We start from the raw sequence: 57535 nt of genomic DNA, 5'->3' as shown, positions 1-57535 counted from the left end.
TCCCCGCCTCTTCCAGACGCTGAATCAGGCGCGCGCGGGTGCGCTGCGAGGTCATGCCGATCCCTTGGTGGATAGACCCGGTGCTCAAGGGCTCGCATCCAACCATTGACGAACGGACTCCAGCGCACTGTGTCGGGTCAGGTCCACCTGCAACGGGGTGATCGAGACGAAACCGCTGCGCACGGCGAAGAAATCCGTACCGGGGCCGGCGTCCTGCTCCGGTCCGGCCGGCCCCACCCAATAGATCCGACGCCCGCGCGGATCCAATGCCGGGACGACGGCCTCCGCCTTGTGCCGATGCCCCAAACGGGTCGCGACGAAGCCCTTGATCTGGTCATACGGAACGTCAGGTACGTTGACGTTCAGAATGATGGTGGACTCGAGCGGTGCCGCGCGCAAACGGGTGACCAGCTCCACCGCAACGGCCGCGCCGGTGTCCAGATGCTGCGGCTCATGCGCGTGCATGGACACGGCGATCGCGGGCAGGCCGAGAAACCGCCCCTCGGTGGCCGCCGCAACCGTCCCGGAATACAGCACGTCGTCGCCGAGATTCGGACCGTGATTGATCCCGGCCACGACGATATCGGGATCGACGTCCGCGAGACCGGTCAAAGCGAGGTGGACACAATCGGTCGGGGTTCCGTCAACGCGGATGTAGCCGTTCGCCATCCGGGTCGCCCGCAGGGGCACATCGAGTGTCAAGGAATTGCTCGCCCCGCTGCGATCGCGCTCGGGCGCCACGACCAGGACCTCGCCCAGCGCGGAAAGGGCGTCGGCAAGCCTGATCAGGCCGGGCGACTGATAACCGTCGTCGTTGCTCACGAGAATCTTCATGTCGTCCTAAACCGCGCCCGGCGCGGTATGCGATGTTTTTGGATGGGATCGGCCCCGGAAGAATTGACGACCGATGGAGTTTGCGCGGTTTAAACCGCATCCGAAGAAAACCGATACTCGATCAGGGTCCACCGCGCCGCGGACGCCCGGATCATACTCAAAAGCATCCTGACGGGCATCCCGAGCGCTTTGGCCCGCCGCGGTCGGGCAGCGCTGCTATACTGCGGCGCCGAGCGACGCGTCGACGCCGGACGACGAGACCGATGGATCGCAACCGGAGGATGCCGGCGTGATCATACCTGCGGACGTTCGCCGCCACGGACTGTCTTGGGGACTGTCCTAAGCCGGACCAGCAGGCGACACCTTTCGTCGAGGCGCAACAATACCCTGTCCAGACATGAAGAAACAAATCCAAGAATCTGATTTGGCATTGTTTCGCGAGCATGTCCAGGACGCAGAACCGGTTCGCCACGACCAAGTCGAGCACGAACGCCGCAGACCGCCACCCGTCCCGCGCCCGCGTCCTGTGCAGTTGCCCGAAGAACAGGGCGGCACGCTGCTGTCCGAGTCGGAGGTGGAGACGCATGAGTTTCTCCTCTTCGCTCGCCCCGGAGTACAGCGGCGCCTGATGGCCGAGCTGCAGCGCGGCGGCATCGAGGTCGGACTCGAACTCGACCTGCACGGACTCCATGCCGAGCAGGCGCGCGGACTCCTCGCCGAGTTCCTTGCCGAATGCGGGCGTCGTCATGTCCGCTGCGCACTCATCGTCCACGGCAAGGGCTATCGCTCCGCCGGCCGGCAGCCGGTCCTCAAACAGAAGGTCAATTATTGGCTGCGTCTCTACGACAATGTACTGGCCTTCTGCTCCGCCACCCGGAAAGACGGCGGAACAGGCGCCGTCTACATCCTGCTGCGCAACCCGAGCAAGTCGAGCCGGACACCCTGAGCCCTTGCCGCCCCTCGCCGTGAATTCTGATCGCGCCGGACGGAATCCGAACCCTCCGACGGGCACGCCCGGCCGTCGGACATGGCGCGAAACCACGGTCGGCGTCCTACGGATCATCGCGCCCATGATCGTTGTTCCCGCGGCGGCCGGGGAACCGATCATGGGACTCGCCTATCAGCCCTATGTCGGTCAATGGAGCGCCACCGCAGATAACCCATTTGCACCCGGCCGGCTCTACACACCCACGTTCAACAGCTATCGCGGGGCCATCTCCGCGACGGAGCAGCACGCCGGTCTCTGGGCAGCCCGTCGGCAGGTGGCGCTGCATTTCGATCGCGAAGGCCGGGTGAGCAGGATCGAGGCGCAGGGGGTCTTGACCCTGGATCTTTCCGCGCTCCGGGACGCGAGCGCAAGCGCTTGGAGCCGGACCTATTTCAAGCACTTCGAGGGTCCGACTCCGCAGACCGCGGTCTCGCTCGACCATCGGGGCTCGGTCTATCGCCAGCTCGCCTTTCTGGTGCAGGAGGCCGACGGGGCCCCGCTGACCCTCTCCACCTACGGCACCGGTTTCGACCTCGGCTATTGGCGCCGACTCGGCGAGGAGGACTTCGTGGCCCTCCCGGTCTGGGCCGAGAACCGGGTCGACTTTTTCGCCGCCGATGCGGCAACACCGACCACCCAAACCGCGATCGACGAGCTCGATGTCTACTTCCCACCCGAGGCGACCTTTGTCGTACCCGCCCCGGACCGGGTCATCCTGGAAACGACCGGGACCGCCGGGCATGACCTCGCACTCGCGGCCGTCCATCTGCGTCTCTTCGAGCCGGCGCATCGAGACGCGCACGGGGCCGTCCTGAACCCAGGCTTCTTCCTCGGCGACGCCAACGCACAGGTCGCGCTCGCCGCGGCCGAGATCAACGCAAGCGCCGGCGCGACACGGCTGACCATCAAGCAAGGTGTGCCGAACATCGTCCTGGACGGCACCTTGAACAACGCGCGCATGCGCTTCGCCATCCGCTCGGCCCTCGCACAGGCACAGACCGCCAATAGCCGCCATCCGGGCACCGTCACCCATCTGATCATCTCCAATGAATATGCCGAGAGCATCCCGCAGGTCGGCGACACGCCGGGGCCGACCCGACAGGTGACGGAGATGGTGCGCTTTGCCCGTGCGCAGATGGCGCCCGGCGGCGACTTCGCGGGACTCGGACTCGCCATCGGTGTCCGGAGCCACGCCTTCCGGGGCGCGGATGCCGACTCGACGGACCCTGCGATTCGACGGTTCACGCAGGATGTGCGCGAGCTGATCCAGGTCGCGGACGTCCTCATGGAGAACATCTACCCAAGCCCGGAGGCGGTGGAGCAGGCGCGAGCGACCGGGCATTGGGACGCCTTCTTCGACCGTGAAGACGGCGAGCTGTCTATCCAGTGGCGCCGGTTGGAGACGTCGATCGAGGGCCTCGCCGACGGCAAGAGGATCGCACTCATGATCGGGGAGATCGGTCATCCCACCAACGGTATCGCCTTCAATCTCCCCGGCTATGTCGTGGGCGCCCGGTCCGTCGCAACCGGTTCGGCATTCGCCCGTGTCCGCAAGCATCTCGCCGACGGAGACACCCGCATCGAGCAGCCGGGCATCGATGCCTTCCATGCCTATTTCAACACCGCGACGAGCGCCGCCTTCTTGACCGAGGCATTCCGCTGGTCGCGCGACAACAAGGTTCAAATCCACGCCTTCGAGGCCTTCGACGAGCCGCACAAATCAGCCCAGAACATCCCGCTCGCCGGCCTCGGTCTCGCGGAATCGACCTTGAATCACGGCGGGAGCTATGGGGCGGAGGGCTTCTACGGGATCTTCCGGTACACGGGCGTCGCCGGCTTCTCGGCAACATCCCTGCGCCCGATCAGGCCCGGGGCCAAGCTCGTCGACCCGCTCCGCTTGGATCCCGAGGGGAGCGATCCGCAGTGGGCATCTCAATTCACCGGGCAGTTCCAGTCCAAACTTCCGGCCTTCGACTTCCGAGGCACGGCGCATGCGTTCGTCCGGGGCACTCCGACCCCGGAGCTCGGGCACGGGGATTGATCGGGCCGACGACAGGCTGTCGGCAATCCACGCGATTGCCCGACACAGGGTTGCCCGACAGATGCCGCCCGCGACATGCGAGGCCATGCGTCTCGAAACTTAAATCTTCCAACCCGAAACCGCCCTGTATACTAGCGCCGCCATGTTGACCTACCCCGATATCGATCCCGTCGCACTCGGCCTTGGACCCCTGCGGATCCATTGGTACGGGCTCATGTACCTCGTCGGATTCGCCGCGGCCTGGATGCTCGGGCGCTGGCGGGCAGGCCGGCCCCAGTCGGGCTGGACTACGGAGATGGTGGATGACCTCATCTTCTACGGCGTCATCGGCACCATCGTCGGAGGTCGGCTCGGCTACATGCTCTTCTACGGGTTCGACCAACTGGCCGCGAACCCGCTGAACATCCTCAAGGTCTGGGAAGGCGGAATGGCCTTCCACGGCGGACTGATCGGCGTGCTGATCGCGATCTATTTGTTCGCGCGCCGCCATCGCATGCGGTTCTTTCAGGTCGGCGATTTCCTCGCTCCGCTCGTTCCTCTGGGGCTCTTCGCCGGGCGGATCGGCAACTTCATCAACGGCGAGCTCTGGGGCCATCGGACCGATCTCCCCTGGGGGATGCGCCTGCCCTGCCTGGAATTCCCGGCGCAATGCGCGGATCTGCCCCAAGGGACGGTCTGGAGCATCCCGGTGCATGCCTCTCAGCTCTATCAGGCCGCGCTCGAGGGTCTTGCCCTCTTCATTGTCCTCTGGATTTTTTCCAGCAAACCGCGTCCCATGATGGCCGTCTCGGGGGTCTTCCTGCTCGGCTACGGCCTCTCGAGGTTTGCCGTCGAATTCGTGCGCGTGCCCGACGCCCATATCGGCTATCTCGCCTTCGACTGGCTGACCATGGGTCAACTGCTGTCGATGCCCATGATCCTGTTCGGCGCACTGCTGCTCGCGCTCGCCTACAGGCGTCGTCCGCAGTCGTCGTAGGCCGAGACCGTCGGAGTGCAGGCCACCGGCCGTCGCCGTAAGCTTTTTGGGTTGCTTGGTGTCGGCGGCTGACAGCTGGAGGCTGGAGGCTGGAGGCTGACAGCTCTCTCGCCCCCTATGCAGGCATAAAAAAACCGACCCTAAAGGCCGGTTTTATCGTGTGCCGGAGATCGGTGCCGAACAGCGACTAGCTCATCTCCTTGATGTGGGCATTCATCCGGCTCTTGTGACGAGCGGCCTTATTGGCATGGATGAGTCCCTTACGCGCAGCCCGGTCGATACGCGGAACCGCGTCCTTGAAGGCTTGGACGGCAGCTTCTTTGTCGCCGGCCTGGATGGCTTTGATGACCTTCTTCATGAAGGTACGCAGGGTACTGCGCTGCGAGGCGTTTTGCTGACGACGGTCTTCCGACTGGCGGGCGCGCTTGCGGGCTTGTGCTGAGTTGGCCAAAGGGGTCTCCTGAAAATCCGGCGCTCTAGTGCTGCAATCCGAGTAAAGACCGCGTAGTATCCATGTGCCTTCGGGTGCTGTCAATGCGTGCGTGGCGCTGCGCGCGGGCCGAGTCGCCTGCCTGATCCGTCAGAGCCGCGTTGCGCCATGCCGCAGAGCCGGCTAATCTGACCCTGCACACCGGACTTCAACATCCGAACGCCGCGCTTGTCGCCTCCATCAACCCGCCGCCGTTCAGCTCATGTCAACACGCGATACGGATCGGCGCGGCACGGATGACCCGCTGGTCTCCCGACTGGAAGCCGCACTCGCCCACGAGCCCGGCCATGGGTCCGGCGCAATTGCCTGTGCCTGGCTCTTCGGGAGCCGCGCGCGCGGCACAGGACGACCGACCAGTGACCTGGATCTCGCCGTCTTGTTCAGCGAGGATCCGCCGCGGACCTTGGAAGGACTGCATCTCGATCTGGCGGACCGGCTGACCGGCGAGGTCGGTCGGCCGGTGGATCTCGTCGTGATGAACCGGGCACCCGTCGATCTGGTCCACCGTGTCTTGCGCGACGGCATCCTGCTCCTCGAGCGAGATCGATCGGCGCGTATCCGCTTCGAGGTCCGTGCCCGCAACGAATACTTTGACCTGCTGCCGCACCTGTTGCGTTATCGGCGCGTCGGACATCGGGCCGCCGAACCGGTTGACGAGGAGAAGCGCTGATGACGGATCAAGAGTTGGTGGAGAAAAAGCTTGCCTTTATCGAATCCTGCATCGCCGATCTGCGGCACTTGGCCCGACCCGAGCTGATCGAGGCTGACCTGCGCGAGCAGCGTTTCGTGGCGTATACGCTTCAGATCGCCATACAAGCGGCCCTGGATGCCGCATCGCACATCGTCGCCGACGAGCGCCTGGGCGAGCCGACCAACAACCGCGCGCTCTTCGAGGCACTCCTGCGCGACGGATGGCTACCGCCGCACCTGGCTCCGAGCCTTGCTGGGATGGTCGGGTTTCGCAACATCCTGGTCCACGGGTATCAGGCGGTCGATCCGGCGGTGGTCCGAGACGTAGTTCAGCGGCATCTGGACGATCTGCTGCAATTCGTGGCTGCGATTCGCGCCAAACTGTCGAGCCTAAACACCTCCGACACGACGAGCCCATGATCCCTTGAATTCCTCGTTTTCTATCCCAGATCTCGACGTTCAAGACCTTATACCGCGTGCTCCCGGAACGAGCCGCATCTATCCTCAAAGAGCACGTACGACCAGTGATTCGGAGATCGGAAGCATGAAGAAAATACCTCTGTTTTTCAGCATTATTTTTTCCGCCGCCCTCGTCGGCTGCGGCACCACCACGGCATCCCGGACCACGACCGGAGCGGCCGCCGGTGCCGCTACGGGTGCGGCCATCGGCTCACTCAGCGCCAATGCCGGCCGCGGTGCTCTCATCGGCGCCGGCGTCGGGGCACTCGGCTCCTTCGCGTACGATCAGCATGAGAAGGAGCTTCAACAACAGCGGGACCGCGAGGCCTGGCAGGCACAGCGCAACCAGCAGCTGTACCGGTAACCATCCACGAACGACTGACAACCCGTAAGCCGAAACGTCCGTCACCCGGGCGATCGGCTTACGCGGCAACACCGATGGAAACGACACGCCTCCGCCGTTGCGGACACGACGCCGCGGCGCTTCGTACCGAAGGCGCCACCCTCCGGACACCGATGTCACCTCGCTGCATCGCACACATCCGAGACCTTGAAGAACCGCATCCGACCGGCGCGCTTGCGCGAATCCAATCGATCGATCGCCGCAGCACCTCTACACCCCTATAATCCGCGCTTTTTGCGGAGTCTCATCAGCCGTGGCCTCTCTCGCCGCATCGATCGCCAAGGTCGGTAGCAACACCTTTATCTCGCGGGTCCTCGGCTTCGTACGCGACCTCGTGGTCGCTCGGATCTTCGGCGCCGACGCCGGAACGGATGCCTTCTTCGTCGCCTTCAAGATCCCGAATTTCATGCGCCGGCTCTTCGCCGAAGGCGCCTTTTCGATGGCCTTCGTGCCGGTACTGAACGAGTACAAGGAGAAGCGCGGCTTCGAGGCGCTCAAGGCCTATGTCGATGCGGTCGCCGGCACGCTCGGGGCCGTTCTGCTGCTGGTCACGGTGCTCGGCGTCCTGGGTGCGCCCCTGCTGATCCTGGTCTTCGCCCCGGGCTTCGTGAACGAGCCCGAGCAGTTGGCCCTGGCCACCGAGATGCTGCGGCTCACCTTCCCGTATCTGTTGTTCATCTCGCTGACCGCCTTCGCGGGCGGCATCCTCAACACCTACGAGCGCTTCGGCATCCCGGCCTTCACGCCGGTCCTGCTCAACATTTCTTTGATCCTCTGCGCGGTCTATCTCGCGCCGCTGATGGATCGACCGATCGTCGCGCTGGCCTGGGGTGTCTTCATCGCCGGCATCGCGCAACTGCTCTTTCAGATCCCCTTCCTGCTTCAACTCAAGCTGCTCCCCCGTCCACGCCTGGCAACGACGGATCCCGGTGTGCGCAAGACGGTCAAGCTGATGGTGCCGGCCCTCTTCGGGGTCTCGGTCGGCCAGATCAGTTTGCTGCTCGATACCCTGCTCGCCTCCTTTCTGGTCACCGGGAGCATCTCCTGGCTCTATTATTCCGACCGCTTGATGGAGTTCCCGTTGGGGATCCTCGCCGTGGCGCTGGCGACGGTGATCCTGCCGCGCTTGTCGCAACGTCATGCCGCAGACGATCCGGTCGCCTTCTCCTACACGATGGACTGGGCGCTGCGTTGGGTTCTGTTGCTGGGCGTTCCCTGCGCCGTCGGCCTCCTCCTCCTGGCCGGCCCCATGATCGCCACGCTCTTCTATTCCGGCGAGTTCGGCGCGAACGATGTCGAGAACGCCAGACTGAGCCTGATGGCCTACTCGCTCGGGCTGGTCGCCTTCATGGGGATCAAGGTGTTGGCGCCCGGCTACTATGCCCGTCAGGACATGAAGACCCCGGTGCGGATCGCGGTGATCGCGCTGGTGACCAATATGGTCTTCAACCTGATCCTGATGTTCCCGTTCGGCCATGCCGGACTGGCGGCAGCCACGACGATCGCGGCCATCACCAACGCCGGTTTGCTGCTGCGCGGGCTGCTCAAGGAACGCATCTTTCGCCCCAAGCGCTCCTGGATCGCGCTCATGATCAAGGCACCGATCGCCAACCTCCTGATGGGGGCGGTCATCTATTGGGGTGTGGGCACAACCGCGGATTGGATCGCCATGGGTCTCGGCGAGCGGATCTGGCGCCTGCTGATGTGGATCCTGGTCGGCGGGGCCGTCTATGCGGGAGCACTCCTCGCAATGGGCATTCGTCCGCGGCACTTCATGGGGCGGGATTAAGCCGCGGTCGCCGGCCGACGGCGGCCGCTGGCGATCGGCAGTCGGCTCGACCGGACAATGCCTGCTTGACGGTTCGGGGCTTCGCGGTGCTCGCGTATACTGACGTTCCGGTTTCCCGAGGCAGATGGCAATGCGGCTGATCCGAGGCTTACACAACCTGCGCCCGACCGACCGAGGTTGCGTTGCGACCATCGGCAACTTCGACGGTGTTCATCTAGGACATCGGACCGTCTTCCAGCGGCTGTTGGCGCGCGGACGCGAGCTCGGTCTGCCGGCGACCGTCATCACCTTCGAGCCGCAGCCGATGGAGTTCTTTGCGCCCGATTCGGCGCCTGCCCGTCTCACGCGGCTGCGTGAAAAGCTGGCGGCGATCCAGGACTGCGGCATCGAGCAGGTGATGCTCCTCGAGTTCAACCCGAAGCTTGCCGGGATGGGGGCACGCGACTTCGTGCAACGGCTCCTGCTCGACGGGCTCGGCGTGCGTTATCTCCTGGTCGGCGACGACTTCCGCTTCGGTCGCGGACGCGAGGGGGACTATGCCCTGCTGCACGCGATGGGACAGGCCGGCCGGAACGACGACAGCGGTTTCGAGGTCGAGGATCTGCATACCATTACGCACGGCACCGAGCGGATCAGCAGCACCCGGGTGCGCGAGGCGCTCGGTCGCGGGGACCTCGAGCAGGCCCGTCACCTGCTCGGGCGCCCCTACCGGATGCAGGGCCGCGTCTCCCACGGCGCCAAACGCGGTCGCAGCATCGGCTTCCCGACCGCAAATATCGACCTACACCGCCGGTTCAGCCCGGTGCGCGGGGTTTACGCCGTGATGGTGTCCGGACTCGGCCCGACTCCGCTCCCGGGTGTGGCCAATGTCGGCACGCGCCCAACGGTCAACGGCAAAGACTATCGCCTCGAGGTCCATCTTTTCGACTTCGATCGGGAGATCTACGGACGCCACCTCGAGGTCGAGTTTCAACTGAAGCTGCGCGACGAGAAGCGGTTCGAGTCCTTCGATGCGCTCAAGGAGCAGATCCAGGTCGATGCGCGGGTGGCGCGCGAGTATCTCCGATCGACCGGGCCGAATGACTTCGACAGCCCCCAGCCCCCAACCGCCAGCCTCCAGCCCTGAGTCGGTTCGAGGTTCGGACCGGGACGCGATCGCCTTTGCCTCGCGCGGCCGAGCAAGCCACAATCGTACCCTGTTCGCCCCGGAGCCCGTTCGAGGATCCTACGCGACCCCTTCCGACGCACCGAGAGCAAGCCACGTGACCGACTATAAAGACACCTTGAATCTCCCGAACACGGGCTTCCCGATGAAGGCAAACCTCGCCCAGCGCGAGCCCGCGATGCTCGAGCGCTGGGAGTCCATGGCGCTCTATGCCCTGATCCGCCAAGCCCGCGCGGGCGCTCCGACCTTCATCCTCCACGACGGCCCGCCCTACGCGAACGGCGAGATCCACATCGGCCACGCGGTCAACAAGGTCCTCAAGGACATCATCGTCAAGGCGCGCACACTCGACGGCTTCGACGCGCCTTATGTGCCGGGTTGGGACTGTCACGGCCTGCCGATCGAGCTGCAGGTCGAGAAAAAAAAGGGCAAACCGGGGCATAAGATCAGCGCGGCCGAGTTTCGCGTCGCCTGCCGCGACTATGCCGCCAAGCAGGTCGACGGCCAGCGTGCGGATTTTAAGCGTCTCGGTGTCCTCGGCGACTGGGAGAATCCTTATCTCACGATGGACTTCGCCTTCGAGGCCGAGATCATCCGCTCGCTCGGGCGCATCATCGCCAACGGTCATGTGCAGAAAGGCTTCAAGCCGGTGCACTGGTGCATCGACTGCGGATCGGCCCTGGCCGAGGCCGAGGTCGAGTATGCCGACAAGCAATCGATCGCGATCGACGTGCGCTTCCCGGTCGTCGAGCCCGAGTCGCTCGAAGCCCGTTGTCACGGCTCACCGAACGGCTGCGGCGAAGGTCCGGCCTCGATCGTGATCTGGACCACCACACCCTGGACCCTTCCGGCCAACCAGGCGGTCGCGCTCAACGCCGAGCTCGAATACGTGGTCGTCGCGGTCGAGTCCGCGCAGGGCCACGAGCGCCTGATCGTCGCCGAGGGTCTGCTCAAGGACACCATGGCCCGCTGGGGCATCGAGCAGTATCGGGTGATGGGCTACGGTCGCGGCATCGACTTCGAGGGTCTCAAGCTTAAGCACCCCTTCTACGACCGCGAGGTGCCCGTCATCGTCGGCGAGCATGTGACGCTCGACGCCGGCACCGGCGCCGTCCACACCGCGCCGGGCCATGGTCTGGAGGACTACATCGTCGGTCAGCGCTATCACCTGCCGGTCCACAACCCGGTCGGCGGCGACGGGCGTTTTCTGCCCGACACGCCGCTCTTCGCGGGCGAGAACGTCTTCAAGGCCAACGAGCAGGTCGTCGAGACCTTGAAGGCCAAAGGCGCGCTGCTGCTGGCGACCCGCTTCACCCACAGCTATCCGCATTGCTGGCGGCACAAGACGCCGATCATCTTCCGCGCCACGCCTCAATGGTTCATCGGCATGGAGAAGCAGGGCCTGCGCAAGGCCGCCCTGCGCGAGATCGGCCATGTCAGCTGGATGCCCGATTGGGGTCAGAGCCGGATCGAAGGGATGGTCCAAGGCCGGCCCGACTGGTGCATCTCGCGCCAGCGCACTTGGGGCGTGCCCATCACGCTCTTGGTCCACCAGGTCACGGGCGAGCTGCATCCGCGCACCGCCGAGCTGATCGAGGAGGTCGCCGGCCGGGTCGAGCAGCAGGGCATCGAGGCATGGTTCGCGCTCGAGCCGGCCGACCTGCTCGGCGAGACCGAAGGTGCGGAGTACGAGAAGGTCCACGACACCCTGGATGTCTGGTTCGACTCGGGCGTCACGCATGCGTGCGTGCTCGAGCATCGCGACGGGCTGCGCGCGCCCGCCGATCTGTATCTGGAAGGGTCGGACCAACACCGCGGCTGGTTCCAAAGCTCGCTCATGACCTCGGTGGCCATGCACGACCGTGCGCCCTACCGTCAGGTGCTCACCCACGGATTCACCGTTGATGCCAAGGGCGAGAAGATGTCCAAGTCCAAGGGCAACGTGGTCAAGCCGCAGGATGTCATGAAGACCCTGGGGGCGGACATCATCCGCCTCTGGGTCGCGGCCACCGACTACCGCGCCGAGATGGGCGTCAGCGACGAAATCCTCAAACGCACCGCGGATGCCTATCGACGTATCCGCAACACCGCGCGTTTCTTGCTCGCCAACCTCAACGGCTTTGATCCGGCGACCGATCGGGTCGCACCCGAGGCGATGCTCGAACTCGACCGCTGGGCCGTGGATCGCGCCTTCCGGCTTCAGGACGAGGTCATCGAGGCCTATCGCGACTACCAATTCCATCTGATCTACCAGAAGGTCCAGCAGTTCTGCGTCGTCGACATGGGCGCCTTCTATCTCGACGTCATCAAAGACCGTCAGTACACCACGCAGGCGGACAGCCTGCCGCGACGCTCCTGCCAGACCGCGATGTACCATATCGCGGAGGCGATGAGTCGCTGGCTCGCGCCCATCCTCAGCTTCACCGCCGAGGAGATCTGGCAAAACCTGCCGGGCGAGCGCGCCGAGACCGTCTTCGTCGAGACCTGGTACGCGGGGCTCTTCCCGCTCGCCGACGGCGACCCGATGGACCGCGCCTTCTGGGATCAGGTAATCGCGACGCGACTGGCCGTCGGACCGGCGTTGGAGACGGCGCGCAAGGCGGGACTGATCGGCTCGTCGCTGGATGCCGAGCTGGATCTCTATTGTGCCGAGCCCCTCGGTGCCCTTCTGGCTCGCCTCGGGGAGGAGCTGCGCTTCGCACTCATCACCTCCGAGGTCCGTCTGCACCCGTCGAGCGAGCAGCCGACGGATGCGCTCGGGACCGAGCTTACGGGACTCGCCGTGCGGGTCAGACCTTCCAAGCACACGAAATGCGTACGCTGCTGGCATCATCGGCCCGACGTCGGCACACACAACGAGCACCCGGAGCTCTGTGGGCGCTGCGTGGAGAATGTCGCAGGCAACGGCGAGGTCCGCCGCTATGCCTAAGGCTCGGGCGTCGGCGACGAACGCCTCCGTGGGTAACTCGGCAACGGGCTCAGGGAGCGGCTCGACGACTGGCTCGACGACTGGCCCGAGCATCGGAGGCGCCGTCATGAAACGCTGGCTCTGGCTCTCGCTCGCTGTATTGGTTTTGGACCAGGCGACCAAGTGGTTGGTGCTGGGGCTGCTCGAGCCGTTCGAGGTCATCGAGCTGTTCCCGAATCTCAACCTGACCCTGATGTTCAACACCGGCGCGGCCTTCAGCTTTCTGGCCGACGCCGGAGGCTGGCAGCGCTGGCTGTTCGCGCTCGTCGCTGTGGGCATCACCGGCGTCCTCACGGTCTGGCTGCTGCGCCTGAAGTCGGGCGAGGGCTGGCTGGCGCTCGGCCTGGCGCTTCTGATCGGCGGCGCCGTCGGCAACCTCATCGACCGGGTACTGCTCGGTCACGTCGTCGACTTCATTCAGGTGTATCTTCCCGTGATCCCGCTTGCCGTCTTTAATCCCTGGCCCTCGTTCAACATCGCGGACAGCGCCATCAGCATCGGCGTCGTGATCATGCTGATCACCACCCTGGCAACGCCCGAGACACCATGAAAATCGCCATCCTGTCGCGCAATCCGACCCTCTACTCGACCCGCCGCATCGTGGAAGCCGCGCGCGCCCGGGGACACGAGACCAAGGTCGTCGACGTCCTGCGCTGCTACATGAACATCACCTCGCACGCACCCTCGATTCACTATCGCGGCGATGAGCTGACCGATTTCGATGCGGTCATTCCGCGCATCGGCGCATCCGTGACCTTCTACGGCACCGCGGTGCTGCGTCAGTTCGAGATGCTCGGGGTTTATCCGCTGAACGAATCGGTCGCCATCACCCGCGCGCGCGACAAACTGCGCTCCCTACAGCTGCTCTCGCGTAAAGGGATCGGCCTGCCGATTACCGGATTCGCACACGCACCGGATGACGTCGAGGATCTGATCAAGATGGTCGGCGGCGCCCCGCTGGTCATCAAGCTCCTGGAGGGTACGCAAGGCATCGGCGTGGTGCTGGCCGAGACCCAGCAGGCCGCCGAAAGCGTGGTCGAAGCCTTCATGGGCCTGAAGGTCAACATCCTGGTCCAGGAATACATCAAAGAGGCGAACGGGGCCGACATCCGCTGCTTCGTGATCGGCGACAAGGTGGTCGCGAGCATGAAACGCCAAGCCAAGCCCGGCGAATTCCGCTCCAACCTGCATCGCGGCGGAAGCGCCTCGCTGATCCGCATCACGCCCGAGGAGCGCTCGACCGCCACGCGAGCCGCGAAGATCATGGGCCTGAACGTCGCCGGCGTGGACATCCTGCGCTCCAACCACGGCCCGGTGGTGATGGAGGTCAACTCATCCCCCGGGCTTGAGGGGATCGAGCGCGCCACGGGCAAGGACATCGCCACGCAAATGATCGAGCTCATCGAGAAGAACGCGGTCCTCGGCAAGACGCGTACGCGGGGGCAGGGGTAGGAGTGAGGAGTGAGGAGTGAGGAAGTGTTGTCGGTCACTCTAATTTCACGCGAATTCCTCAGAGTAATCCGCGCTGACCCTACCGGATTCGTCCACCGCTCTTGCGGCTGCCTGCGGTCCAGCCGGTCTTGGATCGGTTCAGCCGGCTCTATTGGCGGCATCCGGCCACAAGCCGTTGCACGTCAACTCAAGCCGAGTGACTCTTCCACGCGCGTCGAGGACGCTGGCGATCACGCTCCGGATCGGCCGTTTGCGTCCCATTCCGGTCAGTCGCTCTATTTGCGCGAGCGATCCGGAAGGCATCCAAAGCGGACACTCTCTCCGGCGATCATTGAGAGGACGGAGGGTTTTTCAGGCGACCTGGTCGAGAAACAGTTCGCGAAGAACCTCCGGGCGTTCCTGTGCCACACGAATGAGCGATCGCGCCGCACCGCTCGGCTCGCGTCGACCCTGCTCCCATTCCTGCAGCGTCCTGACCGACACGCCTAGGAGCCTCGCGAACTCGCTTTGGGACATCTTGACGCGATAGCGTGCGAGCGCCACCGGGCCGTGGATTGCGCCCACCTTCTCGGAGTTCATCTCGCGGATGGACTCGAGCAATTCAGCGCCGATATCACGATCGGCGTCTCTTGCGAGCAGCTCTTGTTCAGTCTTTGGCATGATCCAGCATCTCCCGTGCAGCATTGAGCACATGCGCCGGCAGGTTCTCTCGCGCGCTCTTGGCGTAAATCAAGAGGAGCCAGATGCGCCCGTCTGCCAGCCGGTTGTAATAAATGACCCGAACGCCGCCTTGTTTTCCGCCACCGGACCGGGACCAACGGACCTTACGCACACCGCCAGTGCTCGGAACGACATCACCGGCAAGCGGGTTGCCCGCAATCCAGGCACAGAATTCTCCACGCTCGTCCTCCGTCCAGTAGTCGGGCCAAAGGCGCGTAAAGGAGGGCGTTTCCACAACGGTCAGCATGGCGTGATTATACGTCAATGCCGCATAAGGCGCTTGGGTGCCTGCTCTGCGTCGCTGGGCAGGCAGTCATCGAGACCGCGGCTGTTACCGTTATTGTCCGTCCAGAGTTGCTCACAGGGTTAACCGCGACCGACCGCAACGCGTCCAGAACGGGCACTCGGGACCAGGCAACGAGCGGCGGGTCCGGGTCGAGAACGGCCCCTTCCGCCGCCTCTCGGCCGGTGCCGCAGTGCAGAAGGATCGGCGGAAGTCAGGTGAGCGAATCCTAGAAATCTGCGACGAGATCATGTTGGAAACCACAGAGGAGAGAGGGATGAGGGGTGAGTCGCCTCGCTGAGAGCTGAGAGCTGAGAGCTGAGAGCTGAGAGCTGAGAGCTGAGAGCTGAGAGCTGAGAGCTGAGAGCTGAGAGCTGAGAGCTGAGAGCTGGAGGCAGGAGGCAGGAGGCTGAAGGCAGGAGGCTGAAGGCAGGAGGCTGAAGGCAGGAACCCGAAAGCCAAACCCCACAAGATGGCCATTTCATGACAAGATCGCGGCGTCTGTCTCCAAGGACGCCAGCCGATGACCGCAGATTCAGTCACCATCGCCGATCGCGAGATCCAACCCGGGGAGCGCGCCCGGGTCGACATCCCGCTGCCGAATCTCTACACCACCACACCGGTCTTCATGCCGGTACATGTGGTTCGAGGTCGCAAGCCCGGCCCCCGTCTCTTCGTCACGGCGTCCATCCATGGCGACGAGATCAACGGGGTCGAGATTATTCGGCGGTTGCTCATGCACAAGTCATTGAGCCGCCTTCGCGGTACGCTGCTCGCCGTGCCTGTCGTCAACGTCTACGGCTATGTGCGCCAATCGCGCTATCTGCCGGACCGACGCGACCTCAACCGCAGCTTTCCCGGATCCGAAAAGGGCTCGCTCGCGGCACGCCTCGCCGCAACCCTCATCAGCGAGGTGGTCGAGGGCTCCACCCACGGGATCGATCTCCATACCGGGGCAATCCACCGCGAGAACCTCCCGCAAATCCGGGTCACGCTCAACGCGAGCGAGGACATGCCGGCGTTGGCGAAGGCGTTCGAGACACCGGTCATCCTCGACGCGGAGATACGCCCCGGATCGTTGCGCGCGGAGGCCGCGGCACGCGACATCCCGATTCTGCTCTACGAAGGCGGCGAAGCACTGCGCTTCGACGAGTTCGCGGTCCGTGCCGGTCTGCGCGGGATCCTCGGGGTCATGCGGCACATCGGGATGATCCGTGCCGCCCCGGCGCGCCGAGCGATCGGTCACGAGCCGCTCGTCGCCCGCTCCAGCGTCTGGGTTCGCGCCCAGCAAAGCGGCATCCTGCTCTCCCTCACCCCCCTCGGCGCCCACGTCAACAAGGGCGACACCCTGGGCATCATCACCGACCCCTTCCGACCGGTCGACGACCCGGTGCTCTCGCCCGTGAGCGGCATCGTCATCGGCCGCACCAATCTCCCGCTCATCACCGAGGGCGAGGCACTCTATCACCTCGCCTGCTTCGGCAAGCCTGAGACCGCCGCGGCCTTGTTGGAGCAGTATCGCGACGCACTCGATCCAGATGATGACGAGGATGAGACGGTGATTATTTGATCGCTGCCGCTGTCGCGGGCGAGACGGTCCAGTCGCCGTCGGGGATCAGCGACCTCGGCTAACGGGTCGTCGCCGACACCACGTTTGAGTACGCGGATGTCCCGATGCCGTTGTAGGCCCGCACGCGATAGCCGTAGGTGGTTTGCGACATCAGGCCCGTACTGGCGAAGCTGGTGGCGTTGGGGCCGACCGTAGCGATCTGCGACCAGGCGCCTGTGCCGATCCGCCGCTCGATGCGGAACCCGGTCTCGTTGTTGCTGTTGTCGCGCCAGGCTAGGTTGATCCGCGATGTGGACGCCACCGATGCGCCAAGCGTCGAAGGCGCCGCCGGCGCGGCTGTTCTGACGGTGACCGTATTGGAGTAGGCCGACGTGCCTGACGCGTTGTAGGCGCGCACGCGATACTCGTAGTTGGTCGAAGAGCTCAGTCCGGTATTCGCAAACGTCGTGACGTTGGCCCCGACCGAAGCGATCTGCGACCAAGCGCCCGTGCCGATCCGCCGCTCGATGCGGAATCCGGACTCATGACTGCTGTTGTCGTTCCAGACCAGGTTGATCCGCGAGGCGGACGCCCCCGTCGAGGCAAGCTTGGAGGGAGCCGCGGGAGCTGCACTGCCGACCGTCACGCTCACCTCCTGAGAGTAGTCGCTGGTGACCGAACCCTTGTAGGCCCGCACCGCAAAATAATACTTGGTCCCGTCGGTCAGCCCGCTCACGGTGGCACTGGTATTGGTTTTTGCATCCAGTGTCTGTGTGTAGCCGCGCGATGCCGTCCCGGAGTAGAGAAGGTAACCGGTTGCTCCCGAGACCCCATTCCAAGCGAGTCTCACATCACCCGCGAGGGCGCTTTCGGTGAAGGCGAGAAGACCTATCAATGCGATGAACAGCGAATTGAGACGCACCCGCAGACGTGGGCCGAGGTGTAAGCGGTCAATGGACATGACAAACCTTGAATCGTGAAAACCGCTGGCAACAAGAACCTTCCCTGAGCGCGCTCAGCTGTAAGAAATTGAAATCCCCGAGTCGGGAACCGTCGGTAGTGGTTAGGACGCCTGGCGAGGAGTCGACCGGCACGCGTTTGTCTCTCTGGTGTTGCTCCCGCTGTGCAGCAGTTGCTTGGGGCTCTGCCTGCTTCAGCGAAACGCATGCCACTTATTTATTTAACATATAGAACAATATGTTAAAGATCCTTCAGACGTTTGAGAGCGAAGCCACGCGTCGCTCATCGACTACAGGAATTCGGATGAGCGTCTTAAGCCTCTATCAAATAGGAGGGTCTTTTGTAGTCGTCTGGAGACACCGGGCTTTCCGAGAAGGCCCGCGGCACTTGGCTGGAGGTACTGTCGGACCGCTCCGGTGCCAGAAGAGGGGTGCGGCTTGATCGAGGGAGGGAGGGAGGGAGGGAGGGAGGGAGGGAGGGAGGGGGGAGGGACACACCCCCGAGATCCGGCAGTTGATCGCTTCGTGCCGCATGCAGGGGTTTGACGCGACTGACGCGCTTGGTCATCTGACGCATCACCCACCGGGGTGTTGTTTCCAACATTATCTCGTCATCGATTTCTAAGATTCGCTCACCTGACTTCCGCCGATCTTTCCGCACTGCGGCCCAGGCCGAGTGATCATCTTCCAACCGGGTCGTGCGCTGGCGGGGTCTTCGCGGCGACCCGACCCGACGCTCGGCAAGCTTGCAAGCCGCGTGGCTCCGGCGTAATGTATCAACATTGAAGATACACCGGAAATCGGCTATGCGTGTCACTGTGAAGAAGTGGGGCAACAGTGCGTCGGTGCGTATACCTGCCGCCGTCATGGAGGCGGCCCACCTGACGCTGGATGAAGTCGTGGATATCCGCGAAGAAGGCGGGACCATCGTGATCGAGCCGATACGACCCAGGGGCTACGACCTTGCTGAATTGCTGGCCGGCATCACGCCGGAGAACCTGCACGCAGAAGTTGACGTTGGTGGACCCGTGGGTAAGGAAGCGCTCTGATGGTTCAGCACTACACTCCCGAGGCCGGCGATATCGTGTGGCTGCACTTCGATCCGCAGGCTGGACATGAGCAGGCTGGCCACAGGCCGGCGCTGGTTGTCAGCCCTTCGGCCTACAACGGCAAGACCGGGCTGATGCTCTGCTGTCCCATGACCACGCAAGTCAAGGGCTACCCCTTCGAGGTACCGATACCGGGGGATCGCCCGGGCGCCGTCCTAGCCGACCAGGTCAAGAGCCTCGATTGGGTGGCCCGCAAGGCCCTACGCAAAGGGAAGGTGTCCACCGCCGAGCTGAACGACGTCAGGGCCAAGATAGTCGCGTTGGTAGGCCCGGAGCCTCAGTAATGAAAAGGACGACGCGAGGACTGGACTCGAAATGAGCCCGCGAGCGGGACCCCTATACGACCCGACCACGAATCTCCGTTGCGTAAGCCGATCCGCCGCCTTGAGGCTCTTCAGTCGTCGGAGACGGGCGAAACAAGGCGGAATCGAGACGATAGCGGCGCAGGAGCTTGTAAAACTCCGTACGATGTCGACCGGCCATGCGCGCCGCGCTGCTGACGTTGCCTTCGGTGATCCGAAGAAGGTTGATGAGGTATTCGCGATCGAAGCGCTCACGCGCATCGGCCAAGGAGGGCAGAGTGCCGAGATCGTTTCGCAGGGCGCGCTGAACCAGGGTCGCCGGAACAATCTTGGTCGTGCAAAGCGCGGCGGCCTGCTCGACGAGATTCTGGAGCTGGCGCACGTTTCCCGGCCAGGGAGCCGACATCATCAACTCCATCGCGTCCGGTGCGAAACCCTCGACCTGCCTCTTGTTACGTGCGTTGGCTTCGGCGAGGAATCGGTTCGCAAGCAAGGGAATGTCCTCTAGCCGCTCCCGCAAGGGCGGCAACTCCAACCGAACCACGTTGAGGCGATAAAAAAGGTCGGCGCGAAACTGCCCGTCGGCCATCGCCTGGTCCAGGTCGCGATGCGTTGCCGAGATGACCCGAACGTCCACGCTGACCGAGCGGTTCGCACCGACCGGACGAACCTCGCCCTCCTGCAAGGCGCGCAGCAGCTTGGCTTGGAATGCAAGCGGCATATCGCCGACCTCGTCGAGAAAAAGGGTACCGCCGTCGGCCTCCTCGAAAAGTCCCTTGCGGTTCTGGATGGCGCCCGTAAAGGATCCTTTGGCGTGACCGAAGAGCTCGGACTCCAGGAGCGTCTCGGGGATGGCGCTGCAGTTGACCGCCACGAAGGGGCGACTGGACCGCGGGCTGGCCCGATGGACGGCTCGCGCCAGAAGTTCCTTGCCTGTCCCGCTTTCGCTTTGGATCAGGATGTTCGTGTCGGTCTCTGCTGCGAGGTAAGCATGTCGCAGGACGTCTTCTAGCGCTGCGCTTCGCGTGATGATGTTTGCGCGCCAATCCTCAATCCGTGAAGAGGGTTCCTCTTCGGCGCCGCCAAGCCTTGCCGCACGCTCGACGAGGCCCAAGAGCTCCTTGCCGTCGAAGGGCTTGGTGAGGAATCCGAAGACACCGCGTTGGGTGGCGTCCACGGCGTGGGGAATGCTGCCGTGGGCGGTCAGAATGATCACGGGTAGGCCCGGGTAATCCCGTCTGATGGAGTCGAACAGCTCTAGGCCATCCATGCCGTCCATCCGCAGATCGCTCACAACCAGCCGCGGTTTGAAGTGCGCGAGCACGGCAAGGGCCTCCTCGCCGCAGGTCACCGCCCTTACCTCGTGCCCGGCTGTTTTGAGGCGTATGGAAAGCAGCTTGCGCAGATCGGCGTCATCGTCCACCAAGAGGATCTTTGTCGGGTTGGTCACTTGAGATTATCCTCGGGTGATGCAAGATTTAAATCGCGTCTTCGGTCACGAATCTCCATTTCGATCTCTTTGAGTTCTTCCAACTGAGTCGTCAGCGCGTCGCGCTCGCGAATCGTTGCGTGAAGGGCGCGGTCACGCACCTGCTGTTGTCGTTCGCTCGCCCTAAGTTGTTCAAGTTGCGCTGCGACATCATCACGTTCGCGGATGACGGTCTGAAGCGAAAGGACGTCCGCGTCCTCTTGCCCAAGCTTGTCCGCGTCTCCCGGACCGCGCTTGGGTGCGGCGGCAAGGCGTGCGTCGAGAGCGTCGCGCTGACGAATGGTCACGCCGAGTCTGCTTCGCAGCCGGGCCTCGGTCCGCAATTGATCCAGCATGACCGTCGCCAGTGCGATCGATCCCGGCGTTTGCATCGGATGATTGAGATAGGCCGTAAACAGCTCCGCCGCGCGCGCCTTGTCGGACGGCTCGCCGAGCATCGTCATGACCAGCGCCCAGCCCAACAATTGCGACGGGTCATCGGTGTCCGCTGCAGCGGCTGAATCGCGCAGGGTGGCTGGGTCCGACTGTCGAAGCGAGGCGACTGTTCCGAACACCCGATTGAGATCAACGGGCTCCGGCACAGGTTTGGACGCCCGAGAAAGGACGCTCGGAGTGCATGCGGTGAGAAGGGCTAGGATCGCCGCGCTTGCGGCAATCAGGACGGGCTGTCGCCAAGTCTGCCAAGCGCTCCCGAGGCCGTATGGGATGATCATGTTGATTGCGAGGAGGTCCTCGCTGCGTCGACCGCTTCGGAGGCCCCAAAAAATCGACGTCGAGGTAAGCGGAGTCGAAGGCATGCGCCTTCATCGGAATTCATGACCTGCAAGCGACCTCCCAAGGCCAAGGCATACTCACGAGCGATAAAGAGACCGAGGCCGCTTCCGCGAATGCGGCTGTTGCCGACCGAAGGCTTCTGAAAAAAACGCTCGAAAACGTTCTCGCGATCTTCGGGGCGAATGCCTTTTCCTTCATCTCGAACATCGATATAGATGTCGTTATTGAAGTTCCCGGTGACGATACGGACACGGCTGCTTGCCGCGGTGAACTTAATCGCATTCGACAAGAGGTTATCGACGATCGTCGCGAGCCGCTCCTGATCCGACCACAAGGTCTCGCTGCTGAGGATCAGCTCGATGTCGAGCTCTTTGGCGCGCGCCGGCAACTTATGGCGCTCGGCAAGCTTACGAATCAGATCGTCAAGGTCAATGCGACGTGGAGCAATTACGGCTGCTGCGTCTTCGCCGTTGCTGGCGGTGAGAAGGTTTTCGATCAGTCCCTGGAGCTGAAGGCTATTGACACGGACAATGTCCAGAATCTCATGCTGCTCGGGCTCGAGCGATCCGAGAACATCCTGCGACAGGAGCTCGGCACCTTCGACGATATTGGTCAGCGGCGTTTTAAGCTCATGCGAGATATGGTGAAGAAAAAAGGTCTTTTGCTCCTCGAGCTCAATGAGGCGAAGCCGCAGCCAGTTCAAGCGTTCACCGAGATCGGCAAGATCACTGAGACCCGAAACCTGAATCGGACGATCGAAACGTCCGTCACCCAGTGATCGAATCGCCTGATCGAGTTGACGCATGGGTCGCGCAATCAGCATTGTGAAAATGAACGTCAGGAGCAAGGCTACCGGGATGCTGGCGGATGCCTCCCACAAGAGTTGTTGTCGGGTGTCCGCCCCTTCGCGATGCATCGCCTCGACCTCGCGCGCCACGACACGCACGCTTTCACGATAGATGTCGCGCGAGAGCACGTTGAGATGTGCAAAGCTTTCCAACGCGGTTTTCGTCGCCTCAGCGCTTGTGCCTCCGCTATCCAAGGCTGCGAACGTCGCCTTTGACGCCGCTTCGAGATCAAGTGCCAGGGTACGCACCGACCGACCCATCTCCAGAGCCGCAATGTCGGCCAAGTGGATCAAGAAGCTTTCGCGCTGGGCCTCATAGGACTCGAGGAGTGCCGGATCGGACAAGACGTGATATTGACGCGCAAGGCGTTCGACGTCCGTGATTTCCTCGATCAGATTTCGGCTTGCTTGGGTTGCACGGACCGCCGCGACCACCGCATCTTGCCCCTTCGAGGCGAGGTGATCGACCGCAAACCAGGCCGTAGCGAGTGCCAAACCGAGGGGTAAAGTGACGACAGCGAATCCGATCAGGACCAACTGAAGAAGCGAGAACGTCAGGTCAAGGCGGCGGTGTCGTGTCATCCACTCGGTCGTCGGTGGTGCGCAGGGGGGAACTCGAACCCCCAAGGAATACTCCACTGGAACCTAAATCCAGCGCCTCTGTCCGTTCCGCCACCCGCGCGAGTCGCCTTAAACCGCGCCCAGCGCGGTATGCGATGTCATTAGATTGGATCGGTCCCGGAAGCTTTGAAGGCCGCTGGAGACGGCGCGGTTTAAGATGTTAAAGAATATATCATTTTAAACCGCGTCCCCGCTAAGGGCCGCGGACAGACCAGACGTCGGACTTACTGGAAAGTTAGCATTTCGCTCCGGACGCGGTTTAGTCTACAGCGGATTCGCAGCGAGCGGGCCACGCATGCAGTCGGCGCGAGGACGACTGCTCTCCCGCAAGGAACGGCCATCCCTGGCCAAACAACCGGCCCCCTGCCCTACCGAGCTGCCTTCAGCGCCGCATGGGCCGCCGCAAGCCGCGCGACCGGAACACGCGGACCCGAGCAGCTGACATAGTCCAACCCCGCCTCATGACAGAAGGCGATGGAGGCCGGATGGCCGCCGTGCTCGCCGCAGATGCCGACATGCAGGTTGGGCTTGACCGAGCGGCCCCAGTCCACGGCCAACTGCATGAGCTTGCCCACGCCCTTCACGTCCAATACCTCGAAGGGGTTGTCCTGCAGGATGCCGGACTGGTTGTAGAGCGGCAGGAACTTGTTCTCGGCATCCTCGCGCGAGAAGGAGAAGGTCGCCTGTGTCAGGTCGTTGGTGCCGAAGGAGAAGAACTCGGCCTCCTCGGCAAGCGACTCAGCGCGCATGCAGGAGCGCACGACCTCGATCATGGTGCCGAACTTGAAGTTCACCGGCTGGCCGTAAGTCTCGGTCACCTCGTCGTGGATGGTATCGACGAACGACTTGACCAACCGCAACTCCTGCGCGGTGCAGACCTGCGGCACCTTGATCTGGGGATGGACCTCGATGCCGGCCTTGGTGCATTCCGCGGCCGCTTCCAGGATCGCCCGGATCTGCATCTGGTAGATCTCGGGGAAGGTGATGCCGAGACGCACGCCGCGATGACCCAGCATGGGGTTGGTCTCGTAGAGCGCACGGACCTTGCGCAGCATCGCCTCTTTCTTGGCGATGGCATCCTCGACGATCGCCGGATCCACCATGCGGCGAAGCGACTCGACATCATGGCGAACGTTCTCGGGCGAGTGCAGCAGCCCCATCGCACCGGCCAACACCGTCATGCCGCGGGTCGTGCGGGCCAGGACGCGCAGGTCCGTCAACTCGCGCTCGAGGACATGCTCGTCGGGCAGGAACTCGTGGATCGGCGGGTCAAGCAACCGAATGGTGACCGGATTCGGTGCCATCACCTCGAACAGATCGCGGAAGTCCTTGCGCTGCAGCGGCAGCAGCTTGTCGAGTGCGGCCTGACGTGTCTCCGGCGTCTCGGCGACGATCATCTCGATCACGACCGGCAGACGCTCCACATCGTTGAACATGCGCTCGGTACGCGCCAGACCGATGCCGACCGCGCCGTACTTGCGCGCACGCCGGGCGTCCTCGGGCGTGTCCGCGTTGGCCATGACCTTGAGCCGGGCCACCTCGTCCGACCAGCCGAGGAGGACGTCGAGCTCGGGCGTGAAGTCGGGTTCCACGGTCGGGATGGCACCGAGATAGACCTTGCCCGAGGTGCCGTCGATGGTGATGACGTCGCCCTCTTTGAAGCTGGTCAAGCCGACCCGCGCCTCGCGCCGGTTGACATCCACGCTGATGCCTTCGGCGCCGGCGACGCAGGGCTTGCCCATGCCGCGTGCGACCACCGCGGCATGGGAGGTCTTGCCGCCGCGCGAGGTGAGGATGCCTTCCGCCGCGAAGAAGCCGTGGATGTCCTCGGGCTTGGTCTCCTCGCGGACCAGGATGACCTTTTGGCCGAGCTCGTGACCGAATTGCTCGGCGCGATCGGCATCGAAGACCGCAATGCCCGATGCCGCGCCCGGCGATGCCGGAAGGCCCTGTGCGACCGACTCGGCCTTCACGGTCGGATCCAGACGCGGGAAGAGCATCTGCTCGAGCAGATCGGGCTGGATGCGCAGCAGCGCCTCTTCCTTGTTGATCAGTCCCTCGCGCTCCATCTCCACCGAGGTACGTACCATGGCGACCGCGTTCATCTTGCCGTTGCGCGTCTGCAGGCAGAACAGCTGACCGCGCTCGATGGTGAACTCGAAGTCCTGCACCTCGCGATAGTGGGTCTCGAGCTTCTCGCGCAGGATGTCGAGCTGCGCGGCCATCTCGGGCATCTCCACGCGCAGCCGCGAGATCGGCTTGGGCGTGCGGATCCCGGCGACCACGTCCTCGCCCTGGGCGTTGACCAGATACTCGCCGTAGAGCTTGTTCTCGCCGGAGCCCGGGTTGCGCGTGAAGGCCACACCGGTCGCGGAGTCGTCTCCGCGGTTGCCGAAGACCATGGTCACCACGTTGACCGCAGTGCCGTTGGCCATCTCGGGTGTGATGTGGAATTGTCTGCGGTAGTCGACCGCGCGCTTGCCGCCCCAGCTGTTGAAGACGGCCTTGATGGCGATCTCCAATTGACGGTAAGGATCTGAGGGGAAAGGGTGGCCGGTATGGGACTCGACGACCTTCAGGAAACGCTCGCTGACCTCCTTCAGATCAGACGCACTGAGGTCGACGTCCTGCTTGGCGTGCGCCGCCTCCTTGACCGTCTCGAGCTCATGATCGAAGGCGGCATCCGGCACCCCGAGCGCGACCTTGCCGAAGAGCTGGATGAAGCGGCGATAGGCGTCGTATCCGAAGCGTGCGTCCCCGGTCGCACGGATCTCGCCCTGCAGCGTCTCCTCGTTCAACCCCAAGTTCAAAATGGTGTCCATCATGCCGGGCATGGACATGGCCGAGCCCGACCGCACCGAGACCAGCAGCGGCTTGTCCGGATTGCCGAACCCCTTGCCGGTCTTCTTCTCGACGGCACGCATCTGCGCGTGAACCGCATCCATCAGCCCGTCCGGCAACGCATGATCGGGGGAGTCGAGGTATTCCAGGCAGGCCGCGGTCGAGATCACGAACCCGGGCGGAACATTCAGCCCCATCTGGGTCATCTCGCAGAGATTGGCGCCCTTGCCGCCGAGTAGTCTCTTGTCCTTGCCGTCCCCTTCTTCGAATGCGAACACGTGTTTGGTGGTTTGGGATGCCATTGTTCGAATGTACCTCTCTCGTCTTTTCGTTGCGGGTGATCTGGACGCGAGCACGCGGACCCGTGCCGCGGCAACCGTCGTATTGTCGCAGAGCTTTGCGGTCGGGTCGGGAGGAATTTCGTGCGGGGGGTGCCGGGGGGAGAGCTTCCTGCCTCCTGCCTCCTGCCTCCTGCCTCCTGCCTCCTGCTTCCTGCCTCCTGCCTCCTGCTTCCTGCTTCCTGCTTCCTGCCTCCCGCTTCCTGCTATCAGCTATCAGCTATCAGCTGCGTAGGCTGTGCTGACGATAGGAAGCACAACGCCCGATGGGGGCTGGGGGGCTGGGGGCTGGGGGCTGGGGGCTGGAGGCTGGAGGCTGGAGGCTGGAGGCTGGAGGCTGGAGGCTGGAGGCTGGAGGCTGGAGGCTGGGGGCTGGGGGCTGGGGGCTGGGGGCTGGCGGCTGGCGGCTGGCGGCCTCAGCGGCCGCAACTCCGCAGATACGCTCGCCAGCCCCCGAGCGCACTGATGTCTCGCGCGCCCTCCGACGCAAAACCCTCGCAGATGAAGCCCTTCTCCCAACGGCCGTCGGCCAGCTCGACGCTGCCCAGGCCGAGCGGTGCGGGGATGCCGGCGAGGAAGCTACCGACGGTCGTCTGCGGTAGCGCCCAGACCTCGACCTCGATCGCGACGCCGTCAGTCGGGGCCCGGATCAGACCGGGACGCTCGGGAGGACCGCCGGGGAGTGCGTAGAGGCGGTAGCAGGACGCGGTTTTGGTTGCGGATAGGAGACGTCCTCCGCGTTCGATCAGTTGGTGATTGAGCGCGAGTCCGGAGAGGTGGGCACCGCAGACGACCAGAGGCATCATTTCGGGCGCGGTCTCCTTCGGGTCTTCCGCGGGACAGCCAGGCTCCGGTGTCGAAGCCGGCGACACCGGATGTCCGGTCGCGCCTTGGGTGGGCCACTCGCTCTGGCTCGGATCCAGATGCAGGCGTTCGGACAGACGCGCCAGAACCGCGTCGCTGAAGGCGGGGCCGAAGAGGGTCACGCCGAACGGCAGACCGTCGGGCCGCATCCCGGCAGGTAGGGCCACGGCGGCCAGGTCCAGCAGGTTCATATAGTTGGTGTAATAGCCCAGGTTGCTGTTGAGCCGGATCGGATCGGCTTCGACCTCCGCGATTCGATAGGGCGTTGCGATCGTCGGAGTCAGGATGCAGGTCAAGTCGGCCCAATACGCGTCGGCAGTGCGCTTGATCTCGGCCAGCCGATATTGGGCCTTGAAAGCATCGACCGCGCGTGCTTCGGCGGCCGGCTCGATGATGGCGCGGGTAACCGGGTGCAGGGTCTCGGGGCGGGTTCGGATCCAGTCCTCGATCGCCGCGTAACGCTCCGCGACCCAGGGGCCATCGTAGAGCAGTCGCGCCGCCTCGACGAAGGGGGTGAAATCGATGGCGACCGCCTCGCCGCCGAGTGCGCTCAGGCGTGCCGCCGTCGTCTCGAACAGACTGGCGCTTGCCGTATCACCGAACCACTCGAGCTGGGCGGGTACGCCGAAGCGAAAGGGTGCATCGACCGCTTCGCCCGCAAACCGCGTCGGCAAGGGAGCGGGCCGCGAAAAGGGATCTTCGGGGTCAAAGCCGACGGCAATCGGCATCAGCACGTCGGCGTCGGCCACATCCAAGGTGAAGAGACTGACACAATCGAGCGTGCGGCAGGCCGGCAGGACGCCGCGGGTGCTGACGAGGCCGCGGGTCGGCTTGATACCGAACAGGTTGTTGAGCGCCGCCGGGACACGTCCGGAGCCGGCGGTATCCGTCCCCAAGGCGAAGCTGACGAGCCCGTGCGCGACCGCCGCGGCGGAGCCCGAGCTGCTGCCTCCGGCGATATAGCTCGGATCGAAGGCATTGGGCACGGCACCGTAAGGCGAGCGGGTACCGACCAGACCGGTCGCGAGCTGATCGAGATTGGTCTTGCCGATGGGCAGCGCACCGGCGGCGATCAGGCGCTCGACGACGGTGGCGGAGCGCTCCGGTGTCCATGCTAGCTCCGGAAGCGCGGCGGTCGTCGGCACACCCGCGAGATCGATGTTGTCCTTGATCGCGAAGGGGATGCCGTAGAGCGGAAGCGTCTCGGGATCGGTCTCGGACAACCGCGCCAGATAGGGCGCAAGCTCGGCGTCGGACAGGACATGGATCCAGATGTTGTCTGCCCCGTGCTCGGCGATCCGGGTGCGGATCTGATCCACCAGCGTCGTCGGCCTGAGACGGCGCTCGCGATAGGCGGCGAGGAGATGACGGATCGAGAGGTTCAGGGGCGTCTGCAGTGTTCGGCTCATGCTGTTGTCTCCGTTGCGTCGGCGGCCGTATCCAGAACCAACAGTGCCTGACCGGGTGTGACCTGGGCGCCGCTCCGACAGAGGATGCGCGCGACCCGCCCGCTCCGGTCGGCGTGCACCGCAATCTCCATCTTCATTGACTCCAGAACCAGCAGCACGTGACCCGGCTCGACCTGCTCCCCGATCTCCACGGCGAGCTGCCAGACACTGCCGTGGACATGGCTCTCGATCGCCAGCTCGCTCGGCGAGAGCCGGAGCGACTCGGCCTGCTCGTCGATGTGCCCGGATGCGCCGGTGCCGACATCCTGATCGACCTCGAGCTGACCGGCTGCAGCCCAGCGCTCGCGCTCGGCCTCGAAGGCGGTCTGTTGGCGTGCCTTGAAGGCCGCGATCGAATCCGCGTTCGTCTGCAGAAACGCCTGGTATTCGGCGAGGCTGAACCGCGTCTCCTCGATCTGTAGCCGAAAACCGCCGCGCGGAAAGGCCTCGCGCAGCTCGGTCAGCTCCTGCTCGGAGACCGGATAGAAGTGGATCTGGTCGAAGAAGCGCAGCAGATAGGGCCGCTCGAAATCCGGGGTGCGTTTGAAGCGGTTCCACATCTGGAGCGTGCGTCCGACGAACTGATAACCGCCCGGCCCTTCCATGCCGTAGACACAGAGGTAGGAGCCACCGATGCCGACCGCGTTCTCCGGTGTCCATGTCCGCGCCGGGTTGTATTTGGTGGTCACCAGGCGATGTCTTGGATCCAACGGCGTCGCGACCGGCGCGCCCAGATAGACATCGCCCAGACCCATCACCAGATAGCTCGCCTCAAAGAGGATGCGCCGAACCGCCTCGATGCTGTCGAGCCCGTTGATGCGGCGGATGAACTCGATGTTGCTCGGACACCAGGGGGCATCCGGTCGCACCGATTGCATGTATTTCTCGATCGCGAGCCGGGTGGACGAGTCGTCCCAGGACAAGGGGAGGTGCACCACGCGCGCCGGAACCGACAGAGACTCGACATCCCCGAGCGCCTGCTCGCGCGCGACGAGCCGATCCAACAGAGCCCCGAGCTTCAGCGTACGGCTGTCGTAGCGCACCTGCAGGGAGCGGATGCCCGGGGTGAGCTCCAGCACGCCCGGAATCGGCTCGGCCCGGAGCGAGAGCATCAGTGCATGCACCCGGAAACGCAGCCCGATATCCAGCACCTGCGGGCCGTACTCGACGAGCAGATCCTTGTCGCCCGAGGCCCGATAGGTGACACCGACCGGATGCTCGGGCGGATCGATCCAACGCAGGCGCGGGTCCGAGGGAGGCAAGGTCTTGGCCTTCACTGCCGCCGGCGCCGCAAGCCGGAGGATCATGTCGCCCTGCGCAGCCTCCAGCGCATTGGCGGTCTCCTGAGAGACAGGTACAAAACGCACCCGATCACCCGGTCGGAGCTGACCCAGACACCAACGATCCGCCGAGATCACGGTCGCCGGGCAGACGAACCCGCCCAGACTCGGCCCGTCAGGACCCAGGATCACGGGCATGTCGCCGGTGAAATCCAGCGTCCCCAGGGCATAGGCGTTGTCGTGGATGTTCGATGGATGCAGTCCGGCCTCGCCGCCGTCGGGCCGCGCCCAGGTCGGCTTGGGGCCGATCAGACGCACGCCGGTGCGGCTCGAGTTGTAGTGCACCTCCCAGTCGGTCACGAAGAGGGTCGCGATGTCCTCGTCGGTAAAGAACTCGGGGGCACCGTGTGGGCCATAGATGACCCGAAGGATCCAGGTGTCGCCATAGCGCGGGATGAGTGCCTCGGGGAGACCGGACGCGCTCGGGCGCCCGGCGCTCCCGTCCGTGAGCTTCTCGGCGAGCGGATCCGGATCGGAGTCCAGATGCAGTACATCCCCGACCTGCAACGGACGCCCGCCGTGCCCGCCGAATCGGCCGAGTGTGAAGGTGGCGCGACTGCCGAGATAGTTCGGCACCTGCAGGCCGCCGCGCACCGACAGATAGGCGCGCGCCCCGGACCCGACCAGGGCTCCGAGACGCAGCACCTCCCCCGCGCGCACAGCGACGGGACGCCACCAGGGCAGCGCACGTCCGTCGATCTGTGCCGCCATCTCCGCACCGGTCAGACAGACGAGCGCATCGCGATTGAAGCGCAGCGTCGGGCCCGTGACCGTCAGCTCCAGCCCGGCGGCGTCGGACGGATTGCCGAGCAGACGGTTGCCGAGCCGGAACGCCAGATCGTCCATCGGCCCCGACGGGGGGATGCCGACGTCCCAGTAGCCCAGTCGGCCCGGCCAGTCCTGTACCGTGGTCTGGGTGCCGGCGGCGAGGACGTCGATGGTGTCGGGCCGATAGTCGAGGCCCTCCAGCGTCGCCGTATGGTGGCGGCCGGCCACGACCTCCGGATCGCGAATGACCTGGCGTAGATAGGCGAGATTGGTCTCGATGCCGGCGATCTCGGTCCGCTCCAGCGCCTCCCCCAAGCGTGCGAGTGCCGCGGGGCGATCCTCCGCATGGACGATGACCTTGGCGAGCAGCGGATCATAGTAGGGCGAGACCTGGGTGCCGCTCTCGATCCAGGTGTCGACGCGTAAGTCCGGCGGAAGCTCGACATGGGTCAAGAGCCCAGCGCTCGGCTGAAACCCCTTGCCCGGATCCTCGGCGTAGAGACGGACCTGGATCGCATGACCTCGCGGCTCGACAGCCAGCGCGCCGAAATCCGGAAGACTGCCCGCCCCCAGATGCACCATCCACTCGACCAAGTCGACCCCGGTCACCGCCTCCGTGACCCCGTGCTCGACCTGAAGACGCGTGTTGACCTCCAAGAAATAGAAGGCGTCGCGCTCGGGGTCGTTGATGTACTCGACCGTCCCCGCCGAGCGATAGGCGACCGCGGCACCGAGTCGGCGCGCGGTCTCCAGCATGGCGGTGCGCAGCTCGGGCGGGAGGTGCGGCGCGGGGGTCTCCTCGACAACCTTCTGATTGCGCCGCTGCAGCGAGCAATCGCGCTCGCCGAGCGCCACGACGCCGCCGAGCCCGTCGCCGAAGATCTGCACCTCGATGTGTCGCGCCCCGCGCACATAGCGCTCGAGGAAGATCCCGGCGTCGGCGAAGTTACTTTGACCGAGCCGACGGACCCGCGCGAAGGCATCGGTCAGCTCCTCGGCATCGGCGCACTGCTGCATCCCGATCCCGCCGCCGCCCGCCGTGCTCTTGAGCATCACCGGGTAGCCGATCCGGTCCGCCTCGCGTCGGGCCTGCTCGGCGTCCTCCAGCAGACCGCTGCCGGGCAGCAGGGGTACGGCGTTGGCAGCGGCGAGCTCGCGTGCACGGTGCTTGAGCCCGAAGTCGCGCAAGTGCGACGGGGTCGGTCCGAGAAAGACCAGACCACGCTGCTCGCACGCCTCCGCGAAGCTCGCGTTCTCCGAGAGGAAACCGTAGCCGGGATGGATCGCCTGCGCCCCGGTCGCCTCGGCCGCGTCCAGGATCCGGCCCATGTCCAGATAGGACTCGGCCGCCAACGCCTCGCCGATACAGACCGCCTCGCCCGCCAGGCTCACATGCCGCGACCCGGCATCGGCGCGCGAATAGACCGCCACCGACCCGACACCCAAGGTGTCCAGCGTGCGGATGATGCGGCAGGCAATCGCGCCGCGGTTGGCAATCAAGACCTTGTCGAACATCGTCGGCGATTCCGAGCGGTCGCGGGTCGTCCCGCGTCGATAACATGACCCACAGGGTCGTCCCCGAGGTCGTCGAGCCGTAGGTCGGATTAGCGTAGCGTCGTCATCCGACAGTCGATCTCGCAGCAGTCCGCAGCGTCCCTAGGAATGCCTCTCACGGAGACACGGAGATCACGGAGACTCCGAGAACGTTTCATCATTCCCTCCGTGCCTCCGTGTCTCCGTGAGAGCAACCCTGATTGCGGGCACCGCAATCAGTCCCAGATGAGCATCCGCGCCGGCGTCGGGTTATAGGCATTGCACGGATTGTTGAGCTGCGGACAGTTCGAGACCAGGACGACGAGGTCCATCTCGGCGCGCAGCTCGACATATTTGCCGGCGTCCGAAATGCCGTCCTCGAAGGTCAGGCGCCCCTCGGGCGTCACCGGCACGTTCATGAAGAAATTGATGTTAGCGGTCAGGTCGCGCTTGCCCATGTCGTAGCTGGATTCGGCCAACGCGATCAGATAATTGTCGCGGCAGTTGTGCATCGGCCGCTTTTCCAGCGCGTAACGCACCTGATTGGACTCGGCGGCGCAAGCCCCGCCTAGGGTGTCGTGCCGCCCGCAGGTGTCGGCGACGATGGTCGCCATCGGGTTGCCGTCGTTGGAGAGCAGGACCGAGCCGGTGGTGAGATAGAGGCTGCCTTGGGCGCGAATGGTGTCGACGGCGCTATAGCGCTCGGCGGGGTCACGGGCGTTGTAGAAGAGTGTGTCCACCGCCTGGTTGCCCATGAGGTCGAGGATGCGCAGGGTCTGGCCGGCCCGCAGCGCATGCAGCCAGGGCTCGCCGGCCGGGATCTCGAAGTCGTAGACGGCGTCGGAGGGATCGCGCCTGCTCTCGACCAGGTTGGCCGTGAAGTCGGCGACGGGAGATGACTGGTTCGGGATCTCGATCGGAATCTGGGTCGTCATACCGGTGCCCTCAAAGCTGACAGTGATGGATGGCCGTGTTGGCGAAGCCTCTGCCGTTCTCCGGACAGGAGATTCGGCAGGGGTCGTCCTCGGCGGGGGGATCGGCGCGATAGATCGCCAGATCCACCGGCTTGGGCGACCACTCGGTCGCCGGGTCGAGAGGATGCGGGCAGGTGTTGAGTACCACCAAGGTGTCCATCTCGGCACGCAGGTCGACATGATCGCCGGCCTTGGAGTGGCCGGACTCGAAGCGCATGATGCCGGCCTCGTCGACCGCGACCTTGCTGAAGAAGTTGACGTTGGCGACCAGATCGCGACGCCCCAGACCCCATTTGCCCAACTCGATCAGGAACAGCTCGCGGCCATTGCGCAGGAAGGCATTGCGCGCCTCCTGATAACGGGCCTCGCCGAAGCGCTCGCGCACCAAGGCTGCGTCGCTCACCCCGCAGAAGGTGTCGTGCCAGCCGCAGGTATCCTCCGTGATCGAGACCAGAATCCGACCCATGTCGGAGTAGCAGACATGACCCGCGGTCAGAAAGGCCGTGTGCTGCGCCTTGAGCGTATCGGCCATGTTGTAGCGCTCAAGCTTCTCGTGCGCGTTGTAGAAGAGCGCCGAGCAGTTGGCCCCGCCACGCCGATCGGTCAGGCGCAGCGCAAAACCGCGGCGAATGACGAAGGACCAGTTGCGCGCACCGGGCAGCAGCTCGGTGTGGACGATGCGCGAGGGGTCTAAGGGCTCGGTGGTCATGAGTGGTTTCCTCGGGTGTTGGGATTGGCGGAGCCTCGTGCTTCCTGCCTCCTGCCTCCTGCCTCCTGCCTCCTTCTTCCTGCTCTTAGCTTTCAGCTATCAGCTCTGAGCTGGGTGGGCTCACCGCTCACCTCCGGGAGCTGGTGGCTGGTGGCTGGTGGCTGGCGGCTGGCGGCTGGTGGCTGGCGGCCGCCCCAGGACCTCCGCCAGCGTCCCCGCATCCGTCTGCCCGATCGGCAGGTCGTAGGTGATGCCGGCGCCGTAGGCTTGCGGCGCATCCGGGTCGTGGCGCAGCTTGTCGAAGACCAGCAGACGCGTGCCCAGATAGAAGCCTTCGCGGATGTCGTGAGTGACCATGAAGACGGTCAGGTTGTTCTCGCGCCAGAGCCGCAGGACCAGCTCGTGCATGTCGCGGCGGATACCCGGGTCGAGCGCGCCGAAGGGCTCATCGAGCAGCAGGATGCGCGGGTGCATCACGAGCGACTGGGCGAGCGCGAGACGCTGCTGCATGCCGCCGGAGAGCTGGCTCGGATATTTCCGCAGTGCTTGACCGAGACCGACCGCCTCGAGCATCGCGACCGCCTCCCCTTGCGCGTTGCGACGGGCGCCCCCGAAGAGCCGACCCGTCACGGGCGAGGCACGCAGCTCCAGTCCCAGCAGCACGTTGCCCAAGACAGAGAGATGCGGGAACACCGAGTAGCGCTGAAAGACGATGCCGCGATCCGGCCCCGGCTCGGCGGGAAGCGGTTCGCCGTCGAGCAGGATCCGCCCGCGGCTCGGCGTCTCCTCCCCCAGCAGCAGGCGCAGCAGCGTGGTCTTGCCGCAGCCCGAGGCCCCGACGATGGTGCAGAACTCGCCCGGCGCCACGGTCAGGTTGAGGCGCTCCAGCACGACCTGATCGCCGTAGGTCATCCAGACGTTCTCGAAGCGGATCCGCGGTGTCATCGGCCCGGCTCTCCGGTGTGATACCAGGGGAAGGCCCGGCGCGAGATCTGCTTGAGCAGAAAGTCGGTCAGATAGGCGAGGATGGTGATCCAGACCACGTAGGGCAGAATGACATCCATCGCGAGATAACGGCGCACCAAAAAGATGCGATAGCCGAGCCCCTCGGTGGCTGCGATCGCCTCGGCCGAGATGAGGAAAAGCCAAGCGGTGCCGAGCGAGAGCCGCACAGCATCGATCAGCCGCGGCACCACCTGCGGCAGGATGACCCTCAGGACGATCTGCCAGCTGTTCGCGCCCAGGGTTTGTGCCTTGATGATCAGCTCGCGCGGCAGCTCCTGCACCCGCTGCTGAAGATCGCGCACGATGAAGGGCGTGATGCCGACGACGATGAGCACCACCTTGGAGAGCTCGCCGAGCCCGAAGACGATGAAGAGGACCGGCAGAACGGCCATCGGCGGGATCAGCGACAGCACCGCGACGAAGGGTGCAAACCCGGACCGGATCAGCGGGATGGCGCCCAAGGCAACCCCCAATATCAGGCCGATCGCCGCGCTGATGCCGACACCCTGCGCGAGCCGTCGCAGACTCGCTCCCGTGTCCTTCCACAACAGGATCTCGCCAGTGCGCTGACTCGGCTCGCTGGTCAGACGGACGAAGGACTCGGCGAGCGTGCTGAAGGAGGGCAACAGCTTGTCGTTCGGGTTCTCCGCCAGCCGCGCATCCGAGGCCAACAGATAGACGAGCGCGAGGACCACGAAGGGCAGGAGCGCAAGGGCCGCGGTCGAGACCGGGCCGGGGCGTTGGTTGATGAGTCGTTTCATCGGTGGTCCTGGATTGGGCAGTGCGCATTTCGCCGGACGTTGTTAGCGGCCAGCCTCCAGCCTCCAGCCTCCAGCCTCCAGCTCTCGGAGCCTCGTTGGTGCATCAGGTTCACACCCTCCTCGAAGAGCACGTGACAAGCTCTCCAATCAAGGCACCCGCACCCTTTTGTCGAAACGCCGATAGCTGATAGCCGATAGCCGGTAGCCGATAGCCGATAGCAAATAGCTCATAGCTGATAGCTGATAGCTGATAGCTGGAGGCTGGCGGCTGGCAGCCGGCGGCTCTCAGATCACAGCGCCCCATCCGCCGCCATCTGCATAAAGCCCGCATCGAAGCGCAGCTTGAGATTGCCGTCGTCGCCGAAGTAGCGTTCGCCGGGGAAGGCGACGCCGATGAAACCCGGGTTTGGCGCGCCCTCGCCGAGCAGGCCATGGTCGAAGGAGAAGCTCGCCACCTCCTCCATGGTCAGCGGCAGCTGTTCGCTCTTGGCGAAGGCCACGGCCTCGGCCGGCTCGAAGAACATCTTGGTGCTGGCAAGCTGGGCGTCGTAGCCGGCGAGATCCGTCCCGGACGCCTTGCCCATCGCGGTGCGTGCGGCGCGTCCGGCCTCGTCGTCCTTGGACATGATCGACATGGTCTCGTACCAGGCGCCGACCAGGGCCTTGCCGAGCGCCGGGTTGGCCTTCAGCGTCTCGGTGTTGACGACCATGAGGTCGATGATCTCGCCGGGGATCCGGCTCGAATCGAATACCTTATTGGTGTTCGGCATGGCGAGGATCTCGGAGACCAGTGGATTCCAGGTCACCACGGCCGTGGGGCCGCCCGAGGCAAAGGCCGAGACCATATCGGCGTCCGAGGTGTTGACGACGGTGACCGCGCGCTCGGTCAGACCCACACTCGCCAGCGCGCGTGCCAAGAGATAATGCGAGACGGAGAGTTCGACCAGATTGACCTTCTGCCCGGCGATCTCGGCCAGCTCAGCCTTGTCGCGGAGGATGACGGCGTCGTTGCCGTTGGAGAAGTCACCGATGATCAGTGCCGTGGAATCCACGCCGCCGGCGGCCGGGATGGTGAGTGCGTCCATGTTGGTCATGACGCAGCCGTCGAAGGCCCCGGCGGTGTATTGGTTGATCGACTCGACATAGTCGTTGATCTGCACGACATCGATCTCGATGCCGTACTTGTCCGCCCATTTCTTGACGATGCCGGACTCGGCGGCATAGTCCCAGGGCATCCAGCCGACATAGATGCTCCAGGCGATGCGGAACTGATCCTTGGCCAGTGCGTTGCCGGAGACGGACAAGGCCGCGAGGAGGAGAAGGACAGCCGGCCCGAAGACGCGGGTATTGGGACGGTTGGACGCAGTGACGGTCATGGCAGGCTCTCCCGAGGTCAGGTTACGAAACGGAACGCAGGAGAACCTGCATGCAGGTGATCTCCCGGGCTTTTATCCCGCCGTGTAACCCGCCCCCGGTCGATGCGCCCTGGACCTTTCGAAAACCGGTTTCAGCCGGCTCGGGAAGGTGTTCGGACGGATCGGCGGATCAGGTCGGCAGCTCTCGGACCAGACACCCGCGGTCAGCGGATCGGAACCCTAGCCACCTATTCGCCGAATTGTCGCGTGAGCTGCAGGGCGGACGACGCACCTGCAGGTTCTCCTGAAACAGCGAGAAGCAAATCATGCGCCAACGACGGCAAGTGTCGCGGCGAGCAGCCGCTCGGCCCCCCCGCAAGAGGAGGGGGAGAGTCTAATGCCTTGTTTGAAATTACTCGCCCCCTTGCGGGGGGAGGGCCGGGGAGGGGGACGCTTACCGCTGCGACAGCGCCTTGAGTCCCAGTCATCCCGGCGGATGTCCATCCGGACCCAGGCATCCGCACAGCAAAGGCGCATTCAGGACCGAACGGCGCACAATTCAGGTGCGCTTAGTCAGCGACGTTCGTGCCGACTGAAGTCGGCGTACCCGGGGGCCGATTGAAACCGGCGTACCCGGCCCTGGGTACGCCGACTTCAGTCGGCCCCCGGGGAGGCGGACTTCAGTCCGCCGTATGCTGCGCTCGACGTCGCCGAGACGCCGCACCGCTTGAACAAGACCCCGACGTTTCGACAGATAAGGTGATTTCGGGGTTTAAACCGCGCCCGGTGCGGTATGCGTCATTTGTTGGAATGGCTTGGCCCCGCCAGCTCCGACGACTGTCGGAGCTGGCGGGGTTTAAGACTCTAAAAAATAAACCATTCTAAACCGCGTCCCCACTAAGAGCCGTGCATGCACCAAACGTTCAAGCTCACTCGAAACGACCATCTCGCTCTAGACGCGGTTTAGTTCCGAACCGGCGACCGGCCGCGGCCATCAATACTCGAAATTCCAGTCGAGACCCAAACCGCCCGGATCCAACCGAACCCGCTTCTCGACCACGCCCGCCGGGACCCGATCGCCCAGGATCAGACTGATGTCGGCACGCTCCGACAGCCAGGTCGCCAAGTCGGTCTCGCCGTTGAGGCCGATCCGCCGTTCGGCCCGCGCCGTGAGCGTCAAGAAATCGCGTCGGTCGTGCGGATCGGGTAGCTCGGCAAGGACTTGACCCAACGGGCGCGAAAGCAGCAGAAAGAGCCCTACCCCCTGCTCGCGATCCAAAACCTCGCGCACCAGCTCGCGCGAACGCCGATCGGTCAGGGTCGAAGCGAGCACGAGGGCACGATCCGGGTAACGCGCAACCAGTCGGTCGAGGGCCTGGTCGGCGAGCCGCCGCAACCGCATGCCGCCCGGACAGCCCGCGGCGGGCTCCGGAAGACCGACGATCAGCAAGCGCAGGATCCCGAGCCCCTGGCGTGCGAGCAGGGTCGGCAGGCCGCGTACCGCAAAGCGATCGAGATCCTTCATCGGCTCGGACAGATCGGCGTAGGGGATCAGCTGGGGATGGTGCTTGAGCTGATTGTTCCGTACGGGGGCATAGCTCCAGCCGTCGAGATGACGATCAGCCGCCCAGCGCTCGTGCTCGATGATGGCGAGTCGCTCGACCTCCAAGGGCGTCAGGACGAAGGATTCGACCATCTCCTCCGGCACCGCTCGGGCGTCGGTCACGGCGAGCTTGGCCCAGACATGATCGGCCTGGTGGCGATTGGCCTGGCGATAGGAGGTCGCCAACAGCTCCCAAGGCTGACCTGCAGGCTCGAGGTTCGGATCACGACCTTGAGCGGCGATGCTGTCGCGATAATGATCGTGGATGGTCCGGGCCACCTCGTCGCCGCGTCCGTCGAGCAGCACGGAGGCGCGACAGACCTCGCGAAGATAGGAGACCGGGATGATCTGGCCGTCCCAATCCGCGATCCCACCCCGAGCCGTTGCAGATCCGACCTCGTGTGCCAGACCGATCTCGAACAGGATCGGGGGTGAAACGCCCTGGATGTCTGCAAGGTCGCGCGCGAGCTGCCGAACGGTCTCGACAGCCTCTCCCGCCGCGTCCGGGAAACAGACAACGGCAAGTGTGACGGGCACGGCATCGATCTGCGGTGCGGTAGACGCCCGTGTTTCCTTCGAGCATGCCTCGTGCAGCATGTTCGCGAGGTCATCGATGGGTCCGAATCGGATGTCCGCGACCTCGGGTGCCTGTGGATAGGCGTCCAGGAATGCGGCCGCAACCGCATCGCTGTTCGCGCAGACGACACTGATGCGCGGCCGGCCGGTCCCGTACTGGATGAGGCGCAGGGCATGCACCAGGATCGCCTGAGCCGGATCGGCAAAGCCGGCGATGAGCAGATGAGGCCGTTGACCGAAGCGCGGATCCATGCCGAGGTGCAGCGGCCAACGGTTCAGCAGGGCACGTGCAGCACGATTGCGGATCGCGAAGGTCTCCAGCCGCAGGAGCCCGCTCGGGTCCGGCACGGGAAGCGGCGGCGGCGGATCCTGCCCGTGCATGAGGATCAGGCGTTGGGTCGCTCGCCGCCTCAGCCGTCCGCGCGGCTCGGCGCGGGCAAGGATGCCTTCGACCAGCGTCGGCGCGTCCGGAGGATCGGCCAGGATAAGGGTTCGAATCCGTTTCGGATCGAGCATCTCCAAGCGCTGTGCGTCGATCCGCAGGGCCTTGCGGCCCTCCAGGCGCAGGCCGTCGACGACCAGATTCGCAAGCGGCCCTGGGCCGCAGACCAAGATCGGCAGCGGGCCGAAGGCAATGGGCATCCGGTCTCGCATCCTCAGCGTGCGAGGGCATGCTCGACGAGCGCAGGCAGCCTCTCCGGCGCGTCCGCCAAGTCCGACACCTCGACCAGGTCGCGCTCGGCCTCTCCGACATCGACACCGACATCGGGAAGGCCCACGCCGTCGCGACGCCAGTCGGCAAGCCGATCTGCGGTACCACCGCTGCCGGCGAGCACCAGGACGCGACCGCCCGTGCGCAGTCGGTGCATCACATCCAGACGGGTGATCTCCCCGCCGGCCGCGACCAGCATCAGCGTGCCGCGCCCGCGGGCCAGACGGTCGGCCACGGCGCTGATCCAGGGCGACTCGTCGCCCCAGCCGTCGCCCGGCACCAGTATGAAATGGGTGTGGTCGGGATCGAGCGACGCCTTGCCGACGTTCTCGACAGGCTGCTCAGGCTTGGCCATGTCGATCGCCACGACACCTTGCGGCGCAATTCCGATCAGCGGAAAGCGCGCACCGGTGCAGCGGCGCGCCCGCCCCATCAGCGCCATGACACCGAAGGCGGTGCCTCCGTCGATCACGGCCGCGCCGAGCGCGTCGAGTCGCGGCGCGATCCGTTCGAAGAGCTTCAGCAGCGCGGGCGCCACTGTATCGGACAGATTCGCGGCACCGCCGACCAGGATCAAAACGGGTCTCGGGTGTGTCAACCCCGCACCGGTCAGCGCGGCGTCGAGATCATCGGGCTCGGGGCACGCATGCGGATGCGCGATCCACACCGAAGGCGCGAGACCGGCGCGGTTGCTCGTTGCGTCCAACGGCACGTCATTCCGTCTCGTGGAGGACGTTGCCCGCCTCGTCCCGAAGCGTCACGCGCATCGGAATCCCCTGGCGAATGCTGGCCGAGACCACGCAGAAGTCCTCGAAGAGGCCCTTGCAACGCGCGAAACGCGGGGATGCCGTCACGGCCTCTCCGAGGATCAAGGTGATCTCCATCCGGCCGACGCGCAGCCGCTTCTTCTCGTTGCGGACCATGACGCAGACCGCCTCGGCACGCAGACAGTTGTCCGGCGGCTCCTCCTTGAAGACGCAATAGAGCAGACTCGCGCTCAGACAGTTGGCCGCGGCGGCGGCAAGCAGGCGCGAGGCGTTCGGTCCCTTTTGCTCGCCCAAGGGGGGAGGCTCGTCCATGAGCAGATCCGCGGCGCGCTTCCAGTCGAAGGCGACATTGATCTGAAAGCCTTCCTGCTGCTCGAGATGAATCTTGAAACGGCCTTCTTCGGACATCGGGGTGACTCCAGCGTCGATAGGTAACCTGTCAGAAATAGATTGAGCACCGAATCTAATCGTTGTCGTTGTCGTTGTCGTTGTCGTTGTCGTTGTCGTTGTCGTTGTCGTCGTTGATGTCGATTACGATAAGCGTGGGAAAGGTATTCTCTCGTCGAGTTGTTTAACTTATTTTTGAACCCTTCCTACGGCTCGGATCAAGCGGATGAGCGGACCGACTCCGAATCACTCCGCTGCGCAACCGTTCGGCGGCTCGCATCGCCGAGCCGCGAGCCACGGGTCTTCGGATCCCGCACGCGACGCACGCCGGCGGCCCGGATGGAGTCCGGATCGGCCGCGTAGGTCCGCCAGTCGCCGCCGGGAATCAGCGAGCGATCACGCACGGATCCGCGAAAAAGGTAGATCCAGGCCCGTCCGTACGGCGTCGCCAGCAGTTGGCGGTCGTAGAGTGTGGGATAGTCCTCGAGTCGATCGAGCCGGCGCAGGCCGGCATGATCCACGGCGTAGACCTCGCCCTGGATCGCGGTTGCGCCGCCACGCACCGCGCCCGGATAGGCGCGGAGCAGATACAACGAGAAGCACGCCGCCGTGCGATGCGACCCCAGATACTCCGCCTGCGCGAGCAGAGGGTGATTGACCTCTCCGCGCAGCAGGGTCCCGTAGACAAAGACGCGCTGTCTCATCAGGCTTCGATGCGGGTGCCCAGCAGATCGAGGAACTTGCGCATCCACTCCGGATGGGCCGGCCACGCCGGGGCGGTCACCAGATTGCCGTCGGTATAGGCATTGGAGACGGTCTCGTTGACCTCGCACCAAGTGCCGCCCGCGCGCTCCACCTCGGGACGCACGGCCGGGTAGGCGGTGCAGCGCTTGCCTTCGAGAATCCCCGCGGCGGCGAGGATCTGCTGACCGTGACAGACCGAGGCGATCGGCTTGTCGCCGGCCGCGAAGTGCCGGACCAGCTCGATCACGTGCGGATTCAAGCGGAGATACTCGGGGGAGCGCCCGCCCGGGATGACCAAGGCGTCGTACTTGGCCGGATCGACCGTGTCGAAGTCGGCCGTGATCGCGAAGCGATGACCCGGCTTCTCGCTGTAGGTCTGGTCGCCTTCGAAGTCGTGGATCGCGGTGCGCACCCAGTCACCGGGCTTCTTGTCCGGACAGACGGTATAGACCTTGTGGCCCACCATCTGCAGGATCTGAAGCGGTACCATCGCCTCGTAGTCCTCGACATAATCGCCGACCAGCATCAGGATCTTCTTCACCGCCATGATTCTGTCCTCGTTGTGATCAAAGCTCGTGCAGACACCAAACTATAACACCCGCGCCGGGCGACGTTCGCCGGCGCCCCGACCGCAATGCCACCGCTGATCGACCCGTTCCGGTGCACTCGGCGGGCGCCCGAACGGGCCGACATCATCCTCCGCGAGAGACCTTTATGCCGAGCATCAAGCCACCCATCGCCGTCTTTGCATCCTTCTCGGGTGCCGGCGGGGTCGAGCACATGCTCGTCAACCTCATCCGCGGTGTCCTTGACCTGAGTCAGCCCGTGGATCTGGTATTGATGCGCGCCTCCGGTCCACATCTCGCCCGGCTCCCGGACGAGGTCAACCGGATTGAATTGGGGACCCGCCACAGTGCGCTCGCTGCCCCGGCGCTCGCCCGGTATCTTCGGCGCCGTCGCCCCGCAGCCCTCCTGGCAGCGAAGGATCGCGCCGGCCGGGCCGCGGTGCTGGCGCGGGCGCTGGCCGGCACGGACACCCGCCTGGTGATGCGTTTGGGCACGCACCTCTCCGCGGCGATGGCCGAAAGGACCGGATTCGAGCGTTGGCTACGCTATACCCCGATCCGTCTGCTCTACCCGCGGATCGATCACATCGTCGCCGTCTCCGAAGGCGTTGCGCAGGATACCGCCCGGATTGCCCGCCTGCCGAGCGAGAAGATCAGCGTGATCCGCAACCCGGTCATCACGCCGGAGCTGAACGGCTTGGCCGCCGAGCCCTGTCCGCACCCCTGGCTCGCGCCGGGCGAACCGCCGCTGATCCTGGGCGCAGGGCGCCTGCAGCGTCAAAAGGACTTTCCGACGCTGATCCATGCCTTCGCGCGGCTGCCGCGGGACATCGATTGCAGACTCGCGATTCTCGGCGAGGGCGGCGGCCGAGCCAAGCTGGAGACGCTGATCGGGGAACTCGGTTTAAACGACTGCGTCGCGCTGCTCGGCTTTCACGACAATCCCTATGCCTTTCTGGCGCGTGCCCGTCTGTTCGTGCTGTCCTCCGCCTGGGAGGGCTCGCCCAATGTCCTGACCGAGGCCATGGCGCTCGGCGTCCCCGTCGTCTCGACCGATTGCCCGAGCGGCCCGTTCGAGCTCCTGGACGGCGGACGCTATGGGCCGCTGGTGCCGGTCGGTGATGTCGATGCGCTCGCCGATGCGATACAGCGCACCTTGGAGCATCCGTTGCCCCCAGAGACGCTGCGTTCCGCCGTCTCCGACTATACGCAGGAACGCAGCGCCGAGCGCTATCTGGAGGTGCTCGGTGTCGCCCGCTGAGTCTGCTCGCCCGGCTCATTCCGCACACCCCGTGCGACCCCGTACCCGCTCCCTTGCCGTCATCCAAGCAGGCGCTCCGGAGCACCCATGAACTTGGTCCTGGTCGGCCGGATCGTCGGGATCTATGCCCTGATCTTCGGCATCACCTTGATCGGTCCGATCCTGGTGGGTGTCTGGTATCGGGAAGCGGAGGTCGCGCACTTCCTCTGGCCGATGGTCGGCTCGCTCGCGGGCGGCGCTTTCCTCTGGCTGATCGGTCGGCGCCGCTCACGCGAACTCAGCGTGGGTGACGGTTATCTGGTCGTGACACTCTTCTGGGTGCTGCTGAGCATCCTGGGTGCTTGGCCGCTGATGAACGGCTTCGGTCTCTCGCCGGTCGATGCCCTATTCGAATCCACCTCCGGGATCACCACCACGGGTGCCACCGTGATCGACGGTCTGGACACCATGCCGCGCTCGCTGCTCTTCTACCGCCAGCAGCTGCAGTGGTTCGGCGGGATGGGGCTCATCGTGCTCGGGGTCGCGGTCATGCCCATGCTGGGCATCGGCGGGATGCAGCTCTACCGGGCCGAGGCGCCGGGGCCGCTCAAAGAGGAGAAGCTGACCCCGCGCCTGACCCAAACGGCACGCGCACTCTGGCTGATCTATTTCGCACTCACGCTCGCCTGCGCCGGCGGTTATTGGCTTGCGGGGATGACGCCGTTCGATGCCGTCGCCCATAGCCTATCGACAGTATCGACCGGCGGCTTCTCGACCCACGACGCCAGCATGGGCTATTTCGCAAGCCCTGCCGTCGAGGCGGTGGCCGTCGTTTTTATGCTCTTGGCCGCCATCAACTTCGGCGTCCATTACCTGGTCTGGCTCAATCGCAATCCGCTGCAATATCTGCACGATACCGAGGCCAGGACCTTCCTCGGCTTCGTGCTCGCCATGGTCGCGCTGGTCGGTCTGATCCTCTACCTGGAAGGCCCCTACGACCGGATTCATGCCAGTCTGCGCGATGCCTCCTTCGAGGTGGTCTCCATCGTCACCAGCACCGGGTTCGGGACCGTCGACTTCGCCCACTGGCCGGATTTCCTCCCGCTCCTGTTGATCTACATCAGCTTCGTCGGCGGCTGCGGCGGCTCGACCGCCGGCGGGATGAAGGTGATGCGCGTCCTGCTGATGGTCAAGCAAGGCGCCCAAGAGGTGCGCCAACTGATCCATCCGCACGCCATCCTCCCGCTGCGCTTGGGCCGACGCATCGTCGACCCGCGGCTCGCACGCTCGGTCTGGGGCTTTTTCGCGCTCTATACCTTTGCGGTCGCAACCTTGACACTTTTGATGATCCACGCCGGCCTCGCCCCGCTGGATGCCTTCAGCGCCGTCGCCACCTGTCTGAACAATCTGGGTCCGGGTCTCGGCGAGGTCGCCCTCACCTTCCAATCGGTCAGCGATCTGGGCAAGTTGCTCGGCGTCGTCGCCATGCTGCTCGGGCGTCTGGAGATCCTGACCATCCTGGTGATCCTCTCGCCGGCCTTTTGGCGGCGTTGACCGCCCGATCATCTCGACTCACCGAGCCCTTCGGAACGATTCAAAAACGACCAAAACCCGTAGGATGGGTAGAGCGCAGCGAAACCCATCCTCCAGGCACCCACGCAACGCGATAGCCGGAGTTGCAATCAAGCCCCGGGTGCCGGTCCGCACTGGCTTTTGCTAAGGTTCCGGTACGCAACCTCATTCATCGTACTCGCGGGAGCTTGAACCATGCCCCGATTCGCTCGATCGGCCCTCCTCGTCCTTCTCCTGATCTCCGCCGCCGCAGCCCACGCCGAGGCACCGGACGGCTACCCCTTCAAGCCCTTCGACCAGGCCATGCAACAGGCCCACGACGAGGGCAAACCCTTGTTCGTCTACTTCGGCCGCTATGGCTGCGGCTACTGCGAGAAAACCAACAAGGAGGCATTCTCCGACGGGCAGGTGCGAGAGCGTTACACCGCGCATTACGCACTCGCCTATGTCGATGCCGAGAGCGGCGAGCGCCTGCGCCTGCCCAGCGGGGAGCGCATCACGGAGCGCGAGCTCGGGACCCGATACGACGCCTTCGTCACGCCCGTCTTTTCATTCATGACACCTGACGGGGAGACGGTGCTGCGTCTAGTGGGCGTGCAAAGGGCCGAGGATCTGCTCGACGCCGACGACAAGATCCAAGCGGCACTCGCCGCCGCAGGTGCCTCGTGAGCCGGTGCGCAAAACGTCCGGGCCGCGCCTCGCTCGTCCGGGCGCTCGTTGCCGGTCTGGCCTGGGCGACGGCCTCGGGGGCGCTCGCGGCGCAGCCCTGGATATTCGATGAACCGCCGATCGAGGTGGTCGGGACCTCCGCGGGCGTTTTTCACCAGATGTCGTCCGCGGGGCGACGCGGCCTTGTGGTCTCCGACGGGACGGTCGCCGTGGTCTGGGACGACGAGCACGCTGGCACCCCTCACGCTTACCTTGCGCTGAAGGATTCGGAAACGGCCGTCTTTGCCCGCGCGATCCAGGTCAGCGGCGAAGGCGAAGCCTTCGAGCCCGCCGTCGCCGCCCTGCCCGAACGTCGCTTCGCCGTTGCCTGGGAAGAGGACGGACGGATCCTCATGCGGCTCGCAACCCCGGAGGGGCTCGGACCATCCGTGGAGCTCAGCCCCAAAGGAGCACAGGTCAGCCTCGATGCCTCCAACGGGGATCTCGTCGCGGTCTGGTCTGATCGGCAGACCGGCGTCGGACGGATCATGACGGCGACGTTCGACCGCGACGGCGCGCTCGGCCTGACGGTGGACGCGCGCTGTCCGGCGGACGCACTCGCCCCGGTCGCGGACCAACTCTTCCCGACCGCCGCGCAGGTCGGCGAACGGCTCGTCGTCGCCTGGGAGGACCGCCGTCCCGGTCACACCATCATCATGGCCACGGCAAGCGCACCCGGTCAGCCCTGCAGTTTCGATCCGCCGGTGCGAATCAGCGAGGACCCGCCCGGTCCCGAGATGCCCTTCGGTGCAGGCCACGGCGTCGCACGCGTCGCGGTCGCACCCTACGGCGCCGATCGCCTGCTCGCCGCTTGGGAGGACAAACGCAACTTCCGTCACGGCTACGACGTCTATGCCGCGCACTTCGGACCGGACGGATTCGGCCCGAACGAACGGGTCCAGGACGACTTCAGCGAGCTGTCCGCGCAATGGCACGTCAGCACCGCCGGCCACCCAGACGGCACGCTCGTCGTCGCCTGGACCGACGAGCGCGAAGGACAGGGCGATATCCTCCTGAGCTGGTATGCCGACGGCACCTGGAGCGAGGATCTGCCGCTTCCCGGAGCCTCCGGCCCCGAGGAGCAGGGCCATCCGTCCATCGCCCTGGACGAGGCCGGCAACCTTCACGCCGCCTGGGTGACACGCGAGACCAAGGGCGGCCCGACCCGCATCCAATACCGCTTCGGCCGACGATCCGACTGACGTCCGGACATCCTGATCCATATCGGAAGGAAACGCGTGAGATGCAAAGCCGCAACTCAACCAAAGCACTGATCCTGATTCTGCTTCTGCTCGTCTACTGGGCAGTGGGCCTTTACCCCTTCACCTTCGCACCTCCGAAGCATGTCGTGAATCAGGCCGAACGCATGCCTGACGGAACCGTATCGTTTCGCGGGGTCGGCATCGCACGCACCCCCGGCGCTCCGGACTGGTTGAACGGCATACAGAACGCGAATGCGCTCGAGGTGCTGGTCGTCGCCCGCACCGACGATACCGATCAACAGGGGCCGGCGCGTATTTTCACCGTCTCCGACGGGACCTCGCATCGCAACCTGACACTCGGCCAGGAAGGGGCGGATCTCATTCTCCGGGTGCGTCGCCCGGGATCGGACGAGAACGGCACCCCGGCGTTTCGCGTGGCCGATCTCTTTCACAACGCCGCTTGGCACGAGATCCGCGTTCGAGTCGCGCGCGATCGCCTGGAATTGGTGGTCGACGACAAGCCCCGTTTCGATCTGGCACTGTCCGGGTCGCCGTTCGCGCGATGGAATCCGAGCTACGTCCTGGCGATGGGCAACGAGCTGCCCTATGGGCGGGCATGGACCGGCGAGATTCGCACGGTTTCGGTCGACATCGACGGCCGCATCATCGATGTTCTGAACCCGGCCGAGATCGTGCTCCCCGAAGGCTGGTGGGAGATAAGATCACTCCATCCTTGGGACCTTGATCGCCCAAGGCCCTACTACGCGGACCCCGACATCTACGTCAACTTCTTCGGATTCATCCCCTTCGGCGTCCTGCTCATGCTCTTCTTCGGACGCCGCCTCTCCGTCGTGCACATCATGTTCCTCGGAGCGGCCTTGAGCCTCTCGATCGAGACCCTGCAGATCCTGCTTCCCCGCCACCCCTCGGTCACCGATCTCGTCCTCAATACCATCGGCGCCGGGGTCGGAGCCTATCTCGCGCGGCTGGCAATTCGGAGCGGCGCAAGCGCCTGAATGCAAATCCCCCGTCGGCTCCGGAAGCGTCGAGCGTGGGCACCATCGACGTGGCTCTTTGCCGCTTTCTCCGACGACCGCCGCCCGGTTCTCCCCCGGTTTCCCGCTCTGCGGACGGCCTATCTTGCTTGAGTCCTTCGCTCTGAGTAAGATCATGTCTTACGTTTCGTGGGTATCGATTGTCGACAACATCATGGAAACAACACGTCTTTCCAGCAAGGGACAGGTCATACTGCCCAAGGTCATTCGGGAACAGTATCACTGGCCGGTGGGGACCGAGTTCGAGATCGAGGAATGTCCGGACAGCATTGTTTTAAGGCCAAAGAAGCCCGTCCCGACAACCGTGCTCAGTGACGTGGTGGGCTGCGCGGGTTACCGAGGTCCGACCAAATCCTTGGATGACATGGAAGACGCAATCGCCCTGGGAGTCAGCGAAAGACATGCTCGCAGTCGATACTAGCGTCGTCGTGCGGATTCTCACCAATGACGATCCGGAGCAGAGTCCGAGAGCCGTCGCGCTCTTCGAGCGGGAGCGTATTTATCTCACCAAGACGGTGCTGCTGGAAACCGAGTGGGCGCTCAGGTTCTCCTACAAGCTCTCCCGTGAGACCGTCGTGTGTGCTTTGCGAAAAGTCATCGGGCTTCAACAGGTCGAGGTCGAAACGATCGGCGTTGTCGCCACGGCGCTCGACTGGCATGAGCAGGGTATGGATTTTGCCGATGCACTGCATCTCGCCGGCAGCACAAAGGCGATCGAATTTGCAACCTTCGATGAGAAGCTGATTCAGCTCGCGCAGAGACTTCAAGCGAAGGGGATTGTCGCGGTTTGACCGCTGCGTTGCGGGAACGACGCTGGCGGAAGAATGCAGAACCGCCGTCGATTGCGGAAGACCCCCCCAGACCGGACTGAGCGTGAGCGAGAGCGAATTTCTGCGTCCGACGCCGCTGCCCCCAACGATCGCTACAGGTATCATCCACTCGAACGCCCCCCGCACCACCGACCAAGGAACCCACCGGCATGGCCACGGACGAGACCAACGACACCCTGATCCTGAATGACCCGCCCGAGGACGACGGTCTCTCGCCCGACCTCATCGACACCTTCATCGCCCGCTGGGCGGGCGCGACCGGCACCGAGCGCGCCAACTACCAACTCTTCCTGACCGAGCTGTGCGCGCTCCTCGGGCTGCCCCAGCCGGACCCGGCCCGGCAGGACACCCACGACAACGCCTATTGCTTCGAGCGCCGCGTCGTCTTCCAGCACGGCGACGGGACCGAGAGCCACGGCTTCATCGACCTCTACCGGCGCACCTGCTATGTGCTCGAATGCAAGCAGACCGGCCTGAGTCTGGATACCGGCGGCTGGGACAAGGCCATGCTGCGCGCCCACGGTCAGGCGGTGCAGTACGTGCGCGCCCTCCCTGCCGCCGAGGGCCGCCCGCCGTTCGTCGTGGTCGTGGACGTCGGACGCAGCATCGAGCTCTACAGCGAGTTCAGTCTGGATCGGATCCTCGAGACCTTAATGGCGGCCGACTGGGTGGTCTACTCCAAGCCCTGCCTGGCGCGGACCGACACCGTGGTCAACTATCTGGGTCGCTACAGCCATCGCATCGCGCTGTCGGACCGGCGTCTGGTGGACTTCGACGGGGCGTCGGTGCAGTTGAGCTACAAGGACTACCGCGACGGCGACCGGCGCAAGGTGATGACCCTCACCGCGGAGGAGTTGATCCGTCGCTTCCTGCTGCATGTCCTGCCGAAAGGGTTCATGCGGGTGCGCCACTTCGGCTTTCTGGCCAACCGCTGTCGGGCGCGGCGCTTGGCCGAGATGCGCACGGCGCTGAGCGCCCCGCCGCCCGAGGCCTCCGCGCAGGAAACGCCGGCGGCACGGTTCGACGGCTATCCCTGCCCCAAGTGCCCAACCGGGAAGCTGCAGGTGCGCGGGCACCTCGCCCCGACGGGGCGTGCAGAAGGAGGCTGAACGCCCCCGCGCACGCTTTGACTTGCTCGTGACGCCTTGGATTGCGGACACGTCGCATGCGGCCTGCGATCGCGCTCGTCCCGGCGGAGGAAAATCGCCTAAACTCTCCCTCATACCGCGGCTGCAGAGCCCGATCGGCATCCGTCCGGGAACCTGCCGACGACCGCATAGCACCCGGCGTCGGGGCCGGGGGCCAGTGCGCGGCGACAACACCCCAGGCCGAGCCGATTTCCCATCTATAGGTTGAGGCGCGCATCCATCGCCGTCGCACCGGGATCGGATCAGTCCAACGCACATTTATCCGCCGTGCGCGACGAGCGTCTCCCCGACATCAGGGAGCACTGCGACGCGCACGACGGATAAATGCTTATTCGTTATGCATTTTCGATGGCCCCAATGAAATTAACGTTGCATCAAAGTTGGGTATTTATTGCCCTAGTTTTTCTTCCGAACTTGGTTCTTGCACAATCACGCGGAGGATCGTGCCATTCCCCAATCTGTAATTTCTTTGGCGGGTTAACAGGGTTGGCTTTGTTTGGTTTACTTTTACTGTCTCTTAGCGCGTCGGGCCTTGATCATCGATTGGTCCACTGTTGCTAAGCCGCCACAGGAACGAGGTAAGGCTGCCTTGCCGGGCGCGGTCGTCGTCGGGCCGGTCGGGCGGGCCAGGGCATGCGCTCGAGCACCTGCTCGAACAAGGATGGGTGGGGTTGAGCGAAGAAGCGCTCGGCGGCCGTGGTGCCGTCGGGCCGCTTGATCGCAAAGTTGTGCAGGGCGGTCAAGACCTGCTGCTTGCGCGGGCTGATTCGGTGATGCCCATGCTGATAGAGCGCGAGGAAGCCGTTGCGTCCCTCGACACAGGAGCTGCTGCGCTGGAACAGATCGGCACACTCCCCGGCGACCTGCTCGAGATGGTGACGGGTCTGCGGATCCAGCGACTGGATCGGGTGCGAGGGCTGCCTCAGCGGGGCGAGACGCTGCGCACTCAGTGCCCGGAGTCGATGACGGGGCTCGGCGCGGGTGCTGCGTGCGGCGACGCGCTCCAGATAAAGCGCCGGGATCAGGTCGTCGAGCATCGCCTGCTCGATGGCCGGTGCCAAGTCCAGCGCCTGCACCCGGGTGTTGACCATCATGAAGAAGAAGGTCAGCGTGGCGACGAGGCTTTGAGTCAGGCGCTTCGCCTTGGCCAGATGTGCGCGCAGGCGCTCGGACAGATCCGCCTCCTCGGCGATCGCCTCCAGGCGCGTAAACAGCGTCCCCAGACGCGCCTCCAACTGCTCGGGGGTTTGCGCCTGTCCCTGTTGGATCTCGTAGGGATGATCGACCTCGCCGAAGGCGCCGATCAGGGCTTTGGCCTCGGCGCGGTGCGCGTGGGCCTGCTCGCGCGCGAGGCTGGCTTGGACGGAGGCGCTCAGCGCCTCATCGATGCGCGCGGCGAACGCCGGCGGGCGTCCCGGGCCATGGCGGCGCCGATGATAGGCCTGCTCGGCGGCGCATGCGTCTTGCCAGCGCGCCTTCGCCTCGGCCTCCGCCGTCTCGGCCTGTTGCTCGGCGCGCTTCAGCGACAGACTCATCGCCTGACTGACCTCATGCTGCAGATGAAACAGGTCCGTGGCATGGTGTGCGCCCAGATCGCGCTCGACATGGGCCAACAGCCCTTTGGCCTCATCGCTGGTGCCTTGCACCACCGTGACATTCAGCCCCTCGAGTCCACCCTCGAGCGCCCGTGTCCAGGCCGCCGCCGAGCGCTCATCGCTCCTGTGCTCGAGCAGGATGAAGTTCGAGACCGCATCGATACTCACCAAACGCATGCCGTCTTTCCACGTCTCATCTTCGGCGATGCTCAGTGTGCGATGGGGCATGGCTTGGGCCAGCGTCCCGCGCAGTTCGGTGGCGGCGGTGACGATCTGCTCCTCCAAGCCGGCATGGAACGCCTGCTGCGTGCCGTAGGAGGCGCCGATGAATGCCGACAGCCCACTGCGCTCGAGAAAATCGCAGACCACGCGCACGCCCGCGCCGCCCTGCTCGCCGATGCTCCAGTGCGCGGCAACCAGAATCCGGCGCAGCCACACCACGCCCTCGGGCGTCTCGACGAAGGCCGACAGCGCCGCCGGCGCCGATGGCGCAGGGGACGCGTTCCAGTGACGCAGGGTGCTGCGCGCCACGCCGGCGCCGCTGACCGCCGCGCGTTGACTCTGCCCATCCTGCCGGGCTTGCGCCACCGCATGCAGGTGCTTGGCGCGATCCAAGCGATCGTGGATTGGCGTGGGGCGTCGATCTGCACTAGAGTCGACACAGGCAGGAGCATCGGACAACGGCGTTTCCCTCGGTCAGTTTGCACTTCCAAGGGTACGCCTCCCCGGCGCTCCTGCCACTCCTTCAGGGTGCTTGATCGCCTACCGAAACACGCGGTTTTGGACCAACCGATGATCAAGGCCGCGCGTCGATTTCAAAGCACGGTTTTTCCAAAGGCATAGCGCGCCATCCCGTAATTCAATTTGCATTCATGTATGCTGCCTTAATTGGAGGAGTGATTGCTATTGCAGGTCTAGGATTCGAACTGGGTGGCAAACAAGGCGCAATTATTGCCACTTTGGTTTGTTGGTTACTTCTGTATTTGTACAATGCATTTTTTTGAACAGTCAAACTTAAATAACAAGGCAGATGATGAATAACAAGCGCATGCACTGGGACAATTTACTCTGCTGCGCGCCCCAAGTTCCCGGTGATGCGGGGCGTTATGCGGATTACAGTGATGCTGGTGCACAATGAGATGCCTTGATCTTGCGGTTTCTCCCGGTTTCTCGTGGCCTAATCGGCAAGTCGAGATCCCGTTCGAGGGTTATAGGGTTGTTCTCCAGCCTCGCCGCCAAGGTCCAGATGATGAAGCGGAACTGACCGCTACGGTGTCAGTGTTTGATACGAATGGTACATCCTTCGAAGTATGGGGCACGGTTGCAAGTAGATTTCTCAGCCGGCTTGCATGGTCACATAACGGGGGAGTAGTTGAGTTATTTGCGGTCGGATCAAATTTCCCTGAAAAACCAGGACGACTTGGTCAAGGTACTTACCAGCGTTCAGGATGGGCTCAGGTTGAACCTTGGGATTTCATCTATCTTCCCGCTGCAGACAACCAAGAAGCAGATTTGGCACTGGGCTTGTTCCGGGAAGGTATGTCCGTCAACTCCGCGCCGTTCGCTTTCCTCAGCTACTTCAAGGTCTTGAACATTCACCACGGCGGCGGGGCGGCTCAGAAGAATTGGATTAATGACAATCTTCACCGCATTTGGTATCGCCCGGCTCTCGATCGTTTGGTTGAGGTTCAGAAAGCCGAAGCGGATGTCGGAAGGTACCTCTATGAAGAGGGGCGGTGCGCTGTTGCACATGCACACGGGACACCTTTAGTGAATCCAGACAGCTATACTGATAGGCGACGGATGGAAGGCGATCTAAAGCTCATGAGAGAACTCGCAGCGTTGTTTATTGAGACGGAGTTCGGCGTATTGTCCGATAGCTCGTACTGGAAGAGCCTGCGCGAGGGTGGCTCTCCGAAGACTGAACTGTTACGGAAGGTAGTTCAAGAGGATGGTCGTGTCGTTTATGTGCCAGAACAACTATCCGCATAACGACTAGGGTTAGATCGTCCGAGCGCAGCGAGCGACGATCTGAACCGTTTGTTGGACGAGCCCGGTATCGTGGAGGCGTGGCTGGATAGAAAATAGCTTCTGCGAGGCCGAGAGCCATGGACTCGGATGCCGACGACGACCTCGCCTCGCGGCGTTTGTGGCTCGCCATTGCGGAGTTCCGGGGACAGTTTACTTTAATGCTCCGCAACCGCCGAACAAGCAGAAGAGAACAACATGCCTAACCGCACCCTCAAAAGCGACCCCGGCCAGCGCGTTCGAGTTCGGCGCGTTTGGGAAGCATCGGCGGGCGCGCCGTCCGGGTCGTTTTAGGATTACCGTTATGCAACAGAATATTTCGCGAAATATGCGCAAATGGCTGAGATAGAAAAAATCTTGAGCGAATCTCGTTTTAACGATCTTCTTGGAATTGCCGAGTCGCATCGGCTTGAGTTTAAATCTCAGCCTTACGACCTTCAGCAAACAAAGCAACAGCATGAATTGGCAAAAGATGTTTCAGCATTAGCCAATTCTGATGGAGGCTGCATAGTTGTTGGCATCAAGACTAAAAAAGACTTAAATCAAAAGCTCGATATTGTAGACAAGGTTCGCCCGTTTGCGAGATCGTTCTTTGATCGTGACAAGTTGTTTGAAACAATCGAAAAGTGGGTCTTTCCTCATATACAAAACGTTCGGATTGATTGGCATGACGCTTTGCAGGATGTAGGAAAGGGGCTCTTTTCAATAGCGGTACCGGTTCAAGAGCAAGCATCAAAACCATATCTTGTCATTCGAAATATAGACGACGAGGATAACGTATACGGGAATGTTGTAGGTATATTTGAGAGGAGAAGAGATGCCGTTTCGCATCGAACTCCGCAAGGAATTCACTCTCTTCTTTCGTTTGCAGAGAACACAATTGAATTATCGAATCGTTTGAGTAGCATCGAATCATTATTGATGGAAAGGAATATCAAGGATAGAAAGCAAGGCGAGGAAGATTATGCAAGAACTATTGATGGCGTTGTCGAGGAAAGAATACGGGAATGCGCAGAGGCTGCCGACCTCAAAGGACGGGCTTATTTGTCGATCGCATGTTTTCCTTCTCAGCGCGTAGACATACCAACTCTTTTTCGAGGTCAAAATGACGCTGTAGTAAAGTTGATAGACCAGCCGCCAAGATATCGAGATAGCGGATGGGATCTAAGAACTTCCAGGCTTTCCAAGCCAATTCGAGGACTATTAAGAAGAGCTGTTGAGCCGGGAGCGCTTTCTCTTGATGTTTGGAGAGACGGAGTAATCATTGCTGTTGTTAGCGCAGATAAAGATTATTTGTCTTGGGGCAGATACTCATCGAACGATGACATTCCGAATATAAACCCAATCGCTCTAATAGAGGTAATTTCTCTTTTCTCAAGACTTTCTAAATATATATTGAGACTTGCAGAACCTCCCCCAGAGAATGCAGGTTTCCGCTTATCTTTCAGCAATATCACGCAGAACGGGAAGGCGTATAGACTTAGGAGTTTGAACTATATCGGGATGTCGAAAGAAGCACCATCTTCTGATATGGTAATTAATGTGCCCAGGCAAGACTTAGAAGCACAAGACGACGAACTGGCTTTTAATGTATTCTGCTCAGTGTTCGAGTGGTTCGGCATCGATCATGACAAGATACCTGTCGCCAAAATAAGAGAAGACGGTGTATATGTGCTCGATATTGAATCAATCGTTAACCTGCGAGGTTAATGCGAAAAATGTATAACAATCACATACAGCCGATCCGTTCGTAGCTAGCGCTCCTCACGGCCGGCTGATGTGAAGCGTTAGCTCTTGAAATGCAGTTCCGCAGTTGAGTTCCGGGGACAGTTTACTTAACTGAAAGCCCGCGCGGGAAGATGAAGATAAGAAATCGCCGACCACTTAGCCCAGCGCCGACCCAATACTGCGCAACAAGCTCCGCGCAGGATTTCAAGGCCGTGCCAGCGCAGTATTGGGCTAGGCAACACGTCGGGCTCCAAATGAGGGACAGGTGCAGATGCCTACAATCTCAATGTTCTACGGAATTTTGATACGGATGTTTTTCTATGACACGGAAAAGCACAATGCCCCTCACATTCATGCTGAGTTCCAAGGTCAAGTCGCCGTTTACCCTAAATCCGGCATTTGAAAACGCAAAGGCGCAAAGGACGCAAAGGAAAACAAGACACTGCAATGCGAACGACGTTCACCCTTTGGGTGAAGGGCGTCATTGAAACAAGGCACTGAACACCTTTGCGTCCTTTGCGCCTTTGCGTTTTAACTGCTCTTTCTAGGTTTACTCGATATCGGACGGAGAATTGCTCGCTGGCAAGCTGCCTCCGAAAAAGCACAAAATGGTAGTAGCCTGGATCGCCATCCACGAAGATGAGCTAATCGCCAATTGGGATCTCGCGGTCAACGGGAAAAAGCCTTTTCCCATCAGGGGGCTCGATCAATGAGAATCGCTGAAGTCATACCTTTAAGTGAGCATGTTCTTCTCGTTGCTTCTGACGAGGGTGCGACAGGGCTGTTTGATATGAAGCCTTACCTGGAAGGGGAAGTCTTCGCAGCCCTCCAAGATTTTGATGAGTTCTCCGCTATTCACAACGGAGGGTATTTTATTGAGTGGGCCTGTGGCGCAGATCTTTCTGCAGATACCATTGAGGCACATCTGATGCCAGCGCCACCAGAGATCGCCCAACAATTGTCCCAGTTCCGCCAGTTCCGGGGACGCCAGTTCCGGGGACAGTTTACTTAATTAACGCTGCCATGAAGGAGAGCCAGTTTCGGGGGCAGTTTACTTGACTGAATGCCCGCGCGGAAAAAAGGAAAGGGGCCAGGCTCACTTAGATTCTCCCCCTTCTGCCGGATTTAATTGAGCCCGTCCTTTATTCGGCTCCAAGACGGGGCCAATCGCGGCGGCTCGGGTGAGGCGTTGAGCCTCCAATAGGCGCAGCGGGCCATCACTCAGGCCTCGGTTCCGTTTTCGGATCGAACCAGTTCTCGACGATGAGGCCGGAGAAGTCCGCGAAGTCCTCGGTGTTGCGGGTGACGAGAACCAACCCATTGACGGCGGCGATGGCCGCGATCTGGCTGTCGGCGTAGGAAGGCGTGCGCCCGATCTTTTCCAGACGTGCTCGTTCGCGCGCCTGCCATTCGCCGGCCGCCGCGTCGAAGGATAGGATGGGCAGGGTGGGGTGGGGTGAACGCGCTCTTCCAGGTAAGCGCGGATCCGATCCCGACGTGCGCCTGGCGGCAGACGCTCAAGCCCGTAGTGCATCTCCTGCCAGGAGATGGCCGAGACGGCCAGTTCCGTTGCGTGCGCCTCGATGCCGGAGAGGACAGACACCGAGGGCCGCGCTCTGATCGGCTCGGAGACCACGTTGGTGTCCAACAAGTATTTCATTCGGACCACTCGAAGCCGCGGTCCTGTGCTGCGCGATCGCGCCAAGATTCAATCTCTTCGGACTGCAGATCGATGGGTTCGAATTCGGGATCCGCGCGCATCTCCCGAATTGCGTCCCAGAACGTTGGCCGGACCGCACCTCGGCTCAGGCGACCGTACTCGGCTTCCGAGAGCAGCACGGCAACGGGTCGACCGCGGCGCGTAATGTGCACCGTCTCGCCGCGCTCGGCCTGATAGATGAGGTGGGTGAGTCGGTTCCTTGCCTCGGCAATCGATGTCTCGGCCATGGGCTTACACTGGTGGCTAGGTTGATGGCCATGCTACTGCACATCCCGTCAGGACGACAATGCGGCTTCGGAGTCGGCAGGGAGCGGCAAAGGGGGCAAACTCAATTCACGCCCGCTGGGTCTGTCCGAGAATCGGGAGATCTAACGGCACCCTGTCACGGACGGCAACTCCGTCGGGTTCCTGTGCCCCCGGTGCTCTTTGGCGTTGACAGTCCGCCGCGGATCCCGGTGCTCGACATGCGGGCGATGGTCGAGCGCCTGGACGTCGGAAGCCGGTCAGCTA

Annotated in this window: 52 protein-coding genes, 1 tRNA gene, 1 pseudogene and 1 riboswitch (2 of these 55 running past the window's edge); of the genes and pseudogenes, 27 read left to right on the top strand and 27 right to left on the bottom strand. The window is 63.6% G+C overall.

The genetic code is table 11. From position 1 onward, the window contains the following. Window positions 1-55, bottom strand: the 5' portion of a protein-coding gene (locus tag BDD21_RS12125; RefSeq protein WP_245969912.1) for a protein-L-isoaspartate(D-aspartate) O-methyltransferase. Its footprint begins 578 nt before the window's first position; the window shows 55 of its 633 coding nt (coding positions 1-55); the start codon lies at window positions 53-55; the stop codon falls past the left edge of the window. Window positions 56-84: 29 nt separating this feature from the next. Continuing rightward, window positions 85-834 carry a 5'/3'-nucleotidase SurE gene (gene surE / locus BDD21_RS12120; protein WP_120797389.1) on the bottom strand — a complete coding sequence of 250 codons (750 nt, stop codon included), beginning with the start codon at window positions 832-834 and terminating at the stop codon, window positions 85-87. Window positions 835-1231: 397 nt separating this feature from the next. Between surE and BDD21_RS12115 the strand changes: the two genes are divergently transcribed. The 3 genes from BDD21_RS12115 (at window position 1232) to lgt (ending at window position 4839) form a co-directional block, all read left to right on the top strand. Further along, window positions 1232-1780 carry a Smr/MutS family protein gene (locus tag BDD21_RS12115; RefSeq protein WP_120797388.1) on the top strand — a complete coding sequence of 183 codons (549 nt, stop codon included), beginning with the start codon at window positions 1232-1234 and terminating at the stop codon, window positions 1778-1780. Between the two features lie 124 nt (window positions 1781-1904). After that, window positions 1905-3863, top strand: a complete 1959-nt coding sequence (locus BDD21_RS12110) for a hypothetical protein (RefSeq protein WP_211335039.1) — start codon at window positions 1905-1907, stop codon at window positions 3861-3863. A 142-nt stretch (window positions 3864-4005) separates the two neighbouring features. After that, complete coding sequence (gene lgt / locus BDD21_RS12105; RefSeq protein WP_120797387.1) at window positions 4006-4839, top strand: prolipoprotein diacylglyceryl transferase; 834 nt, start codon at window positions 4006-4008, stop codon at window positions 4837-4839. A 187-nt stretch (window positions 4840-5026) separates the two neighbouring features. Here the strand turns inward: lgt and rpsT are convergent, their stop codons facing one another. After that, window positions 5027-5290 (bottom strand): 30S ribosomal protein S20, encoded by a 264-nt coding sequence (rpsT, locus tag BDD21_RS12100; protein WP_120797386.1) that lies wholly within the window; start codon window positions 5288-5290, stop codon window positions 5027-5029. Window positions 5291-5531: 241 nt separating this feature from the next. On the opposite strand from rpsT, the gene mntA reads away from it, so the two are divergent. The 8 genes from mntA (at window position 5532) to rimK (ending at window position 14255) form a co-directional block, all read left to right on the top strand. Further along, on the top strand, window positions 5532-5999 hold the full coding sequence (gene mntA / locus BDD21_RS12095; RefSeq protein ID WP_120797385.1) for a type VII toxin-antitoxin system MntA family adenylyltransferase antitoxin: 468 nt from the start codon (window positions 5532-5534) through the stop codon (window positions 5997-5999). After that, a complete protein-coding gene (gene hepT / locus BDD21_RS12090; RefSeq protein WP_120797384.1) occupies window positions 5999-6439 on the top strand; it encodes a type VII toxin-antitoxin system HepT family RNase toxin in 441 nt (146 codons plus the stop codon). Before mntA ends, hepT begins: the two co-directional genes overlap by 1 nt. A gap of 124 nt (window positions 6440-6563) precedes the next feature. Further along, window positions 6564-6842, top strand: a complete 279-nt coding sequence (locus BDD21_RS12085) for a glycine zipper domain-containing protein (RefSeq protein WP_120797383.1) — start codon at window positions 6564-6566, stop codon at window positions 6840-6842. A gap of 292 nt (window positions 6843-7134) precedes the next feature. Further along, entirely contained in the window at window positions 7135-8670 is a 1536-nt protein-coding gene (murJ, locus tag BDD21_RS12080; protein ID WP_120797382.1) for a murein biosynthesis integral membrane protein MurJ, read from the top strand. A 130-nt stretch (window positions 8671-8800) separates the two neighbouring features. After that, window positions 8801-9796, top strand: a complete 996-nt coding sequence (gene ribF, locus BDD21_RS12075; RefSeq protein WP_120797381.1) for a bifunctional riboflavin kinase/FAD synthetase — start codon at window positions 8801-8803, stop codon at window positions 9794-9796. A 136-nt stretch (window positions 9797-9932) separates the two neighbouring features. Continuing rightward, window positions 9933-12764, top strand: a complete 2832-nt coding sequence (gene ileS / locus BDD21_RS12070; RefSeq protein ID WP_120797380.1) for an isoleucine--tRNA ligase — start codon at window positions 9933-9935, stop codon at window positions 12762-12764. Window positions 12765-12870: 106 nt separating this feature from the next. Continuing rightward, window positions 12871-13353: a signal peptidase II gene (gene lspA, locus BDD21_RS12065; RefSeq protein WP_120797379.1), complete on the top strand. Its 483-nt coding sequence runs from the start codon at window positions 12871-12873 to the stop codon at window positions 13351-13353. Next, a complete protein-coding gene (gene rimK, locus BDD21_RS12060; RefSeq protein ID WP_120797378.1) occupies window positions 13350-14255 on the top strand; it encodes a 30S ribosomal protein S6--L-glutamate ligase in 906 nt (301 codons plus the stop codon). The genes lspA and rimK overlap by 4 nt, the downstream gene beginning before the upstream one ends. Before the next feature lie 351 nt (window positions 14256-14606). Here rimK and BDD21_RS12055 read toward each other — a convergent pair whose 3' ends face one another. Together BDD21_RS12055 and BDD21_RS12050 are read right to left on the bottom strand one after the other, a co-directional pair. Further along, window positions 14607-14915, bottom strand: a complete 309-nt coding sequence (locus tag BDD21_RS12055; protein ID WP_120797377.1) for a helix-turn-helix domain-containing protein — start codon at window positions 14913-14915, stop codon at window positions 14607-14609. Beyond that, on the bottom strand, window positions 14902-15222 hold the full coding sequence (locus BDD21_RS12050; protein WP_120797376.1) for a type II toxin-antitoxin system RelE/ParE family toxin: 321 nt from the start codon (window positions 15220-15222) through the stop codon (window positions 14902-14904). Before BDD21_RS12050 ends, BDD21_RS12055 begins: the two co-directional genes overlap by 14 nt. Before the next feature lie 559 nt (window positions 15223-15781). On the opposite strand from BDD21_RS12050, the gene BDD21_RS12040 reads away from it, so the two are divergent. After that, window positions 15782-16828, top strand: a complete 1047-nt coding sequence (locus BDD21_RS12040; protein ID WP_120797375.1) for a succinylglutamate desuccinylase/aspartoacylase family protein — start codon at window positions 15782-15784, stop codon at window positions 16826-16828. Between the two features lie 58 nt (window positions 16829-16886). Here the strand turns inward: BDD21_RS12040 and BDD21_RS12035 are convergent, their stop codons facing one another. Then, window positions 16887-17768: a fibronectin type III domain-containing protein gene (locus BDD21_RS12035; RefSeq protein WP_120797374.1), complete on the bottom strand. Its 882-nt coding sequence runs from the start codon at window positions 17766-17768 to the stop codon at window positions 16887-16889. 804 nt (window positions 17769-18572) lie between these two features. Here BDD21_RS12035 and BDD21_RS12030 point away from each other — a divergent pair. Further along, window positions 18573-18815 (top strand): AbrB/MazE/SpoVT family DNA-binding domain-containing protein, encoded by a 243-nt coding sequence (locus tag BDD21_RS12030; protein ID WP_120797373.1) that lies wholly within the window; start codon window positions 18573-18575, stop codon window positions 18813-18815. Further along, window positions 18815-19159 carry an endoribonuclease MazF gene (gene mazF, locus BDD21_RS12025; RefSeq protein WP_120797372.1) on the top strand — a complete coding sequence of 115 codons (345 nt, stop codon included), beginning with the start codon at window positions 18815-18817 and terminating at the stop codon, window positions 19157-19159. The genes BDD21_RS12030 and mazF overlap by 1 nt, the downstream gene beginning before the upstream one ends. 52 nt (window positions 19160-19211) lie before the next feature. On the opposite strand, the gene BDD21_RS12020 is transcribed toward mazF, so the two are convergent. The 17 genes from BDD21_RS12020 to BDD21_RS11930 all read right to left on the bottom strand — a co-directional run bounded on the left by BDD21_RS12020 (window position 19212) and on the right by BDD21_RS11930 (window position 42180). Further along, window positions 19212-20627: a sigma 54-interacting transcriptional regulator gene (locus BDD21_RS12020; protein ID WP_120797371.1), complete on the bottom strand. Its 1416-nt coding sequence runs from the start codon at window positions 20625-20627 to the stop codon at window positions 19212-19214. Next, on the bottom strand, window positions 20624-21220 hold the full coding sequence (locus BDD21_RS12015) for a hypothetical protein (protein WP_147431067.1): 597 nt from the start codon (window positions 21218-21220) through the stop codon (window positions 20624-20626). Before BDD21_RS12015 ends, BDD21_RS12020 begins: the two co-directional genes overlap by 4 nt. Window positions 21221-21375: 155 nt before the next feature. Then, complete coding sequence (locus BDD21_RS12010; RefSeq protein WP_170164743.1) at window positions 21376-22722, bottom strand: HAMP domain-containing sensor histidine kinase; 1347 nt, start codon at window positions 22720-22722, stop codon at window positions 21376-21378. Between the two features lie 162 nt (window positions 22723-22884). Next, window positions 22885-22969 (bottom strand) — tRNA-Leu (locus BDD21_RS12005). A gap of 307 nt (window positions 22970-23276) precedes the next feature. Further along, a complete protein-coding gene (gene ppdK, locus BDD21_RS12000; protein ID WP_120797368.1) occupies window positions 23277-26051 on the bottom strand; it encodes a pyruvate, phosphate dikinase in 2775 nt (924 codons plus the stop codon). A gap of 452 nt (window positions 26052-26503) precedes the next feature. Beyond that, window positions 26504-28360 (bottom strand): allophanate hydrolase, encoded by a 1857-nt coding sequence (atzF, locus tag BDD21_RS11985; protein WP_120797367.1) that lies wholly within the window; start codon window positions 28358-28360, stop codon window positions 26504-26506. Continuing rightward, window positions 28357-32022 (bottom strand): urea carboxylase, encoded by a 3666-nt coding sequence (gene uca, locus BDD21_RS11980; protein ID WP_120797366.1) that lies wholly within the window; start codon window positions 32020-32022, stop codon window positions 28357-28359. The genes atzF and uca overlap by 4 nt, the downstream gene beginning before the upstream one ends. 254 nt (window positions 32023-32276) lie before the next feature. Next, the gene (locus BDD21_RS11975) at window positions 32277-32975 is read right to left on the bottom strand and encodes an urea amidolyase associated protein UAAP2 (RefSeq protein ID WP_245969559.1); all 699 of its coding nucleotides are present in this window, start codon (window positions 32973-32975) and stop codon (window positions 32277-32279) included. A 10-nt stretch (window positions 32976-32985) separates the two neighbouring features. Continuing rightward, window positions 32986-33723 (bottom strand): urea amidolyase associated protein UAAP1, encoded by a 738-nt coding sequence (locus BDD21_RS11970; RefSeq protein ID WP_120797365.1) that lies wholly within the window; start codon window positions 33721-33723, stop codon window positions 32986-32988. 120 nt (window positions 33724-33843) lie between these two features. Then, on the bottom strand, window positions 33844-34668 hold the full coding sequence (locus tag BDD21_RS11965) for an ABC transporter ATP-binding protein (RefSeq protein ID WP_245969556.1): 825 nt from the start codon (window positions 34666-34668) through the stop codon (window positions 33844-33846). After that, window positions 34665-35489 (bottom strand): ABC transporter permease, encoded by an 825-nt coding sequence (locus tag BDD21_RS11960; RefSeq protein WP_120797364.1) that lies wholly within the window; start codon window positions 35487-35489, stop codon window positions 34665-34667. The genes BDD21_RS11965 and BDD21_RS11960 overlap by 4 nt, the downstream gene beginning before the upstream one ends. Before the next feature lie 290 nt (window positions 35490-35779). Beyond that, complete coding sequence (locus BDD21_RS11955; RefSeq protein ID WP_120797363.1) at window positions 35780-36865, bottom strand: putative urea ABC transporter substrate-binding protein; 1086 nt, start codon at window positions 36863-36865, stop codon at window positions 35780-35782. Window positions 36866-36924: 59 nt separating this feature from the next. Beyond that, a riboswitch (guanidine-I (ykkC/yxkD leader) is annotated at window positions 36925-37099 on the bottom strand. Window positions 37100-37838: 739 nt separating this feature from the next. Further along, window positions 37839-39665: a RyR domain-containing protein gene (locus tag BDD21_RS11950; RefSeq protein ID WP_120799884.1), complete on the bottom strand. Its 1827-nt coding sequence runs from the start codon at window positions 39663-39665 to the stop codon at window positions 37839-37841. A gap of 14 nt (window positions 39666-39679) precedes the next feature. Then, window positions 39680-40447, bottom strand: a complete 768-nt coding sequence (locus BDD21_RS11945) for a hypothetical protein (RefSeq protein WP_245969554.1) — start codon at window positions 40445-40447, stop codon at window positions 39680-39682. A gap of 1 nt (window position 40448) precedes the next feature. Continuing rightward, the gene (locus BDD21_RS11940) at window positions 40449-40910 is read right to left on the bottom strand and encodes an OsmC family protein (RefSeq protein WP_120797362.1); all 462 of its coding nucleotides are present in this window, start codon (window positions 40908-40910) and stop codon (window positions 40449-40451) included. A gap of 197 nt (window positions 40911-41107) precedes the next feature. Beyond that, a complete protein-coding gene (locus BDD21_RS11935; protein WP_120797361.1) occupies window positions 41108-41593 on the bottom strand; it encodes a gamma-glutamylcyclotransferase family protein in 486 nt (161 codons plus the stop codon). Next, window positions 41593-42180: a DJ-1/PfpI family protein gene (locus BDD21_RS11930; protein WP_120797360.1), complete on the bottom strand. Its 588-nt coding sequence runs from the start codon at window positions 42178-42180 to the stop codon at window positions 41593-41595. The genes BDD21_RS11935 and BDD21_RS11930 overlap by 1 nt, the downstream gene beginning before the upstream one ends. 167 nt (window positions 42181-42347) lie before the next feature. Between BDD21_RS11930 and BDD21_RS11925 the strand changes: the two genes are divergently transcribed. The 8 genes and pseudogenes from BDD21_RS11925 to BDD21_RS29205 all read left to right on the top strand — a co-directional run. Beyond that, complete coding sequence (locus BDD21_RS11925) at window positions 42348-43460, top strand: glycosyltransferase (RefSeq protein ID WP_120797359.1); 1113 nt, start codon at window positions 42348-42350, stop codon at window positions 43458-43460. Between the two features lie 87 nt (window positions 43461-43547). After that, window positions 43548-44993 carry a TrkH family potassium uptake protein gene (locus tag BDD21_RS11920; RefSeq protein ID WP_120797358.1) on the top strand — a complete coding sequence of 482 codons (1446 nt, stop codon included), beginning with the start codon at window positions 43548-43550 and terminating at the stop codon, window positions 44991-44993. Window positions 44994-45206: 213 nt separating this feature from the next. After that, window positions 45207-45680, top strand: coding sequence for a thioredoxin family protein (locus BDD21_RS11915; protein WP_120797357.1), 474 nt, complete (start codon window positions 45207-45209; stop codon window positions 45678-45680). After that, window positions 45677-46921: a hypothetical protein gene (locus BDD21_RS11910; protein ID WP_120797356.1), complete on the top strand. Its 1245-nt coding sequence runs from the start codon at window positions 45677-45679 to the stop codon at window positions 46919-46921. Before BDD21_RS11915 ends, BDD21_RS11910 begins: the two co-directional genes overlap by 4 nt. Before the next feature lie 41 nt (window positions 46922-46962). Beyond that, entirely contained in the window at window positions 46963-47937 is a 975-nt protein-coding gene (locus BDD21_RS28260; RefSeq protein ID WP_211335038.1) for a VanZ family protein, read from the top strand. 124 nt (window positions 47938-48061) lie between these two features. Next, window positions 48062-48397, top strand: coding sequence for an AbrB/MazE/SpoVT family DNA-binding domain-containing protein (locus BDD21_RS11900; RefSeq protein ID WP_245969552.1), 336 nt, complete (start codon window positions 48062-48064; stop codon window positions 48395-48397). Further along, on the top strand, window positions 48378-48767 hold the full coding sequence (locus BDD21_RS11895) for a type II toxin-antitoxin system VapC family toxin (RefSeq protein ID WP_120797355.1): 390 nt from the start codon (window positions 48378-48380) through the stop codon (window positions 48765-48767). The genes BDD21_RS11900 and BDD21_RS11895 overlap by 20 nt, the downstream gene beginning before the upstream one ends. A gap of 329 nt (window positions 48768-49096) precedes the next feature. Then, a pseudogene (locus tag BDD21_RS29205) lies at window positions 49097-49915 on the top strand (IS91 family transposase); the annotation flags it as partial. Window positions 49916-50511: 596 nt separating this feature from the next. Here BDD21_RS29205 and BDD21_RS11880 read toward each other — a convergent pair. After that, window positions 50512-52164 (bottom strand): DUF6399 domain-containing protein, encoded by a 1653-nt coding sequence (locus BDD21_RS11880; RefSeq protein ID WP_120797354.1) that lies wholly within the window; start codon window positions 52162-52164, stop codon window positions 50512-50514. 663 nt (window positions 52165-52827) lie between these two features. Between BDD21_RS11880 and mauJ the strand changes: the two genes are divergently transcribed. From mauJ to BDD21_RS11850, 5 genes are all read left to right on the top strand, one after another. Then, entirely contained in the window at window positions 52828-53541 is a 714-nt protein-coding gene (gene mauJ / locus BDD21_RS27450) for a methylamine utilization protein MauJ (protein ID WP_147431065.1), read from the top strand. Window positions 53542-53913: 372 nt separating this feature from the next. Next, entirely contained in the window at window positions 53914-55287 is a 1374-nt protein-coding gene (locus BDD21_RS11865; protein ID WP_120797351.1) for an AlbA family DNA-binding domain-containing protein, read from the top strand. A 289-nt stretch (window positions 55288-55576) separates the two neighbouring features. Then, a complete protein-coding gene (locus BDD21_RS11860; protein WP_120797350.1) occupies window positions 55577-55708 on the top strand; it encodes a DUF4160 domain-containing protein in 132 nt (43 codons plus the stop codon). 154 nt (window positions 55709-55862) lie between these two features. Further along, the gene (locus BDD21_RS29045; protein ID WP_120797349.1) at window positions 55863-56018 is read left to right on the top strand and encodes a DUF4160 domain-containing protein; all 156 of its coding nucleotides are present in this window, start codon (window positions 55863-55865) and stop codon (window positions 56016-56018) included. After that, entirely contained in the window at window positions 56015-56317 is a 303-nt protein-coding gene (locus tag BDD21_RS11850) for a DUF2442 domain-containing protein (RefSeq protein WP_120797348.1), read from the top strand. Before BDD21_RS29045 ends, BDD21_RS11850 begins: the two co-directional genes overlap by 4 nt. Window positions 56318-56401: 84 nt before the next feature. On the opposite strand, the gene BDD21_RS29200 is transcribed toward BDD21_RS11850, so the two are convergent. From BDD21_RS29200 to BDD21_RS11835, 3 genes are all read right to left on the bottom strand, one after another. Beyond that, the gene (locus BDD21_RS29200; RefSeq protein WP_425470240.1) at window positions 56402-56965 is read right to left on the bottom strand and encodes a PIN domain-containing protein; all 564 of its coding nucleotides are present in this window, start codon (window positions 56963-56965) and stop codon (window positions 56402-56404) included. Beyond that, window positions 56962-57252, bottom strand: coding sequence for a type II toxin-antitoxin system Phd/YefM family antitoxin (locus BDD21_RS11840; RefSeq protein ID WP_120797347.1), 291 nt, complete (start codon window positions 57250-57252; stop codon window positions 56962-56964). Before BDD21_RS11840 ends, BDD21_RS29200 begins: the two co-directional genes overlap by 4 nt. Window positions 57253-57532: 280 nt before the next feature. After that, window positions 57533-57535: the 3' end of a DUF1275 family protein gene (locus BDD21_RS11835; protein WP_170164742.1), read on the bottom strand. 732 nt of this gene lie beyond the right edge of the window; 3 of the gene's 735 nt are visible here — the last part of the coding sequence; its start codon lies off the right edge, out of view; it ends in the stop codon at window positions 57533-57535.

Source organism: Thiocapsa rosea, assembly GCF_003634315.1.
Classification (GTDB): domain Bacteria; phylum Pseudomonadota; class Gammaproteobacteria; order Chromatiales; family Chromatiaceae; genus Thiocapsa; species Thiocapsa rosea.
This window is presented reverse-complemented; position numbering and strand designations above follow the sequence as displayed.

What these genes read in the sequence shown, in the direction of transcription:
- BDD21_RS12110 (WP_211335039.1), top strand. Translation starts at nt 1,905, where the DNA reads ATGATCGTTGTTCCCGCGGCGGCCGGGGAACCGATCATGGGACTCGCC.
- BDD21_RS11850 (WP_120797348.1), top strand. Translation starts at nt 56,015, where the DNA reads ATGAGAATCGCTGAAGTCATACCTTTAAGTGAGCATGTTCTTCTCGTT.
- BDD21_RS29200 (WP_425470240.1), bottom strand. Translation starts at nt 56,965, where the DNA reads ATGAAATACTTGTTGGACACCAACGTGGTCTCCGAGCCGATCAGAGCG.
- ppdK (WP_120797368.1), bottom strand. Translation starts at nt 26,051, where the DNA reads ATGGCATCCCAAACCACCAAACACGTGTTCGCATTCGAAGAAGGGGAC.
- ribF (WP_120797381.1), top strand. Translation starts at nt 8,801, where the DNA reads ATGCGGCTGATCCGAGGCTTACACAACCTGCGCCCGACCGACCGAGGT.
- BDD21_RS11940 (WP_120797362.1), bottom strand. Translation starts at nt 40,910, where the DNA reads ATGTCCGAAGAAGGCCGTTTCAAGATTCATCTCGAGCAGCAGGAAGGC.
- BDD21_RS11965 (WP_245969556.1), bottom strand. Translation starts at nt 34,668, where the DNA reads ATGACACCGCGGATCCGCTTCGAGAACGTCTGGATGACCTACGGCGAT.
- BDD21_RS12050 (WP_120797376.1), bottom strand. Translation starts at nt 15,222, where the DNA reads ATGCTGACCGTTGTGGAAACGCCCTCCTTTACGCGCCTTTGGCCCGAC.
- BDD21_RS11895 (WP_120797355.1), top strand. Translation starts at nt 48,378, where the DNA reads ATGCTCGCAGTCGATACTAGCGTCGTCGTGCGGATTCTCACCAATGAC.
- BDD21_RS11975 (WP_245969559.1), bottom strand. Translation starts at nt 32,975, where the DNA reads ATGACGACCCAGATTCCGATCGAGATCCCGAACCAGTCATCTCCCGTC.
- BDD21_RS12115 (WP_120797388.1), top strand. Translation starts at nt 1,232, where the DNA reads ATGAAGAAACAAATCCAAGAATCTGATTTGGCATTGTTTCGCGAGCAT.
- surE (WP_120797389.1), bottom strand. Translation starts at nt 834, where the DNA reads ATGAAGATTCTCGTGAGCAACGACGACGGTTATCAGTCGCCCGGCCTG.
- BDD21_RS11915 (WP_120797357.1), top strand. Translation starts at nt 45,207, where the DNA reads ATGCCCCGATTCGCTCGATCGGCCCTCCTCGTCCTTCTCCTGATCTCC.
- hepT (WP_120797384.1), top strand. Translation starts at nt 5,999, where the DNA reads ATGACGGATCAAGAGTTGGTGGAGAAAAAGCTTGCCTTTATCGAATCC.
- BDD21_RS11840 (WP_120797347.1), bottom strand. Translation starts at nt 57,252, where the DNA reads ATGGCCGAGACATCGATTGCCGAGGCAAGGAACCGACTCACCCACCTC.
- BDD21_RS28260 (WP_211335038.1), top strand. Translation starts at nt 46,963, where the DNA reads ATGCAAAGCCGCAACTCAACCAAAGCACTGATCCTGATTCTGCTTCTG.
- BDD21_RS11955 (WP_120797363.1), bottom strand. Translation starts at nt 36,865, where the DNA reads ATGACCGTCACTGCGTCCAACCGTCCCAATACCCGCGTCTTCGGGCCG.
- rimK (WP_120797378.1), top strand. Translation starts at nt 13,350, where the DNA reads ATGAAAATCGCCATCCTGTCGCGCAATCCGACCCTCTACTCGACCCGC.
- mazF (WP_120797372.1), top strand. Translation starts at nt 18,815, where the DNA reads ATGGTTCAGCACTACACTCCCGAGGCCGGCGATATCGTGTGGCTGCAC.
- BDD21_RS12055 (WP_120797377.1), bottom strand. Translation starts at nt 14,915, where the DNA reads ATGCCAAAGACTGAACAAGAGCTGCTCGCAAGAGACGCCGATCGTGAT.
- BDD21_RS11860 (WP_120797350.1), top strand. Translation starts at nt 55,577, where the DNA reads ATGCCTACAATCTCAATGTTCTACGGAATTTTGATACGGATGTTTTTC.
- uca (WP_120797366.1), bottom strand. Translation starts at nt 32,022, where the DNA reads ATGTTCGACAAGGTCTTGATTGCCAACCGCGGCGCGATTGCCTGCCGC.
- BDD21_RS11960 (WP_120797364.1), bottom strand. Translation starts at nt 35,489, where the DNA reads ATGAAACGACTCATCAACCAACGCCCCGGCCCGGTCTCGACCGCGGCC.
- BDD21_RS12040 (WP_120797375.1), top strand. Translation starts at nt 15,782, where the DNA reads ATGACCGCAGATTCAGTCACCATCGCCGATCGCGAGATCCAACCCGGG.
- BDD21_RS11920 (WP_120797358.1), top strand. Translation starts at nt 43,548, where the DNA reads ATGAACTTGGTCCTGGTCGGCCGGATCGTCGGGATCTATGCCCTGATC.
- BDD21_RS12085 (WP_120797383.1), top strand. Translation starts at nt 6,564, where the DNA reads ATGAAGAAAATACCTCTGTTTTTCAGCATTATTTTTTCCGCCGCCCTC.
- lspA (WP_120797379.1), top strand. Translation starts at nt 12,871, where the DNA reads ATGAAACGCTGGCTCTGGCTCTCGCTCGCTGTATTGGTTTTGGACCAG.
- mntA (WP_120797385.1), top strand. Translation starts at nt 5,532, where the DNA reads ATGTCAACACGCGATACGGATCGGCGCGGCACGGATGACCCGCTGGTC.
- atzF (WP_120797367.1), bottom strand. Translation starts at nt 28,360, where the DNA reads ATGAGCCGAACACTGCAGACGCCCCTGAACCTCTCGATCCGTCATCTC.
- BDD21_RS12030 (WP_120797373.1), top strand. Translation starts at nt 18,573, where the DNA reads ATGCGTGTCACTGTGAAGAAGTGGGGCAACAGTGCGTCGGTGCGTATA.
- BDD21_RS11970 (WP_120797365.1), bottom strand. Translation starts at nt 33,723, where the DNA reads ATGACCACCGAGCCCTTAGACCCCTCGCGCATCGTCCACACCGAGCTG.
- BDD21_RS11865 (WP_120797351.1), top strand. Translation starts at nt 53,914, where the DNA reads ATGGCTGAGATAGAAAAAATCTTGAGCGAATCTCGTTTTAACGATCTT.
- BDD21_RS12035 (WP_120797374.1), bottom strand. Translation starts at nt 17,768, where the DNA reads ATGTCCATTGACCGCTTACACCTCGGCCCACGTCTGCGGGTGCGTCTC.
- lgt (WP_120797387.1), top strand. Translation starts at nt 4,006, where the DNA reads ATGTTGACCTACCCCGATATCGATCCCGTCGCACTCGGCCTTGGACCC.
- BDD21_RS11935 (WP_120797361.1), bottom strand. Translation starts at nt 41,593, where the DNA reads ATGAGACAGCGCGTCTTTGTCTACGGGACCCTGCTGCGCGGAGAGGTC.
- BDD21_RS11950 (WP_120799884.1), bottom strand. Translation starts at nt 39,665, where the DNA reads ATGCCCATTGCCTTCGGCCCGCTGCCGATCTTGGTCTGCGGCCCAGGG.
- BDD21_RS11925 (WP_120797359.1), top strand. Translation starts at nt 42,348, where the DNA reads ATGCCGAGCATCAAGCCACCCATCGCCGTCTTTGCATCCTTCTCGGGT.
- BDD21_RS11930 (WP_120797360.1), bottom strand. Translation starts at nt 42,180, where the DNA reads ATGGCGGTGAAGAAGATCCTGATGCTGGTCGGCGATTATGTCGAGGAC.